Annotated in this window: 57 protein-coding genes, 1 tRNA gene and 6 pseudogenes (1 of these 64 cut by a window edge); 38 read left to right on the top strand and 26 right to left on the bottom strand. The window is 70.5% G+C overall.

From position 1 onward, the window contains the following. Window positions 1-13: 13 nt before the first annotated feature. Window positions 14-487, top strand: a complete 474-nt coding sequence (locus tag ABT186_RS00620; protein ID WP_351922759.1) for a MarR family winged helix-turn-helix transcriptional regulator — start codon at window positions 14-16, stop codon at window positions 485-487. A 196-nt stretch (window positions 488-683) separates the two neighbouring features. Here ABT186_RS00620 and ABT186_RS00615 read toward each other — a convergent pair whose 3' ends face one another. From ABT186_RS00615 to ABT186_RS00605, 3 genes are all read right to left on the bottom strand, one after another. Then, a complete protein-coding gene (locus ABT186_RS00615) occupies window positions 684-824 on the bottom strand; it encodes a hypothetical protein (protein WP_351234789.1) in 141 nt (46 codons plus the stop codon). Then, the gene (locus ABT186_RS00610; protein WP_351234787.1) at window positions 821-2,062 is read right to left on the bottom strand and encodes a DUF418 domain-containing protein; all 1,242 of its coding nucleotides are present in this window, start codon (window positions 2,060-2,062) and stop codon (window positions 821-823) included. The genes ABT186_RS00615 and ABT186_RS00610 overlap by 4 nt, the downstream gene beginning before the upstream one ends. A 273-nt stretch (window positions 2,063-2,335) precedes the next feature. Beyond that, entirely contained in the window at window positions 2,336-2,515 is a 180-nt protein-coding gene (locus tag ABT186_RS00605; RefSeq protein WP_351234785.1) for a hypothetical protein, read from the bottom strand. Window positions 2,516-2,803: 288 nt separating this feature from the next. Here ABT186_RS00605 and ABT186_RS00600 point away from each other — a divergent pair, with 288 nt between their 5' ends. Together ABT186_RS00600 and ABT186_RS00595 are read left to right on the top strand one after the other, a co-directional pair. Continuing rightward, the gene (locus tag ABT186_RS00600) at window positions 2,804-3,466 is read left to right on the top strand and encodes a response regulator (RefSeq protein ID WP_351234811.1); all 663 of its coding nucleotides are present in this window, start codon (window positions 2,804-2,806) and stop codon (window positions 3,464-3,466) included. Further along, the gene (locus tag ABT186_RS00595) at window positions 3,463-4,587 is read left to right on the top strand and encodes a sensor histidine kinase (protein WP_351234783.1); all 1,125 of its coding nucleotides are present in this window, start codon (window positions 3,463-3,465) and stop codon (window positions 4,585-4,587) included. Before ABT186_RS00600 ends, ABT186_RS00595 begins: the two co-directional genes overlap by 4 nt. Window positions 4,588-4,762: 175 nt before the next feature. On the opposite strand, the gene ABT186_RS00590 is transcribed toward ABT186_RS00595, so the two are convergent. Beyond that, window positions 4,763-5,452: a winged helix-turn-helix transcriptional regulator gene (locus ABT186_RS00590; RefSeq protein WP_351234781.1), complete on the bottom strand. Its 690-nt coding sequence runs from the start codon at window positions 5,450-5,452 to the stop codon at window positions 4,763-4,765. A gap of 77 nt (window positions 5,453-5,529) precedes the next feature. Here ABT186_RS00590 and ABT186_RS00585 point away from each other — a divergent pair, with 77 nt between their 5' ends. Both ABT186_RS00585 and ABT186_RS00580 read left to right on the top strand, forming a co-directional pair. After that, the gene (locus ABT186_RS00585) at window positions 5,530-6,363 is read left to right on the top strand and encodes a class I SAM-dependent methyltransferase (RefSeq protein ID WP_351234779.1); all 834 of its coding nucleotides are present in this window, start codon (window positions 5,530-5,532) and stop codon (window positions 6,361-6,363) included. Window positions 6,364-6,576: 213 nt separating this feature from the next. Beyond that, window positions 6,577-6,999: a DDE-type integrase/transposase/recombinase gene (locus ABT186_RS00580; RefSeq protein ID WP_351922876.1), complete on the top strand. Its 423-nt coding sequence runs from the start codon at window positions 6,577-6,579 to the stop codon at window positions 6,997-6,999. Window positions 7,000-7,020: 21 nt separating this feature from the next. On the opposite strand, the pseudogene ABT186_RS00575 reads toward ABT186_RS00580, so the two are convergent. Next, window positions 7,021-7,209 (bottom strand): annotated as a pseudogene (locus ABT186_RS00575) (helix-turn-helix domain-containing protein); the annotation flags it as partial. Between the two features lie 136 nt (window positions 7,210-7,345). Here ABT186_RS00575 and ABT186_RS00570 point away from each other — a divergent pair. After that, window positions 7,346-7,525, top strand: a pseudogene (locus tag ABT186_RS00570) (GNAT family N-acetyltransferase); the annotation flags it as partial. 43 nt (window positions 7,526-7,568) lie between these two features. On the opposite strand, the pseudogene ABT186_RS00565 reads toward ABT186_RS00570, so the two are convergent. From ABT186_RS00565 to sigJ, 3 genes and pseudogenes are all read right to left on the bottom strand, one after another. After that, window positions 7,569-7,667: pseudogene (locus ABT186_RS00565) on the bottom strand (NAD(P)H-binding protein); the annotation flags it as partial. Window positions 7,668-7,718: 51 nt separating this feature from the next. After that, window positions 7,719-8,561 carry an alpha/beta fold hydrolase gene (locus tag ABT186_RS00560; RefSeq protein ID WP_351922757.1) on the bottom strand — a complete coding sequence of 281 codons (843 nt, stop codon included), beginning with the start codon at window positions 8,559-8,561 and terminating at the stop codon, window positions 7,719-7,721. A gap of 103 nt (window positions 8,562-8,664) precedes the next feature. Continuing rightward, window positions 8,665-9,615, bottom strand: a complete 951-nt coding sequence (gene sigJ, locus ABT186_RS00555; protein ID WP_351237453.1) for an RNA polymerase sigma factor SigJ — start codon at window positions 9,613-9,615, stop codon at window positions 8,665-8,667. Window positions 9,616-10,065: 450 nt separating this feature from the next. Here sigJ and ABT186_RS00550 point away from each other — a divergent pair, with 450 nt between their 5' ends. The 6 genes and pseudogenes from ABT186_RS00550 to ABT186_RS00525 all read left to right on the top strand — a co-directional run bounded on the left by ABT186_RS00550 (window position 10,066) and on the right by ABT186_RS00525 (window position 13,213). Continuing rightward, window positions 10,066-10,908 (top strand): NAD(P)H-binding protein, encoded by an 843-nt coding sequence (locus ABT186_RS00550; protein WP_351922755.1) that lies wholly within the window; start codon window positions 10,066-10,068, stop codon window positions 10,906-10,908. A 7-nt stretch (window positions 10,909-10,915) separates the two neighbouring features. Continuing rightward, the gene (locus ABT186_RS00545; protein WP_351922753.1) at window positions 10,916-11,464 is read left to right on the top strand and encodes an anthrone oxygenase family protein; all 549 of its coding nucleotides are present in this window, start codon (window positions 10,916-10,918) and stop codon (window positions 11,462-11,464) included. Next, window positions 11,461-11,583 (top strand): annotated as a pseudogene (locus tag ABT186_RS00540) (alpha/beta fold hydrolase); the annotation flags it as partial. The gene ABT186_RS00545 and the pseudogene ABT186_RS00540, both read left to right, overlap by 4 nt. Before the next feature lie 233 nt (window positions 11,584-11,816). After that, window positions 11,817-12,134 (top strand): putative quinol monooxygenase, encoded by a 318-nt coding sequence (locus tag ABT186_RS00535; protein ID WP_502973118.1) that lies wholly within the window; start codon window positions 11,817-11,819, stop codon window positions 12,132-12,134. Window positions 12,135-12,268: 134 nt separating this feature from the next. After that, entirely contained in the window at window positions 12,269-12,841 is a 573-nt protein-coding gene (locus tag ABT186_RS00530; RefSeq protein ID WP_351237451.1) for a hypothetical protein, read from the top strand. A 156-nt stretch (window positions 12,842-12,997) separates the two neighbouring features. Then, a complete protein-coding gene (locus ABT186_RS00525) occupies window positions 12,998-13,213 on the top strand; it encodes a DUF4177 domain-containing protein (protein WP_234515221.1) in 216 nt (71 codons plus the stop codon). 329 nt (window positions 13,214-13,542) lie between these two features. Here ABT186_RS00525 and ABT186_RS00520 read toward each other — a convergent pair whose 3' ends face one another. Further along, on the bottom strand, window positions 13,543-13,782 hold the full coding sequence (locus tag ABT186_RS00520) for a hypothetical protein (protein WP_351922751.1): 240 nt from the start codon (window positions 13,780-13,782) through the stop codon (window positions 13,543-13,545). 600 nt (window positions 13,783-14,382) lie between these two features. Between ABT186_RS00520 and ABT186_RS00515 the strand changes: the two genes are divergently transcribed. Then, a complete protein-coding gene (locus ABT186_RS00515) occupies window positions 14,383-15,309 on the top strand; it encodes a S8 family peptidase (RefSeq protein ID WP_351922872.1) in 927 nt (308 codons plus the stop codon). 19 nt (window positions 15,310-15,328) lie between these two features. Here the strand turns inward: ABT186_RS00515 and ABT186_RS47890 are convergent, their stop codons facing one another. After that, window positions 15,329-15,550 carry a hypothetical protein gene (locus tag ABT186_RS47890; RefSeq protein WP_502973125.1) on the bottom strand — a complete coding sequence of 74 codons (222 nt, stop codon included), beginning with the start codon at window positions 15,548-15,550 and terminating at the stop codon, window positions 15,329-15,331. Between ABT186_RS47890 and ABT186_RS47885 the strand changes: the two genes are divergently transcribed. The 4 genes from ABT186_RS47885 (at window position 15,443) to ABT186_RS00495 (ending at window position 17,627) form a co-directional block, all read left to right on the top strand. Then, the gene (locus tag ABT186_RS47885; protein WP_502973117.1) at window positions 15,443-15,802 is read left to right on the top strand and encodes a mycothiol transferase; all 360 of its coding nucleotides are present in this window, start codon (window positions 15,443-15,445) and stop codon (window positions 15,800-15,802) included. The genes ABT186_RS47890 and ABT186_RS47885 overlap by 108 nt on opposite strands. A gap of 178 nt (window positions 15,803-15,980) precedes the next feature. Further along, on the top strand, window positions 15,981-16,259 hold the full coding sequence (locus ABT186_RS00505) for a hypothetical protein (RefSeq protein WP_351922749.1): 279 nt from the start codon (window positions 15,981-15,983) through the stop codon (window positions 16,257-16,259). A gap of 352 nt (window positions 16,260-16,611) precedes the next feature. Next, complete coding sequence (locus tag ABT186_RS00500; RefSeq protein ID WP_351237781.1) at window positions 16,612-16,908, top strand: cation:proton antiporter domain-containing protein; 297 nt, start codon at window positions 16,612-16,614, stop codon at window positions 16,906-16,908. Continuing rightward, complete coding sequence (locus ABT186_RS00495; RefSeq protein ID WP_351922870.1) at window positions 16,791-17,627, top strand: cation:proton antiporter domain-containing protein; 837 nt, start codon at window positions 16,791-16,793, stop codon at window positions 17,625-17,627. The genes ABT186_RS00500 and ABT186_RS00495 overlap by 118 nt, the downstream gene beginning before the upstream one ends. Before the next feature lie 71 nt (window positions 17,628-17,698). Here ABT186_RS00495 and ABT186_RS00490 read toward each other — a convergent pair. Together ABT186_RS00490 and ABT186_RS00485 are read right to left on the bottom strand one after the other, a co-directional pair. Next, window positions 17,699-17,772, bottom strand: a tRNA-Pro gene (locus ABT186_RS00490). Window positions 17,773-17,873: 101 nt separating this feature from the next. Continuing rightward, entirely contained in the window at window positions 17,874-18,797 is a 924-nt protein-coding gene (locus tag ABT186_RS00485; RefSeq protein WP_351922747.1) for a LysR family transcriptional regulator, read from the bottom strand. A gap of 70 nt (window positions 18,798-18,867) precedes the next feature. Between ABT186_RS00485 and ABT186_RS00480 the strand changes: the two genes are divergently transcribed. Continuing rightward, window positions 18,868-19,755 (top strand): SDR family NAD(P)-dependent oxidoreductase, encoded by an 888-nt coding sequence (locus ABT186_RS00480; protein ID WP_351922745.1) that lies wholly within the window; start codon window positions 18,868-18,870, stop codon window positions 19,753-19,755. Between the two features lie 29 nt (window positions 19,756-19,784). On the opposite strand, the gene ABT186_RS00475 is transcribed toward ABT186_RS00480, so the two are convergent. Continuing rightward, the gene (locus ABT186_RS00475; RefSeq protein ID WP_351922743.1) at window positions 19,785-20,561 is read right to left on the bottom strand and encodes a serine hydrolase domain-containing protein; all 777 of its coding nucleotides are present in this window, start codon (window positions 20,559-20,561) and stop codon (window positions 19,785-19,787) included. A gap of 82 nt (window positions 20,562-20,643) precedes the next feature. On the opposite strand from ABT186_RS00475, the pseudogene ABT186_RS00470 reads away from it, so the two are divergent. From ABT186_RS00470 to ABT186_RS00450, 5 genes and pseudogenes are all read left to right on the top strand, one after another. Then, window positions 20,644-20,829: pseudogene (locus ABT186_RS00470) on the top strand (DUF2252 family protein); the annotation flags it as partial. Window positions 20,830-21,022: 193 nt separating this feature from the next. Next, window positions 21,023-21,445 (top strand): DUF7144 family membrane protein, encoded by a 423-nt coding sequence (locus ABT186_RS00465; RefSeq protein WP_351227110.1) that lies wholly within the window; start codon window positions 21,023-21,025, stop codon window positions 21,443-21,445. Window positions 21,446-21,604: 159 nt separating this feature from the next. After that, window positions 21,605-22,963 carry a hypothetical protein gene (locus ABT186_RS00460; protein ID WP_351922741.1) on the top strand — a complete coding sequence of 453 codons (1,359 nt, stop codon included), beginning with the start codon at window positions 21,605-21,607 and terminating at the stop codon, window positions 22,961-22,963. A gap of 130 nt (window positions 22,964-23,093) precedes the next feature. After that, window positions 23,094-23,471: an SHOCT domain-containing protein gene (locus tag ABT186_RS00455; protein ID WP_351227124.1), complete on the top strand. Its 378-nt coding sequence runs from the start codon at window positions 23,094-23,096 to the stop codon at window positions 23,469-23,471. A gap of 23 nt (window positions 23,472-23,494) precedes the next feature. Further along, complete coding sequence (locus tag ABT186_RS00450) at window positions 23,495-23,692, top strand: DUF8691 family protein (protein WP_351227106.1); 198 nt, start codon at window positions 23,495-23,497, stop codon at window positions 23,690-23,692. On the opposite strand, the gene ABT186_RS00445 is transcribed toward ABT186_RS00450, so the two are convergent. The 5 genes from ABT186_RS00445 to ABT186_RS00425 form a co-directional block, all read right to left on the bottom strand. Continuing rightward, window positions 23,693-26,440 (bottom strand): winged helix-turn-helix domain-containing protein, encoded by a 2,748-nt coding sequence (locus ABT186_RS00445; RefSeq protein WP_351922739.1) that lies wholly within the window; start codon window positions 26,438-26,440, stop codon window positions 23,693-23,695. 57 nt (window positions 26,441-26,497) lie between these two features. Next, window positions 26,498-27,412, bottom strand: coding sequence for a YceI family protein (locus ABT186_RS00440; protein WP_351922737.1), 915 nt, complete (start codon window positions 27,410-27,412; stop codon window positions 26,498-26,500). 150 nt (window positions 27,413-27,562) lie between these two features. Continuing rightward, complete coding sequence (locus ABT186_RS00435; protein ID WP_351227100.1) at window positions 27,563-28,651, bottom strand: maleylacetate reductase; 1,089 nt, start codon at window positions 28,649-28,651, stop codon at window positions 27,563-27,565. After that, window positions 28,648-29,517 carry an intradiol ring-cleavage dioxygenase gene (locus ABT186_RS00430; RefSeq protein ID WP_351227098.1) on the bottom strand — a complete coding sequence of 290 codons (870 nt, stop codon included), beginning with the start codon at window positions 29,515-29,517 and terminating at the stop codon, window positions 28,648-28,650. Before ABT186_RS00430 ends, ABT186_RS00435 begins: the two co-directional genes overlap by 4 nt. A gap of 49 nt (window positions 29,518-29,566) precedes the next feature. Beyond that, window positions 29,567-31,306, bottom strand: coding sequence for an FAD-dependent oxidoreductase (locus ABT186_RS00425; protein WP_351922735.1), 1,740 nt, complete (start codon window positions 31,304-31,306; stop codon window positions 29,567-29,569). A 216-nt stretch (window positions 31,307-31,522) separates the two neighbouring features. Here ABT186_RS00425 and ABT186_RS00420 point away from each other — a divergent pair, with 216 nt between their 5' ends. From ABT186_RS00420 to ABT186_RS00410, 3 genes are all read left to right on the top strand, one after another. Further along, the gene (locus ABT186_RS00420) at window positions 31,523-33,232 is read left to right on the top strand and encodes a sigma-54-dependent Fis family transcriptional regulator (RefSeq protein WP_351922733.1); all 1,710 of its coding nucleotides are present in this window, start codon (window positions 31,523-31,525) and stop codon (window positions 33,230-33,232) included. A gap of 179 nt (window positions 33,233-33,411) precedes the next feature. Next, window positions 33,412-33,762 (top strand): DUF779 domain-containing protein, encoded by a 351-nt coding sequence (locus ABT186_RS00415; protein ID WP_351227122.1) that lies wholly within the window; start codon window positions 33,412-33,414, stop codon window positions 33,760-33,762. A gap of 72 nt (window positions 33,763-33,834) precedes the next feature. Next, complete coding sequence (locus ABT186_RS00410; protein WP_351922731.1) at window positions 33,835-35,067, top strand: phosphodiester glycosidase family protein; 1,233 nt, start codon at window positions 33,835-33,837, stop codon at window positions 35,065-35,067. A 3-nt stretch (window positions 35,068-35,070) separates the two neighbouring features. Here the strand turns inward: ABT186_RS00410 and ABT186_RS00405 are convergent, their stop codons facing one another. The 5 genes from ABT186_RS00405 to ABT186_RS00385 all read right to left on the bottom strand — a co-directional run bounded on the left by ABT186_RS00405 (window position 35,071) and on the right by ABT186_RS00385 (window position 39,677). Continuing rightward, window positions 35,071-35,265, bottom strand: coding sequence for a hypothetical protein (locus ABT186_RS00405; protein WP_351227120.1), 195 nt, complete (start codon window positions 35,263-35,265; stop codon window positions 35,071-35,073). Window positions 35,266-35,381: 116 nt separating this feature from the next. Continuing rightward, a complete protein-coding gene (locus ABT186_RS00400; RefSeq protein ID WP_351227090.1) occupies window positions 35,382-36,245 on the bottom strand; it encodes a phosphatidylinositol-specific phospholipase C/glycerophosphodiester phosphodiesterase family protein in 864 nt (287 codons plus the stop codon). 176 nt (window positions 36,246-36,421) lie between these two features. Continuing rightward, window positions 36,422-37,531, bottom strand: coding sequence for an acyl-CoA dehydrogenase family protein (locus ABT186_RS00395; RefSeq protein WP_351227088.1), 1,110 nt, complete (start codon window positions 37,529-37,531; stop codon window positions 36,422-36,424). Further along, window positions 37,528-38,709 (bottom strand): acyl-CoA dehydrogenase family protein, encoded by a 1,182-nt coding sequence (locus tag ABT186_RS00390; RefSeq protein WP_351922729.1) that lies wholly within the window; start codon window positions 38,707-38,709, stop codon window positions 37,528-37,530. Before ABT186_RS00390 ends, ABT186_RS00395 begins: the two co-directional genes overlap by 4 nt. Next, a complete protein-coding gene (locus ABT186_RS00385; RefSeq protein ID WP_351922727.1) occupies window positions 38,706-39,677 on the bottom strand; it encodes an NADPH:quinone oxidoreductase family protein in 972 nt (323 codons plus the stop codon). Before ABT186_RS00385 ends, ABT186_RS00390 begins: the two co-directional genes overlap by 4 nt. A 159-nt stretch (window positions 39,678-39,836) precedes the next feature. Between ABT186_RS00385 and ABT186_RS00380 the strand changes: the two genes are divergently transcribed. The 4 genes from ABT186_RS00380 (at window position 39,837) to ABT186_RS00365 (ending at window position 43,560) form a co-directional block, all read left to right on the top strand. After that, a complete protein-coding gene (locus tag ABT186_RS00380) occupies window positions 39,837-41,375 on the top strand; it encodes an ATP-dependent DNA ligase (protein WP_351922725.1) in 1,539 nt (512 codons plus the stop codon). After that, window positions 41,372-41,842 (top strand): NUDIX hydrolase, encoded by a 471-nt coding sequence (locus ABT186_RS00375; protein WP_351227080.1) that lies wholly within the window; start codon window positions 41,372-41,374, stop codon window positions 41,840-41,842. Before ABT186_RS00380 ends, ABT186_RS00375 begins: the two co-directional genes overlap by 4 nt. Before the next feature lie 67 nt (window positions 41,843-41,909). Next, window positions 41,910-43,295 (top strand): NADP-dependent succinic semialdehyde dehydrogenase, encoded by a 1,386-nt coding sequence (locus tag ABT186_RS00370; RefSeq protein ID WP_351922723.1) that lies wholly within the window; start codon window positions 41,910-41,912, stop codon window positions 43,293-43,295. A gap of 25 nt (window positions 43,296-43,320) precedes the next feature. Further along, the gene (locus tag ABT186_RS00365) at window positions 43,321-43,560 is read left to right on the top strand and encodes a DUF6213 family protein (RefSeq protein ID WP_351227076.1); all 240 of its coding nucleotides are present in this window, start codon (window positions 43,321-43,323) and stop codon (window positions 43,558-43,560) included. Between the two features lie 7 nt (window positions 43,561-43,567). On the opposite strand, the gene ABT186_RS00360 is transcribed toward ABT186_RS00365, so the two are convergent. After that, a complete protein-coding gene (locus tag ABT186_RS00360) occupies window positions 43,568-44,242 on the bottom strand; it encodes a transcriptional regulator (RefSeq protein WP_351922721.1) in 675 nt (224 codons plus the stop codon). 187 nt (window positions 44,243-44,429) lie between these two features. Here ABT186_RS00360 and ABT186_RS00355 point away from each other — a divergent pair. From ABT186_RS00355 to ABT186_RS00345, 3 genes and pseudogenes are all read left to right on the top strand, one after another. Next, window positions 44,430-45,506 (top strand): annotated as a pseudogene (locus ABT186_RS00355) (type III polyketide synthase); the annotation flags it as partial. 3 nt (window positions 45,507-45,509) lie between these two features. Next, window positions 45,510-46,724, top strand: a complete 1,215-nt coding sequence (locus tag ABT186_RS00350) for a cytochrome P450 (protein WP_351922719.1) — start codon at window positions 45,510-45,512, stop codon at window positions 46,722-46,724. Window positions 46,725-46,731: 7 nt separating this feature from the next. Then, on the top strand, window positions 46,732-47,307 hold the full coding sequence (locus ABT186_RS00345) for a cupin domain-containing protein (RefSeq protein WP_351922717.1): 576 nt from the start codon (window positions 46,732-46,734) through the stop codon (window positions 47,305-47,307). An 87-nt stretch (window positions 47,308-47,394) separates the two neighbouring features. Here the strand turns inward: ABT186_RS00345 and ABT186_RS00340 are convergent, their stop codons facing one another. After that, window positions 47,395-48,621 (bottom strand): acyl-CoA dehydrogenase family protein, encoded by a 1,227-nt coding sequence (locus ABT186_RS00340; protein WP_351227068.1) that lies wholly within the window; start codon window positions 48,619-48,621, stop codon window positions 47,395-47,397. Window positions 48,622-48,810: 189 nt separating this feature from the next. Between ABT186_RS00340 and ABT186_RS00335 the strand changes: the two genes are divergently transcribed. Continuing rightward, complete coding sequence (locus ABT186_RS00335; RefSeq protein WP_351227066.1) at window positions 48,811-49,455, top strand: TetR/AcrR family transcriptional regulator; 645 nt, start codon at window positions 48,811-48,813, stop codon at window positions 49,453-49,455. A 105-nt stretch (window positions 49,456-49,560) separates the two neighbouring features. Here ABT186_RS00335 and def read toward each other — a convergent pair whose 3' ends face one another. Beyond that, window positions 49,561-50,100: a peptide deformylase gene (gene def / locus ABT186_RS00330; RefSeq protein ID WP_351227064.1), complete on the bottom strand. Its 540-nt coding sequence runs from the start codon at window positions 50,098-50,100 to the stop codon at window positions 49,561-49,563. A 142-nt stretch (window positions 50,101-50,242) separates the two neighbouring features. Here def and ABT186_RS00325 point away from each other — a divergent pair, with 142 nt between their 5' ends. The 4 genes from ABT186_RS00325 to ABT186_RS00310 all read left to right on the top strand — a co-directional run. Further along, window positions 50,243-51,481 (top strand): MurT ligase domain-containing protein, encoded by a 1,239-nt coding sequence (locus tag ABT186_RS00325; protein ID WP_351227062.1) that lies wholly within the window; start codon window positions 50,243-50,245, stop codon window positions 51,479-51,481. A 19-nt stretch (window positions 51,482-51,500) separates the two neighbouring features. Then, window positions 51,501-52,229: a type 1 glutamine amidotransferase gene (locus tag ABT186_RS00320; RefSeq protein WP_351227060.1), complete on the top strand. Its 729-nt coding sequence runs from the start codon at window positions 51,501-51,503 to the stop codon at window positions 52,227-52,229. A gap of 215 nt (window positions 52,230-52,444) precedes the next feature. Further along, window positions 52,445-53,470, top strand: a complete 1,026-nt coding sequence (locus tag ABT186_RS00315) for a 6-phosphofructokinase (protein ID WP_351227058.1) — start codon at window positions 52,445-52,447, stop codon at window positions 53,468-53,470. 134 nt (window positions 53,471-53,604) lie between these two features. Then, window positions 53,605-53,647, top strand: partial view of a cytochrome c oxidase assembly protein gene (locus ABT186_RS00310; RefSeq protein ID WP_351227056.1) — the beginning only. Its footprint extends 908 nt past the window's final position; the window shows 43 of its 951 coding nt (coding positions 1-43); it begins with the start codon at window positions 53,605-53,607; its stop codon lies beyond the right edge, outside the window.

Genomic DNA, 53,647 nt, shown 5'->3' with positions numbered 1-53,647 from the left:
CGTGGAGGCGGCAGTGAAGGTGAAGGATCCCGGCGAGCGCGTCGGCTATCTGATCTGGCAGCTCTCGCAGGCATACGCGCAGCGCATGGAGCAGGCGCTACGCCCACTCAAGCTGACCCAGGCGCAGTTCAGCGCCCTCGTTCGGTTGAGCCTGGACGGGACGTTGTCCAGTGCCGAACTGGCCCGCCGCTGCGGCGTCACCGCCCAGTCCATGGGCACAGCGCTGCGGGATCTGGTGGAGCGTGGGCTGGTCGAACGGCGGGCCCATCCCACGCACGGAAAGATCGTCGAGATGTCCGTCACGGCCGCGGGCGTGGAATTGGCACAGCGGGGCGAAGCCGCTGTCGAACCGTGCGAGCAGGAGGCCCTGGAGCCGTTTCTGCCCCAGGAACGGGAACAGGTGCGCGCCCACCTCCAGCGCATGCTCGGCACCCTCAACCCCCGAGCGCTCGGACCGGCCGGTGACCTGCTGCACGACGGAACGTAAGGAACGCCACTGGCGGCTGCCGCCGGCACCGCGGCCCGCCCGGTGCCCGGCACGACGGCGGACGCCAAAGCACGGCGGGACTCCGGCCCGGCCGACCGCGGCCACGCTCGTCGAGACGGTGGCGGCCACCAGGGCTCTGGGCCGGTGGATCGAGGAAAGATCTCCTGTGGATGCCTCGAGGGGGACCGGGGTCAGGTCAGTGGTGTCCGACGGCAACGGTGACGAACTCCCGCACCGCGGCCGCGTACAGGTCCGGGCGCAGCACTGCGAGGACACAGGCCGCCGCGGCCGCGGTCAGCCACCACAACTCCCTGCGGCCGTTCGGCGGACGGCTCACCGGACCAGCTCCGCAGCCTTTGTGGCCTTGCCGAGCAGCCACTCCAGCGGCCCGCGCCGGAAGAAGCGGGACCAGAGCGTCGCGAACACGGTGGCGGCGACGATGAAGCCGAGAAGGACGTGCAGCGGGGAGCCGGGCAGCTCCTCGATGGCGAGGAGCTGGATGCCGACGACGTGGAAGACGTACGCGGTCAGGGACATCGACCCGATCACGATGACCGGGCGGGCGAAGCGGTGGAAGCGCGGGAAGGCGTCGACCGCGGCGAGGCAGGCCGTCAGGACCGCGATCGCCACGCCGGTGTTGGCCAGGATCGAGAGGGTCGTCTCACTGTGCGGCGAGGCCACCAGAAGCTCGGCCGGGGTGCTGCCGTCGGGGTAGCCCCAGTTGTCGGACCACCAGGCCGACGCGGCTGATCCTCCCTCGCCCCGGCCGCCGGTGCTCAGCTTCGACAGGGCGCCGGGGACCAGGTGCAGGGCCAGCCAGGAGCCGCCGTATCCGAGCACCGCGAGGGAGAGGCCGGTGATCGCGAGGCGTGTGCGGACGACGGTGGCGGCCAGGTCGAGGCGGGCCACCGCCATACCGGCGATGACGAAGGGGATCCAGCTCAGGGCCGGGTAGCTGCCCGTGAAGAGGAGCGAGACGATGCCGTCGGCGTCCTCGGGCCAGGCCCAGATACCGTCGACGTCGGCTGCGGGGAGCGCGTGCTGGACGACGTACAGGACCTGGGGCAGTACCAGGGCACTGGCTGCGGCGATGATGGCCAGCGGGCGGGCGCTGAGCCGGTACAGCGGCAGGACGAGCAGGAAGTACAGGCCGTAGAAGGCGAGGATCACCTCGACCGGGGTGTCGCTCAAGGTCAGCGCGGTGCCCAGCACCAGCAGGACGAGCGCGCGGATCACCACCTTGGCCACCGCCTGACGGCCCGCCCGGCCCGTCTTCGGGATACGGCGGCCGGTGATCAGCATGATCGAGAAACCCGCCAGGAAGGCGAAGAGCGCGGAGGAGCGGCCGTGCGCCAGTTCCATGAGGTGCCCGGTGACGCCGCCCTGCGACGGGTCGGGGCCGACGTGGGCCGCGTACATCCCGAAGACAGCGAGGCCCCGGGCCAGGTCCACGCCTATGAGGCGGCCGACCGGGACCGGTCCGGTCTCGGGAGCCTTGGACAGGTTGTCCTCCGCGGCCCCGGACGGGGCGCTGACCGGGGTCGTGACCGCCGTGTCGCGTGCGTTGTGGGTCATATTTCCAGGCTGGAGATCAACCCGAGCCCGGAGTATCCGGCGACTGTCCGGTCCTACCCCGCCACCCGGCGGGTAGGGCCCTACGGGATGTGTCGCCTGGTACTTGATGAGCGCGCCGGCGACCATGAGGATCACGGTCAGTAGCGCGTCCACACGACCGACCGCCAGAGCGGAGCGCCAGGTCCGGCCCGATGCGCGGGCGGCGGACAGACCTCCGGCGAAGAGCAGGGCAATGGTGAAGCCGAAGGGCACGTACTCGACGGCCGCGGAGCGTCACCAGCACCGGCCCGCACCGAGCAGCAACACCATCGTGGGCAGGATGGCCACGACGAGGGGGCGCCGTACTGCGTGAGCGCGGCGGCCATCGAGGCCGGCCAGTACGGCCCCGTACGCACCTTCGAACAACGCGTTCGGCTGTGTCGCGACACGTCCGAGGGCACGGGAGACGGGCATGAGGAGCTTCCTGGGGACTGGGGTCCGGCCCGGAGCGACCCATATCTCCCAGGACAGCCCGTGCGATCCCGACGGCACCGTCCCTCGCCCTGCCGGAACCACCTCGTCCATGGGTCCCGGGCTCCCCCCGTCCGGCTGGAACCCTCCCCCCGACTGGCGGGAACGTCCCGCCACCCCGCCTCGGACGGCGTAACCCGATCTACGGTCGGAACGGTGACAATCAACATCGACGTGCGGCCGGAGCCGTACGCACAGGGACGGCGAGGCGGGACGCACGTGATCCGGGTCATGGTGGTGGACGACGAGGCGCTGGTGCGCTCCGGCTTCAAACTCATCCTGAGCGCGGCCGACGACATCGAGGTCGTCGCGACCACAGCCGGCGCGGAGGCGGTCGACACCGTACGGAAGGCAGGCCCCGATGTCGTGCTCCTCGACATCCGGATGCCGGACGTGGACGGGCTGACCGTGCTGCGGCAGCTGCGCGCCCTGCCGGAACCGCCGGTGGTGGCGATGCTGACGACCTTCGACGCCGACGAGTACATCCTCACCGCGCTGAGCTCCGGCGCGGCCGGGTTCCTGCTCAAGGACACCGAGCCCGACCAGCTCGCCCAGCTCGTTCGCACCCTGGCTGCGGGCGGGGTCGTGATGTCACCGAAGGCGTCCCGCGCCGTCTGGCAGAGTCATCCCGGCGCGGCGGCCGTCGACGACGAGGAGGCCACCCGGGTCGGCCGGCTCACCGAGCGCGAGCGCGAGGTCCTCGTGCTGATCGCGGAGGGGCTGTCCAACGCCGAGATCGGTACGCGGATCCACCTCAGCGCGGGCACCGTCAAGGATCACGTCAGCGCGATCCTGACCAAGCTGCGGGTCGGCAGCAGAGTGCAGGCGGCGCTGCTGGCGCAGCGAGCGGGACTGCTCGACGAAGGACAGCGGCGCTCGGAGTCCGAGCGATGACAGCGCCCAGGGCATGGTGGGCGCGGATCCCCGATCCGGCCGTCGACGCCGTGGTCGTCGCGGTCGCCGTCGTGGACGTCCTGCTCAGCCTGGAGGACGCCGGCCCCGTCGCGCAGGCCACGGCCGCGCTCGCCTGCGCCGCGCTCGCCGTGCGACGGCGCTTCCCGCTCCCGGTGTTCCTGCTCACCCTTCCCGCCAGCCTCATGCTGGACATTGTGTTCGCCCCGTTCGCCGCCCTGTTCACGCTGGCCGAACGCTCCCGCAACCGCCGCCTGCTCGTCGTGTGCGCCGTCATGTTCGCTCTGGTCTCCGCCGTCCCCTGGCCGCCGAACAACCTCACTCCGCACGACCGCACCTGGACCCTGGTCTACTTCTTCTACACCCTCGCCACCGCCGCCGCCCCGGTTCTGCTGGGCCAACTCGTCCAGGCTCGCCGGGACCTGGCCCGCCGACTCGTCGAGATCGAAGAAGCGCGCGAGCACGAACGCCTCCTGCACTCCCAGGCCGTCCTCGCTCGCGAACGCGCCCAGCTCGCCCGCGAGATGCACGATGTCGTCTCCCACCAGGTCAGCCTGATCGCCGTACAAGCCGGCGCCCTCCAAGTCGCCGCCACCGAACCCGACTTCAAAGAAGGCGCCCGCACCATCCGTTCCCTCAGCGTCGACACCCTCGACGAACTGCGCCACATGGTCACATTGCTGCGGGCCTCCGGGGGCCGGGCCACCGAGCTCACCCCTCAACCCACCCTGGCCCACCTGCACAAGCTCGTGACGACCAGCGGCATCGACGCCGAACTGACCGGCGAACTCCCGCCGGAGGTCAGCACCACCGCACAACGCACCGTCTATCGCACCGTCCAGGAAGCCCTCACCAACGTCCGCAAACACGCGCCCGGCGCCTCCGCGACCGTTCGGCTCTGGCGCGCCGACGACTGCGCCGCCTTCGGCGTGACCGTCACGAACACACCGCCCACCCGCCCCTCGCTGCCTCTTCCCGGTTCCCATCAGGGCCTGATCGGCCTCAAGGAACGGGCCGAACTCCTGGGCGGCACCTTCGAGTCCGGGCCCACCGCCGACGGCGGCTACACAGTGAACCTCCGCATCCCGAACCGCACTGACTGACGGCCGAAGCTGTTCCGATCGGCACCTGCGCGCCGTGCCGCTGGGCAACTGAAAGTCAGCAGCATGTCAGCACGGGAATGCGGGGGCAGTTCGGAATCGGAGATTGCCGGCGCTTCGCAGCGTTGGATCCGGGCATCGACCTGCGCGATCATGGCCGACAGGTCGGCATCGCTGCTCATTGGTGGTGCACGTCCTGCGTGCGCGTTCGGTCCTGCGCAACTGGGCGGAGGCGGGTGAGCAGGTCGCGTCGGCCGCGGACGGACAAGCCGAGCTGGCTGGCGAGTTTGAGATCGATCACGCCGGTGAGCAGCCCCAGGACGGCACGAGGTGGTCCGTCCAGGACGAGGTCCGGGTCGGTGGCTCGGCCGAGGCGGGTGTGGATCTGGCCGCCCCGTAGCTCGATGACGGCCGACTCGTCGGACGCGACGACTTGAATGACTGCCGGTGAGGCGTCGGGATCGGCGTCGGTGATGAACCACGCCGGGGCGTAGGCCAGCCACCGCGCTTGGAATGCGTCGTCCGGCCGTTCGACGGTCATGAACCGCAGGCCCCACAGCCCGAGCGACTTCAACACCGGCTCCAGCGCCAGACCGTCCTCAGTCAGGGTGTAGAGGACCGTGGCGACCGGCGGCGGTGCGTCCTCGCGAGTGATCAGTCCGGGCTGACGAACCTCGTCCATCAGTCCATCGGGGCAGCGTTCGGCGTCTCCAGCCAGCTCGACGCCCATGGTCGGCCCGCCGCGGCCGACGTCGTACGTCAGGCCGCGACAGGCGCCTTCGACCACGGTCTCGGTGTCGGGTGCGTCGTGGCCGGAGTCGTCGCGGTCGCCGGTGCGCTGCTCGCCGGCATCTTCTTGCCCGCTCAACCCCCACAGCAACCCGGACCCGAACACCATCCGGCCGAGTTGGCCGACACCACCAGCAATCGAGAGGACCTGGTGCGATGACCTACGGAGAAACTGGCGTCAGCCAGACCATCGACCGACTCCTGAGCGACCATCACGATCTCGATGCCTCGGCCGACGGAGCCCTGGACAACCTCGACCAGTTCCACATCGGTGGCGCCGAGGCAGTCGAACGGCTCATCCCCACCCTCACCCTTGCACACGGTGACGTCGTCCTGGATGTCGGCTCCGGATTCGGCGGACCCGCACGCCAGATCGCCCGCCGCACCGGCAACCACGTCGTCGGCATCGACATCACCCCGGCCTACGTCGACGCCGCACGCGACCTCACCGCAAGGGCCGGACTGAGCGACGTCGTCCAGTTCCATGCGGGGGACATCGCCGGCCTCCAGCCCGATCCGGCATTCGATGCCGCGCTCACCATGCACGTCCAGATGAACGTGCGGGACAAGACCACCTGGTTCCGTCACATCGCCGAACGTCTCACCCCCGGCGCGCGCCTGGCCGTCTGGGAAGTCTGCCAACCGCACCAGGCCGACCTGCCCTGGCCCATGCCCTGGTCACTCGACGGCACCGACAGTTGCGTCGTGTCCGCGGAAACACTGCTCGCCTGCGTCGAGGGCGCGGGCTTCGCCGCCATCGAATGGACGAACGAGTCGACATGGGTCCAGGAATGGATCGCCAAGACCTTCGCGAACGGCCTGCCCGCAGGACCCGCACTACCGATGCTCCTCGACGACGGCTACACCCGCGTCATCAACTACACCACCGCGCTCGCCAACGGCTCCCTTGAAGTCTGGCGCGGCTGTTTCACCAAGGACGCCGACCATGGGCCGCGGCCGTGGTCGCGAGCCGTTTCGCACTCCACATGATGCGTCATCGCAAAGACGTCGCAGGGACCGGCTCGCAGAGAATGCGCAGGTCAGGCACCCCTCTCGCGTCATATCGGTGGCCGGCCAAACGGCCGGAGCATCAGATGAGCGTCACGGGGCGGCACATGCATACGGAGGCCCCGATATGCCTCGCACCAGTGACTGGCTCACGGCCCGTTCCCAGGATGGAACCTGACCTCGTAGGCCTGCGTCATCGACCTGTTCTCGCGCCGCCTGCTCGGTTACGCGATGGGCGAGCGGCACGACGCGGAGCTGATCGTCGCCTCCCTGCATGTGGCCGCCGCCACTCGCGGCGGCGACGTGAAGGGCGTGATCTTCCACAGCGGCAGCGGCAGCGGCAGGGGCAGGGGCAGGGGCAGGGGCAGCGAATACCACTCCCGCCGCTGCCGCCGCGCCTTAGGGCGCCTGGGCGTGACCCAGTCCATGGGCCGCGTCAGGTCGTGCTTCGACGCCGCCAGCGAGGCGTTCCACAGCGTGCTCAAGGTCGGGTACATCCAGCGGCACCCCTTCACCCGCACCGAGGCGCGGCTGAAGATCGCCACCTGGACCACCGGCTACTGCAACACCCGCCGACTACACAGCGTGTGCGGATGCCGGAGCCCGATCGACTACTGACGAGACTGCAGCGGGCATGGCTCACCATGTCAGCCGCTCTTGCTGGAACCGGTCGAGATCCAGCCGGGCCGGTTCTGTCCGGGACGAGACACCCAGTTTCGGAAATGCTTTGTACAGGTGCTGCCCGATAGTGCGTGGGCTGAGCAGGAGATGCGCGACGATGTCGCGGTTGGTGGCTCCCGTCGCGGCTAGTCGTACGACCTGCAACTCGATACATGGGAGGGGGTGACGCCACCCTGCCGGTCCGCTGACCGCTCGACCACAACAGTGCGGTGGCATCGGTCGTTCAGAGGAAGATCCGCAGCCCCGCCTGGGCGTGAGACATAAGGCACCCACCGCAATTCACACGGCCGCGGGGCCGTTCTGGCCGCGCACCCTCGAACTCGGCACCTGTCTCGGCATCCGCGACAACGGCATGCTGGTGGCGATGGCGGGTGAACGACTGCGGCCGCCGGGCTGGGCCGAGATCAGCGCTGTCTGCACGGCTCCCGAGGCTCGAGGGCGCGGCTACGCCGCCCGTCTGGTCACTGGCCAGCCGTGACAACACACGCCCGTCCTTGCCACCCGAGCAGGCTTTGTGGATTGCGTACGACTGCGGTGACGTCGTGACCCGCGGCAACGGCCTGTTCGAGAAGGTGGCGGCCGATGCCACCGGTCGCTGCGAAGATCGTGAGCTTCGTCCGTTGTCTCCTCTCTCTCGTCGGTCGGCGCTGGTCCGGTCAGAGGCGGCCTGGCGTGAACTCCCGGATCACCTGGGAAAGCCCGGCCGGCTGGTCAAGCGGGATGAGGGTGTAGCTGTCGCCCATCTCGACCAGCCGTCCGTGCGGGAGGAGTTCGGCCAGGCGTCGGCCATGTTCAGGCGGCATGACGCGGTCGCGGCTCGCCCACACCACAAGGGCGGGACGTTCGAAACTGGACAAGCGTTCTGCCGCGGCCACCAGGAGGCCGGTGTCCGCTCCTGCGGCTCGCAGTGTTCGCACGGCGTCGTGACGGATCTCCGGCCGCTTCATGACCGGTTGCATCCACCGGAGGGTGGCAGCGTCCCCTCGTAGGGTCAGCCAGCCGAATGCGATCGGGAGCCGACGGATCACCCGAAGCCGCATCTGTTGCATGAACAGCCCGAACAGCCGAGGCGGGAGCTTGCCGGTGAGCATCAGCGTCTTGCCCGTCAGCCCTGGCGGGAAGTTGTCGAACGCATCGCACGAGGCGAGCACGACACGTCCCACACGCGCAGCGCCGTCGCACATGAGCAGTTGGACGATAGCCCCGCCAGTGTCATTGCCGACGAGGGTGACGTCCTGCAGATCCAGGCGGTCGAGCAGCTCCGCGACCAGCCGGGCCATCCCGGGCAGCGACAGGTCGGCATCCGCACGCATCGCGTGACGATGCGCGCCAAGGGGCAGCGTCGGTGCCACGCACCTGTGATCGGCGGACAGATCACTGATCGACCCGGCCCACAGCGAGGCATCCATCATGAACCCGTGCAGCAGCACAACCGTAGGACCGTCGCCGCCGCTGTCCTCGTATTCGACGGTTCCGGCGGACAGTTCGATCTTTTTCATTCCCGTCCTCTTCGCCTCATGGCCGACGGAAGCCTGTGCCTGGCCGGACGTGTGTGTATCCGGCGGTTCGGCCGCCTCCGGCGAGGTCTCCTGGTCGTCGGCCTCAGGTGAGACCTTCGAGTTTTTCGGGATTGGTGACGAAGTAGATGCCGCAGACCTGTCGGCCGTCCGGCACCAGGTCGAGGACCAGCACGGCGAAGGGCGAGTCGCCGCTGAACAGCAATGCCGAAGGATCGCCGTTGACCCGCCGGTAGCGGATGTCCAGGCTGCTGCGGGCGCGGGTGGCCCCGTTGGCCAGTAGCCGGGCTACCTTGTCGCGGCCGTGGACCGGGCGCGGGCCCGCGGCGGTGGCCTTGCCTCCGCCATCGGCCCACAAGGTCACATCCGGCGCCAGGAGTGTCAGCAGCGTCCGCAGGTCGCCGCCTGACACCGCGGCGGTGAACCGCTCGGTCACTTGTTGACGCACGTGCGGATCGGTCCGATAGCGGGGGCGTCGGGCGTGGACATGCTCGCGGGCACGGTGGGCGAGCTGGCGTACCGCCGCGGGACTGCGGCCGAGGATGTCAGCGGTCTCGGTATGGGCATAGCCGAACACCTCGTGCAGGACGAACACCGCGCGTTCCAGCGGGGTGAGGGTTTCCAGGACGACCAGCAGCGCCATGGACACCGACTGGGTGCGCTCGGCCGAATCGGCGGCGTCCACGGCACCGCCGTGAGCACGACCGTCGGCGAGAGAGGTGACGAGCGGTTCGGGCAGCCACGGACCTACATAGGACTCGCGACGGCGGCTGATGGCGGCCTGGCGGGCGAGGGCTTTGTTCACCGCGATCCGCACCAGATAGGCGCGTGGGCTGTCGATCCGCTCCGCACCCGGTGCCCCGCCTCTGGACGCCCACGACAGCCATGTCTCCTGAAGCACGTCCTCGGTGTCGGCGACACTGCTGAGCATGTTGTAGACGACGGAGAACAACAACTCTCGGTGCTCGACGAACACTCGGGTAGCCGTGTCCACCGCGCTCTCCGCGGCACTGCCGACCGACGAGGTGTCGGACATCATTGAACCTCCTGCCGTGTCTGACTACTGAGAGCCGCGGGAGCGCCCTGGGTGTGACATCCACACCACGCATGTGACCCACGCCTCAGCTCCCGGAATGCCATGGCCACGAAGCCGGACTTCCGTACGTGACGAATCCCGGGCAACGGGCGGGACCGCGCGGCACGAAGAACTGGTCACGCTTCGACCAGCCATGGACACGAGCGGCAAGATCTTTCTTCAGCACCATGCCTCTCGGCAAAGGGCTCGCCGCTCACGACCTGCCGGCTTGCCGGCTTGAGGAGGCCAATGGACGTGAGCGCAGACATCTCGGGCTCGTCCTGAGATGTGGGTCACACTCACCAGGCCGGATGTCACACTCCGGAACCAGCCGCGGATCTCAGGTACGACCGCCCACGAGCGCCAGGGGCGGCATGAGATGTCGACGGGACCCCGCACAGGAGTGTGCACATGATCATGGTTACTGGCACGACCGGAACCGTCGGTCGCGCCGTAGTGAAGCTGCTGGTGGCGGAAGGAGTCGGGGTGGCGGCGGTCACCCGTGATCCGGCAGCCGTCACGTTCGCCGACGGTGTTCGGTTGACCGTCGGCGATCCATCCAGGCCGCAGTCGCCGGCCTCGGCGCTGGACGGCGTGGAGGCTCTCCTGCTCAGTCCGCGCGCCGGCGGCGGCGCGAGTGCCGAGTTGCCGGCGCTGGCGGCCGAACACGGCGTGCGGCGTGTGGTGGTGTTGTCGGCGGTCACCGTCGAGTACGGGGGCGGGTACCGGCGCTTCGCCGAGGAGTTTGAGCTGGTCGAGGCCGCAGCCAGGGCCTCCGGGATGCAGTGGACATTCCTGCGGTGCGCCGACTTCGCCGCCAACGCCCTTGCCTGGGCACCGCAGATCCGTGCGACGGGCGTTGTACGGGGCGTGTACGGCGATGCGGCCACCTCCCCCATCCATCAGCGGGACATCGCCGAGCTATCCATACGGGCGCTGCTGGACCCCGCCCACGCCGACCGGGCGTATGCGATCACCGGTCCGGAGTCGCTCACCCAGCATGACAAGGTCCGACTCATCGGCAAGGCCATCGGCGCGGAGCTGTCGTTCGAGGAGATTCCTCCCGAGGGGCTGCGCCGGGCGCTGCTCGCTCAGGGATTGCCCGAGGACGTGCCCGACCGTGTGATCGGCTACGCGGCCGCATGTCTGAAGGAGCCGGGGCCGACGACGGACACGCTCACACGACTCCTTGGTCGCCCCGCCCTCACCTTCGCCACCTGGGCCGCCGAGCACGTGGCCGCCTTTCGGAGCTGAGGCCGTCATGAGAAAAGAACGGGCGGTCACGACCCTGCGCTTCGTAGGTCTCGTATGTACAGGCTTGTTCGCCGGATTCCTGGTCACGGTCCTCGTCTTCGAGCTCTCGCTGCGGGACTTCGACGCCTCGGTCTACACCCAGGTGCGACAGGTCGAACTCCTCCGACTGGACGACCTTGCCTCCGCCACCCTCCTGCCGGCGTTGCCGGCCACGGCGATCCTCGCCGCCACGGCCGTCAGGGCGAGAGGCCGCACCTTCTGGCTCACGGTGGCAGCGTTCACCCTGCTGCTGAGCGTCCTCGTCACGACGGTCGTCTTCAACCTCCCCATCAACTCCGATCAACTGCACTGGAATGTGCAGGCACCGCCCGCGGACTGGGCAAGCGCGCGCAACCGCTGGCAGATCGCCCACACCGTACGCACGTGCGCTGCCGTAGTCGCGTTCGGACTCCTGAGCGCGGCTGCGATGAGCACAACCCACACCAGTCACCGGCCTTCCCAGGCCCCGCCCCCGGGCAGAACGGCCGCATCGGGTCCGGCTGGAGTACGGTCATGAAGCAGATCGAGCTGTCTGCGGGAACCATCCAGCATGAGGACACCGATGGCGACGGCCCTGTCCTGGTGCTGCTGCACGGCCTGATGACCGACGCCACACTGTGGGACGAATCGATCGCCGATCCGGCGTCACAACTCATCGGTCGTCGCTACGTACAGCACAACCCGTTCATCGCCGACGGTATTGACGGATTCAAGGGCTTCCTCCGTTACGTGCGGGAGACGTTCCAATGGAAGACGGATAGATCGTCGAGCATTGGGACGTCATGCAGCCGATTCCGGAGGAAGCGGTAAGCCCGAACGGAATGTTTTGACCCACCGCATCGACGGGCGGAACAACGACACCGACTGGAGTGAAAGCCATGGTCAATGTGGGATTGTTCGTGCGCATAGAAGCCAAACCGGGCCACGAGGCTGCGGTGGAAGCCCAGTTGAAGGCGGCCCTTCCGGACGTCGAGGCCGAGTCCGGCACCATCGTCTGGCTGGCACTCCGCCTGGGGCCGACGACCTACGCGGTCGTCGACGCCTTCCCTGGCGAGGCCGACCGCCAGGCCCACCTTGAGGCAGGACGGAGCCGGCTGGCTGAAGCACTCGAGCACTTCGCCCAGCCGCCGACGCTCGAGCGCACGGACGTCATCGCCGCCAAAGTCCCCTCGTCAATGGGAGCCTGAGCGCCAGGATCCGCTCCTGGGTACAACCGGGTGGCTTGCCGGAGAGGACCTCCTTGGTCGCGACGGCACACGTGAACATCGACGGGCGCCACCATGCCGAACAGCGGCAGCCCGTGTATGTCTGAGGAGCAAAGATGAAGATCTCCCGGTTATCCGCGCCGGCCGCTGTGGCGGCGACCGTCGTCGTCACCGCCGTCCCGGCAATCGCCGCGACCCCCTACAACCAGTACAACGACATCATTACCGCCGCACCGGACACCATCCAGACGGATGGGAGCGCCGCCGCACCGGACCTCCTGCATCACAACGGCTTCACTTCTGTTCCGGGCAAACAGCACCAGGCAAGGGACGCGGGTAACCTCACGAGCACCGTTGGGTCCTTGGCGCCCTGCGCCGACTCGTCCGGCCTCTTCCAGTGGGGCGGACCGAACAGTCTCACCGCCATCACCTTGAAGGTGAAGCCACACGATTCGCGGTGCGACGGCGTCAAGATCGGCATTCGGCTGGTGACCATCCCTTACCACGGCGCCAAGCACTACTGGCCCTGGCACGGCTGCACGACCGGCTGCGGCAGGACCTACACCTACAACACGTACGCCCAGGATTCGAACGGAATCCATTACGCCACCGTGGAGCTTGGTCTCTTCAGAGGCAGCAGGCTCGAGGGCACCGGGGACGCACCCCTGTCCAAGCGCCCGAGCTCCTGAACCGGCAGATCAGCCGGCCGCCGGGCAGCCCGTGCGGCAACGAGCGGCTCCCGGCTGCTGTTGCGAACCGAGGAACCCCGCGGTCCATTGAGCGTCGAACGATGATTGACTGGCTCCCGCAACCGCAGCACCAACCCCACAGGAGACCCCGCAGCCATGAGCCAGCCCTACACGTACGAGTACAAGGTCGTCACCTTCCGGGAGTCGCTGATCGGCGATGCCCTGGACTCCGACAAGCTGGAGAAAGTTCTCAACAAGCATGCTGAGGACGGCTGGGGGCTCAAGGCGATAACGTCCGCCGACGTCAAGGGCCGCATCGGGCCTGGTGCAGTCGAGGGCCTGCTGCTCACCTTCGAGCGGCCGCGCCAGTAGCGGCCGTGATCTCGGCCGCCCTACGGGGCGGCCGCAACCCCCTGGTCGCCGTGACGACCACGGATACGGTGTTGCGATCCACGGCCGTGGATCCCCGGTCGTCTCAGGGGCGACCGCCACCCGGACGTCGTTGTGGGGGTGGGCCGGGTGCTGCTTGCTGACTTCCTGACTTCCTGGCTTCCTGGCTTCCTGGCTTCCTGGCTTCCTGGCTTCCTGGCTTCCTGGCTTCCTGGCTTCCTGGCTTCCTGGCCAAGAACGTCCTCCGGCACAGCGAGCGTGGCGGCCATCCTCAGGGAGGGCCGAGGACGACCGAGAAACGCTGCCGCAGATCAGTCGCCGGGTCGGAACCGGAGCGCCGACCAGGTGTCGTCGATGGCAATCTGCCGCACGGGCCGCACGCCCCGCTCGGAGAGCGCGGCGGCCAGGGTGTCGCGGTTCAGATTCGACTCCTCTGGCACCTTCCTGAAGCAGATCTGGGCCAGCCAGTGAGGCGACGCCGCGCGCTCCGGCCGGCGCATCCGGCCCGAGCGCGCCCGGCGCACCGACACCGGACCGTCCTCTGTCCCCACCTGACCTCGTCCAGCTTCGGCATGCCGGCTCCGGCAAACAGCTCACGAGCAGCTTGGCCCAGTCCGAAGCGGCCGAGCCGCTCCTCGTAACAGGCAACGCACCCGCGAACCGTGCCCCTGGAGTACCGGCGACTGCGCGTACTCGGCTACCGCGTCGAGGACGGAGGCAAGCCCTAACGTCCGGCAGTACGTGTGGTGAGGTCCTCGTCCGTGATGAGCGGACCACCCACGCCGGCAGGGCGCCGCCGGGATCGTGTCCGGCGGCGCCCTTACTGGTGTGCGGCCGGACAGGATTCCGTCGAGCGTGTGAACCGACCCACCCGCACGCCCCGCCGGAACCGCCCGCCCCCTGTGGTCGTCTTGTGCGCTGACTGTGTACGAAGCAGGGATACGGGGGACGTTGTGACGCGGAACGTGACGAGGGTCGGTCTCATGGTGGCGGCCATGGCGACGGTGCTCGGGGCCTCGGCCTGCGGCGGGCAAGCCGGCGCGGCGGCCGGAGGGAGCGGTGGGAAGCTCCCCGCGCACGGGAAGGCGGAGTCCGTGGCGCCCTCCGGGGACGGAGCGTCGTCCGGCTCGGCGCCGACGTCTCCCGGTACCGTGGGGAAGTTGTCCGGGATCGCACAGACCGCGGCGTCGCCCATCACCCGGCACGTGCCGTGGAACCTGGACATTCTGGACCAGCGGTCGCGGCCGCTGAACGGGAAGTTCACCACCACCGCCACGGGCAAGGGCGTTCACGTCTATGTGATCGACACCGGGATGGACATCGCCCACAAGGAGTTCGGCGGACGCGCCCACCTCGGCGCCGACTTCGTGGGCCCGAAGGACTCCGGTGACTGCTTCAGCGAGGAAGGGCTCGGCCACGGCACGTTCGTCGCGGGCATCATCGGCGGGGCGAGGTACGGGGTGGCACCCCAGGCAGAGCTCGTACGGGTCCAGGGCATCCTGTGCGAGAGCGAGGGCGGCGGCTCCCCGGCGGCGGCCGAGGCGGCCTTGGTGAAGTCGGTCAAGTGGGTCACCGCGCACGCGCAGAAGCCTGCGGTGGTGAACATGTCGCTGAACCTCGACCACCGGTCGGCGGCCCTGGAGTCCGCCGTGAAGAAGATGGTCGACGCGGGGATCCCGACGGTGGTGTCGGCCGGCAACTTCCATGACGACGCCTGCAGGCACTCCCCGGCCGGCGTCCCCGGCACGATCGTCGTGGCGGCCTCCACCTCGAACGACCGCGCGTGGAGCGACGACGGTTCCTACGGATCGGGCTACGGACGGTGCGTGGACCTGTACGCCCCCGGCCAGAAGGTGACCGCCGCCCTCGCCGGCGGCGGTACGACCACGGAGAACGACGGCGCGACGTCCTGGGCCGCGCCGCATGCGACCGGCGTGATCGCGCTGTACCTGTCGGCACACCCCCACGCCACGGCCAACGAGGTCCACCTCTGGCTCGACCACACGGCCACCCGCGGGGTCGTGCGCGACGTCCGCTCCGACACTCCCAACCGGCTGCTCAACACCGGCGGCCTCTGACCTGCCCCGGCCGCCCCGGTCACACGGTCACCCGAGCGCCGCGCCTCACCGGAATGGCAGGCGCAAGTCGCGCGGCCACCGCGCCCACACCATCGTCTTCCTCGTGCCACACGCGGCGTGCGCCTGCCCGCGCGTGACCGACGACACTGCGCGCATCGTGTCGAGCCCAAAGCTCGGTGACACCGATGTGCGGTTCGTTCTTGAGCATGTGATCGAGGAGTACGCCCGCCACACCGGCCACCCGGATCTCCTCCGCGAAGCCATCGACGGCGCCACCCGCGAGTGGCCCGCGCTCTCTGCCAGGGCCTTGCAGCCAGTGGTTCGCGACGAAGAGGTCGCGTGCCGCACTCGTGCCGGATACAGGGGTCAGCCGCGGGCAACAACGGTGGCTCGCGGGCGTATCCACACCTCCTGCCTGGGCCGCAGAAGCCGCAGGTCACCAGGTCGCAGCAACCTTCCGGGCCAGAAAGCGCAGGCAGGGAAGCTCTGGTAGCCCGTCTCCCAGCGAGTCAGGCTCCGCTGCTCGTCAGCGCATGAACCACGCACCCCGGCAACCGGCGGTGGTGAGCAAGCGGGTTGTACTCACGGGCACTCGACACGATGATCCTGGCGCGGACGTATATGGGCAGCGAGAATCCACACACCGCAACGACAGAGACGAGGAAGAGCCAGTGAACAAACCGGTCCCGCGCCGCGCCACGGTCCTGAATACGATATCCGCGACCTGCGCCGCCATAGGCGCTCTGCTGTGGGTCCGCAGCCAGACCAGTACGGCCCCCAGTCTCTCCTCCTCCTCCTACGGGTCCTTCCTGGCGGCCGACAGCTACAGCCCGTCGGCCTGGCGGGTGTGGTCACCGGCAGTGCCCGAAGAACGTCTTGGCCTGTATCTCCTCGCGGCCGGGCTGGTGCTGGCAGTTGCAGCGCGTCTGTTCTCCGTCTGGCGCGACTGAGCAGCGCCAGAGCGGCGAGGGCTCTCTCGGTCGGCCGGCAGCGGGAACCGCTCGAGATGCTTTGGGCTTTGTGGGCGGGGCTGTGTTCCTACGCTGGGTCTTTCGTAGCCGCGACAGTCGCGGGACAAGTGAGTGCGCAGTCCGCCCCGGCTACCGCCCCTACTTCCACCGCCACGCCTGAGCCGAGAGCAGGCAAAGTCAGCGCAGGGGAACGGCCCTTGCGCCCCGAGCCGTCCGTGGCCGACCTGCCTCCTTGGGGCCTGGTACAGCTCCCCCACACGCGCCCGCATGGAACTGATGAATTATCAGGCAACCCGAAACATGCAGGTGACGGCGGGGAGCCGCTGTCGGGGTGGCAGTCGCCCGGGTCAACATGAACCTACGGCGCCGCCTGACCGATCCCCTGCTCGGCAACCTCGTCATGATCCTGGCGCCCTTCACCGCGTACCTGCTCGCCGAACTCATCGAGGCCTCCGGCGTCCTCGCAGTGGTCGTCAGCGGCCTGATCATGTCCCAGTCGCCCCACGCATCATCCGGGCCGAACACCGCACCCAGGCACTGGCGTTCTGGCCACTGGCCACCTTCCTCATCAACGGCGCGCTGTTCGTCCTGGTCGGGGTGGAACTCCAGTACGCCGTCCGCGACCTGAACCCCGCCGACCTCCGGGACGCGCTGATCGCGGTCGGAGTCATCTGCGCGGTGCTCGTCGCCGTACGCTTCGCCTTCCTGTACGCCTCCACCTACCTGGTCCGCGCACTCGACCACAGTCCCCGGCAACGCATGCTCCGCGTCGGTCACCGCACCCGTGTGGTCAACGGCCTGGCCGGCTTCCGGGGCGCCGTCTCGCTCGCCATGGTGCTCTCGGTGCCGCAGACCCTCGACTCCGGCGAGCCGTTCCCCGACCGCAGCTTCATCGTCTTCGTCACCTCCGGCGTCATCCTCGTGACCCTGGTGGCCCAGGGACTCCTTCTGCCGGTGGCGGTGCGCTGGGCGAAACTGCCGCCCGACACCTCGGTCGACGAGGAACACGACCTCGCCGAGACCACCGCCATCGAAGAGGCGATCAAGGCGATGCCCCAGCTCGCCGCCGCCCTGCGGAGCGATCCGAAGATCGTCGAGTGGCTGCGCCAGGAGTACGAGGCACACCTGGCGTCGGTGCGGGCCCGGAGCGCGGGCGCCACCGACGACCCCGCGGTGCTCCAGCACCAGGACTACCTCGCCCTGCGACTGGCCCTCATCGCCAACAAACGCACCACCGTCGTCCGGCTCCGCGACGAGCGCCGGATCGACGACACCGTACTGCGCCGCCTGCAGGCCGCCCTCGACAGCGAAGAGGTCCGCCTGGCGGGAGGTGCGGCGGTCGAATGACTCATCTCCGAGGAAGGCCACACAGAAGAAGGGCCCTCACAGGCTCTCGCCTGCGAAGACCCTTCGCACCGTCGGGACGACAGGATTTGAACCTGCGACCCCTTGACCCCCAGTCAAGTGCGCTACCAAGCTGCGCCACGTCCCGGTGCGCCCCCGCGGTGTTCCGCGTGATCGCGCAGGTAAACCCTACCGCACACTTCTGAGAGGGCCTCACACCGGCAGCCGCTGAGCCGCCGGGTGCCGGGGTCATGGCGCCCGGCTCGCGTCGGCCGCCGCCGTGCGCAGTGCCTCCGCCACGCGGGCCGCGGGTTCGGCCAGGGGGCGCGGGAGATGGGCCAGGACCAGGCGGCGGCGTTCCTGGGAGCCGCCGCGTACGGACACGATCCGCGCGCCCGGGGGCGCCGCGGCGGCGAGTGCGGCCGGGATCGTGGTCAGGCCGCAGCCCGCCGCGACCAGGTGCAGCTTCGCCAGCCAGTCACGGGCCGTGTGCGTAATCTCGGGCCGCTCGTCCAGGCCCGGCCACACGCCCAGCAGTTTCTCCTTGGCGGACGAGGGTGCCGCGATCCAGTGCCGGCCGCGCAGATCGGCTATGTCGACCGAGTCGGCGCGGGCCAAGGGGTGGCTGGCGGGCGCCGCGAGGAGCAGGCTGCGTTCGCTCAGCGTCTGTACGGCAAGCGACGGCGACTCCGTGTCCAGGGGGCGGTAGGGCGGTTCCATGGCCAGGAGCGCCAGGTCCAGGGTGCCCGCGCGCAGGGCCCGTACGAGCGCGGGGGTGCTGCCCTCGCGGGTCGTGATGGTGATGGCCGGGTGCGTACGGCGCAACGCGGCGACCGCGCGCGGCAGCAGGACGGCGCCCGCGCTGGCGAACCAGCCCAGGCGCACCGTGCCGCCCTCCGCGGGCAGTCCGGCGAGTTCGCGCGCGGTGGCGTCGATCTCGTCGAGCACGGTCACCGCCCGGCGCAGGACGACGTGCCCGGCGGCCGTCAGCCGTACGCCGTCCCGGCGACGCTCCAACAACGGTGCTCCCGCGGCCCGTTCGAGCGAGGCGATCTGCCGGGACACCGCGGACTGGGTGTAACCGAGGGCCGTGGCCGCCGCGGTGAGCGTGCCGCGCTCGGCGACCTCGCGGAACACACGCAGTTCGACGAGCGATACGTCGGAGAAGTCCATGACTTTTACGCATACCAGATCTGAGTGACTTTCGTTGGACTCATGCTGTGCCTGTTCCTAGCGTGGAGACATGACTTCTCCCCGCATCGCTCTCGTCACCGGCGCCAACCAGGGTCTCGGCCGCGCCCTCGTCGAGGGGCTGGCCGCCCGCCTCGGACCGGACGACCTGGTCCTGCTCACCGGCCGCAACGCCGGCCGGGTCGCGGACGCCGCCGCGCACATCGTCGCGGACCCGGGCACCAGGAGCCGGGTGGAGGGCCGGGTGCTCGACGTCACCGATGCAGGCGCCGTGGCCCGGCTGGCGGCCGAACTCGACGAGCAGTACGGCGGGGTGGACTTCGTTGTGTCCAACGCCAGTGCCATGCTCACCCCCGACCGTTCGCAGTCGGAGCAGGCGGACGACTTCATCGACGTCGCCAACGGCGGCGCGTTCGCCGTACTGCGCTCGTTCCCGCCTGTACTGCGCCCGGGCGGGCGGCTGCTCGTGGTGGCCAGTTCCCTGGGCACGCTCGGGAAACTCGACCCGCGGCTGCAGCCGCTGTTCGACGGCACCTCGCTCGACGAGGTCGAGAAGGCCGTGGAGTCCTGGCGGTCGGCCCTGCACACGGGTACCGCGGAGGACCTGGGGTGGCCACGCTGGATCAACGTGCCCTCCAAGGTCGCCCAGGTGGCCGCCGTGCGCGCGATGGCGGCCGAGCGCCGGGCCACCGACCTGCCGGCGAACCGGCTGATCGCCTCCGTCTGCCCCGGTCTGATCGACACGGCCCTGTCACGGCCGTGGTTCACCGACTTCAGCGGGGCCCAGACACCGGCGCAGGCGGCGGTCGCCGTACTCGACCTGCTGCTCACCGAACAGACCGACCCGGCGATGTACGGCGAACTCGTCCGGTTCGGGCGGGTTTTGGGTCGGGATACCCGGACCCCGCCGCAGCTTCCCGACCATCTGCTCATCAAGTAGCCGGAGACCGGGTGCTTGTTGACGTGCCGTCAGCCGCTCAACCGATGGTCCGGTGCCAGAGCCGTCGCGAGGCGTTCCGTGACCGTCTGGGCCGTGTTGCCGGCGGGGGCGTTCCGGCCGACCGTCGTGGAGACCGCGATGGCCAGGTGCCGGTCCGGCTGGTACGCCTGTACGGCTGCGTAGCCGAAGAACGAGGGGTTCTGCAGGACCCAGCCGTTCTTGACGATGACGCCGACCCCGAAGTGGAACGCCTCGGTCTGCGGGAGGCACACGGTGCCCAGGCACTTCTCGGTCGGGTGTCCCAGGCCGACGGTGCCCGGGTCGAGCTGCAGCTCGCGGGCGCGGTGGGAGAGCAGCTCACCCGATCCGATCGCCTGTGCTGAGCGGGCCAGATCACAGATGTCCGTGCTCAGTACCGCGCCGGGCGCGATGGTCCAGGACGGGTTCCAGAAGGTGGAGTCCTGGTAGGTGCCCCGTTCGTCGTCGTACGCGTGCAGGACGGGCAGCGGAATGGCGGGGGTGAAGCTGTTCCGGGTGTTGCCCAGGCCGAGGGGGTCGAGGACGCGCTCGCGCAGCAACTGGTCCAGCGGCGTGCCGGTGATCTTCTCCAGGGCGGTGCCCAGGAGCACGAAGTTGGCGTGCGAGTAGCTCCAGTTGGTGCCGGGGTCGTACCACAGGGGGTGGCTCGTCGAGATGCCGACGATTTCTGAGGGGGTCCACTGGCGGAAGGGGTCGGCGTAGAGCTTCTTGATGAAGACGGGGTCGGTGAAGTAGTCGTGCAGGCCCGACGTCGAGTCCCCGAGCATGCGCAGCGTGATCCGACCGGCGTGCGGCAGATCGGGCAGCCAGCGGGAGACGGGCCGGGCAGCGGCTCATGCAGGCGGCGAGCGACATCACGCCCGTTCCGGTGACCCGATCGAGCTCGCCGCCTATCTGGGGGGCGGCGACACCTTCGACCGGGCCGTGGCCGGATTCGCGGAGGCCTACGCCGACCAGAACGAACGCGACCACCGGGCATTGGTCGAGGCCGCGGCATCGGGCCGGGTCAACGCCCGGACCGGTCTGCCCGCCTGATACGCCCGTCCCGGTCTGCCCGCCTGATGCGCCCGTCGGCGCTGAGGCCGCCGAGGCTGCTGTTCCCAACCGATCAGTACGAGACCCTGACCGTCGTCACCCTCCCCGGGTGAGGAACGTGCGGCCCATCGGGCGCAGGCTCACTGGTGAGCGGCTGTGAGCGGCAGCCGAGCAACGATATGGAGGTCCTGCCATGGCCAGCACCGCCCCGAGCCACCACCGCGCCGCCGGAACCTTGGCGGCAGCAACCGGTCTGACGCTCTTCGCCGCCGTGATGCTCTTCATCTCCGGCGTGCTCGCCATCTTCCGGGGCATCATGGCGATCGCCCGGGACAACGTGTTCGTCAGCACCCCCAACTACGTCTTCAAGTTCAATCTGACCGGCTGGGGCTGGATCCATCTGGTCCTCGGGGCGCTCGCCGTGGTCGTGAGCATCGGCCTGTTCACGGTGGCCACCTGGGCGAGGGTTCTCGGGGTGACCATCGCGAGCCTGCTGATCATCGCCAACTTCCTGTCCATCCCCTACTACCCCGTGTGGTCGCTCACCCTGATCGCGCTGTACGCGTTCATCATCTGGGCCCTGTGCGTCGTGCCGAGGGACACCGCGCCGCGGTAGGCCGGTCCGGCCCGCCCGGCGGGGCCGGTGACGTCCGTGCACGTCAGCAGGGAACCTCCCATGGGCCCGGGTTCCCCCGTACGGACCGTGCCGACGTGCCGACCACCCGTCGTGCGGCGGGAATGGGGACAACGGAACCCCTGAGGAGCCGGAGGCCCCATGACCGCCGCGCACGAGCCCGGCTCGCCCGAGCCGACCGGGGAGGGCGACGACGCAACCTCAGGCCGCGGGCCGGGGCACGGCCACGCGCACGGCCCGGCGCGGATCGGACGGAGCGTGGCCTCGGCGGTCCTCATCGTGCTGACCTGTGTGCTGGTGCCGGTCGCACTGCTGACCACATGGGTGCACGACATCGCGCTCGACACGGACCGTTATGTGTCGACGGTCGCGCCGCTGGCCACCGAACCGGCGATCCAGGACGCGGCCGTCCACCGGATCACGGAGGCCGTGGACGTGCACGTCGACGGCAGCAAGGCAGCGGCGGACATGGCCTCGTGGCTGCAGTCCCAGGGGCTGCCGCCACGGGCCGCCGCCGCCGTGCGGAGCCTGGGTCCAGCGCTCGACTCCGCCGTCGACAGCGCGGTGACCAAGGTGGCGACCCGTGTGGTGCACAGCCACGCCTTCGCGAAGGTGTGGACGGGCTCCAACCGGATCGCCCACAACGCCGTCGTGCACGCCCTCATCGGGAAGGGGCGCGGTGCGGTCGGTGTCAGCGACGGCACCGTCACCCTCGACATCGGCACCGTCGTCGAGCGGGTCAAGAAGCAACTGGTGGACGCGGGGCTGTCCCCAGCCGCTGTGATCCCCGATGTCAACAAACAGATGGTGCTCTTCCACTCCGACGACCTCGCCAAGCTGCGCAAGGGCACACGCCTGCTCGACGCGGTCGGCAACTGGTTGCCCGTGTTTGTCGTGCTGATCGGGGCCTGCGGAGTGCTGCTGGCCCACAGTCGGCGGCGTGCCCTCGCGCGCACCGCGCTCGGGGCGGCGTTCGCCTGCCTGGTCGTGGCGATCGGCCTGGTCGTGGCGCGCCACTACTACCTGGACCATCTCCCGCCGCAGGTACAGTCGAGGGCCGCCGCCTCGGCAGTGTTCGACACACTGCTGCGCTTCCTGCGGGTCAGTCTGCGCACGGCGATCGTGCTGGGTGTCGTGATCGCCCTCGGCGTCTACCTGATCGGCCCGGGCCGGCTGCCTGTCGTCGTCCGGGGAACCTCCGAGCGCACCGCGGACTCCGCGGCCGTCTGGGCGTACGCGCACCAGATCCGCACGGGCCGGGCCGGGACCTGGACGCAGGCGAACCGCCGGTGGATCACCCTGGCCGCCCTGCTGATCGTGGCCCTGGTCTTCGCGCTGTGGAACCACCCCACGGTGCTGACGGTCCTGCTGCTGGTGCTCATCCTGCTCGCCGTCCTCGCCCTGGTCGCGCTGCTGGCCGCGAGCGGCAGGGCCACGCTCGGGGCGGAGGGGCCGCCACAGGGGCCGTCGAAGGACACGGGCACCACCCGTACCGGGTGATCCCCGAAGCTCTGCACCGGCTGCACCGTGGTGGCGTCAGGACCACTCCCCCCGTCCCGGTTGCCGGGCGGCGGGCCGGCAACCGGAGGCCATCGTGACCAGTTACCCCCTCCTCAACGTCTTCCTGACCATGCTGTGGTTCTTTCTGTGGGTCATGTGGTTCATGCTCCTGTTCAAGGTCGTCGTCGACGTCTTCCGCGATGACAGCCTCAATGGCTGGGCGAAGGCGGGCTGGATGGTGGGCGTCTGCGTGCTGCCCTTCCTGGGTGTCTTCGTCTATCTGATCGCCCGCGGCAAGGGCATGGGCGAGCGCGATCTGCGGCAGGCGCAGGCCCAGGAGCGGGCGTTCCGCGCATACGTGCAGGAGGCGGCGGCCGGGACCGGCGGCGGCCCCCCGCCCCGTATGAGCAAGGCCGACGAGCTGGCCAAGCTGGCCAGCCTGCACGACCACGGCGACATCACCGACGCGGAGTACGAGACGGCCAAGGCCAAGGTGCTCGTCACCTGAGCGGCCGCCCCGGAACACCAGCCATGCAATACGAGATCAGGGTCGACGGGCAGATGTCGGAGACGCTGACCAAGGCGTTTCCTGAGCTGGACAGTTTCGTTGTGCCGAACCAGACCGTGCTGTTCGGCCAGGTCGTCGACGAGGCCCATCTCTACGGCCTGCTGGTGCGCTGCCAGTCGCTGGGGCTGCACGTGGTGGAGATGCGGCGCCTGCCCGAGTGATCACAGGAGGTGCAGCTCCCGGGCCCGGCGCACGGCCTCGCTCCGCCGGGTCGCCCCGAGCTTGCGGTAGAGGCTCTTCAGATGGGTCTTGACGGTGTTCACCGACAGATACAGGTCGGTCGCGATCTCCTCCGTCGACATCATCTGTGCCAGCCGCTCCAGCACCTCGTGCTCACGCTCGCTGAGCGGCTCGGTGGGCGGCGCGGGGCCGTCGTCGGGCACGGCGGCGGACGGGGGACGCCCTGCCAGTGAGGCGGACAGCCACTCGTGCCCCTGGGTCAGGGGCGGCCGACGGCGCGCCAGCCGCCGCAGCCAGGGGCCTGACTCCAGGAAGGGCCGACGCAGACGCTCGGGCCGCGCCACGGACAGGGCCCGCGCAACCAGGCGCTGGGCCTCTGAGTCGTCGCCCAGCGCGTCGGCGGCCTGTGCCCGCGCCAGCAGCGCCCGTACCGTGATGGCCGGCCCCTCACCGTGCCCGGTGGGGAGCGCCGCGAGCAGGTCGCGCGCCGCTTCGCCCTCGCCGGTGGCGATCCGCGCGCGGGCCGCGGCCACCAGACTCTCCGGTCCGGTGCTCCCTTCGGCCCTGAGCACCTCCCGCGCGGCCTGCGGGCGGCCGTCGGCGAGATAGGCGTGGGACATCGTCACGGCCGTACGGTCGTTCACCCAGGGCGAGGGCTCGACGACGGCCGGCAGATGTGCCCCCTCCTCCAGGATCCGCAGCGCCGCACGGGGCTTTCCCCGCGCGAGCAGCAGGCGTGACCGCAGCAACGGCAGCCCCGCGGCAGCGACGGGATCGTGCGGGACCCGGGAGGAGGCGGCGTGCTCGAGGTGGGTACGTGCGGCGGCGAGGTCGTCGCGGTCGATGGCGACAGCGGCCAGCACGAGCTGGGCGACACCGGTACGGGCCTCGGGTGACAGACCGGATCGCTCGGCCTCGGCGACCGCCTCCCGGGCGTGTGTCTCGGCGCGGCCCGGCCAGCCGTGCAAGAAGTCGATCAGGGCGAGCCGGGCGAGGCACTCGTGGCGCGGGAACGCGGTCTCGGCACCGGAGTCCACCCGCACGGCGGCCGACAACGTGGACCGCGCCGCGTCGAAGCGTCCCGCCCACAGCTGTGCCGATCCCAGGTCCGCGAGCATCAGGGCGGGCAGCTCCGGATGCCGGGCGAGCCGCTCGGCGGGAAGGGCACGCTCCGCGGCCGCCATGTCCCTGGCGGCGGCCTCGGCGAGATCGGCGGAGCCGGTGGTCCTGGCGGCGAGGACGCGCAGCAGAGCGCAGCTGAGCCGCAGGGCCGCGGAGCCGGATCTCTCGTCGGTGGGCAGATGTTCCTCGGCGCGTCGCAGATGGCCGAGGCCGCGGTCGATGTCGTGGCGGGCCAGTTCGCGGGCGGCGCGCACCAGGTCCACGGCGGGTCCGGAGGCGTCCGGGGGCATTCGGGCGAAGAGCTCGTCGAGGCGCTCGGCGTCGAGTCCGGTCAGCAGCCGCCCGATTGCCAGTTCGTCGATGAACCGGTTGACGGCCGGCTCCCAGTCGCCCGCGTCCGCGGCGTGCGGCAGGGCCTCGGCGAGCAGCCCCGCCTCGCTCAGCCAGCGGGCCGCCCTGCGGTGCAGCTCGGGTTCGAGTCCGGGGTGCCGGACCCGCAGATGGACCCGGAGGATCTCGGCGAACAGGGGGTGGAGCCGGTACCAGGAGTGGCCGATGGCCTGGACGAAGGCGTTCGCGCGCTGCAGTGCCACCAGGATCGGTTCCGCGTCCTCCCGGCCCGTCAGGGCGTTGGCGAGGCCGGGATGGATCTGTTCGAGGATGCTCGTGCGCAGCAGGAGGTCCTGTGTCCCGGCCGGCTGTGTGTCGAGGACCTCGGCGAGCAGGAAGTCGGCGAGCGTGCTCCGGCCGGCCTCGAAGTCCTTCAGGAAGACCTCCGGGTCGTCGGCCCCCTGCGCCGCCAGGATGCTGAGGCGCAGCCCGGCGGCCCAGCCCCCGGTCCGCTCCGTCAGCGCCCGCGTGCCGTCGTCCGACAGGGCCATGCCATGGCGGCCGAGCAGCTCGGCCGTCTCCTCGGGGCAGAACGCCAGGTCGGCGCCGCGGATCTCGGTGACCTCGCCGGCGGCCCGGTAGCGGTGCAAGGGCAGCAGGGGCTCCGTACGGCTGATGATCAGCAGGCGCAGTCCGCCGCCCGCGTGACGGAGCACGAACTGGAGCTCCTCTGCCACCTCCGCCGAGGTGGCCACGCGGTCGAACTCGTCGAGGACGAGGACCAGGGGCTGGGGGCACCGGCTGAGACGGGCGGCGAGCCTGGTCAGCAGCGAGTGGTCCACCTCACCGGGACGGGCCGGGCTGCCGATGCCGTCCGGGGAGGCGAGCCCGTGCCGCCGCAGGGACTCCAGTACGTAGGTCCAGAAGACTCCGGGCCCGTTGTCCTCGGGTTCCACGGTCAGCCACGCCACGGGGCCCTGCGGCCCCCCTGCGGCGACCCAGTCGGCGACGAGCAGCGTCTTGCCGGCTCCCGCGGGGCCGTTGACCAGCGTCAGGGGCCCTTCCACACCCTGGCTGAGCCGCTCGGTCAGGCGCGGGCGGCGCACGAACGTCCCCGGCGGCACGGGCACGCTGAACCGTGCGGCGAGGAGAGGGTCACCGTTCGGCGCCACGGACCCTGAGGGCGGGTCCCGGTGCCCGCCGGGTGTCGAACGCGGCACGGCAGCCACCACAGCACCCCAGCTCGTGTAGCCGGACAGTCCCCCTTTGATCTTCACGCCGGGCCCGGGAAGCCGCAACGGAAGGCATCCGCGCCACAGGGCGTCCCTGAACCCCTACTCGGGCGGCGTAGGAGTGTCGCGTGTCCGGTACATCGCCTGGACATCCAGCTCCAGCTGCACCGTCGGTCCCACCACCGCGATGCCCCGGGCCAGCATGGACCGCCAGTTCAGCGTGAAGTCCTCGCGGTGGAGTTCCGCCTTCGCCAGGGCCGCGCAGCGCAGTTCCTCGCCGTAGCCGCCGTTCACCGTGCCCAGGTACGTCGTGTCCAGGGACACCGAGCGGCTGACGCCGTGCATGGTCAGCGAGCCCTGCAGGGTCCATTTGCTGCCGCCCCGGTAGGCGAAGCGGGTACCGGCGAAGTCGATGTACGGGAAGCGCTCGACGTCGAGGAAGTCCGCGGACCGCAGATGGTTGTCGCGGGTGTTGTTGCCGGTGTTGATGCTGGACGCGTCGATGCGGACGTGGACGCGGGACCGGGTCATGTCCTGGTCGATCTGGATGCCGCCGTTGAAGCGTTCGAAGCGGCCGTGGACGTTGGCCATGCCGACGTGCTTGGCGATGAACCGGATCGCCGTGTGCGGCGGGTCGAAGAGCCAGGCTCCCGGCACCGGCAGCTGCAGGTTCTGGGCGGGCTGCAGCCAGATGCGCTCGACGGGCGCGGCAGCACCCGCCATGGCCTCGACCGTCTCACGGTGCGGCTGCAGTCCCTCGGCCGCGATCAGGACGCTGTACCGGCCGGGCGGCAGGGCCGCGCAGAAGTAGCCGTAGGGGTCGGTCGTGCCGCGGGCCGCGACACGGTGCGTGTCCAGGGCGGTGACCGTGACATCCGCGGCCGCCATCGGAGAACCCATCGGGTCGACGACCTCGCGGGCGACGGCACCCGCGCCGGGCGGGAGGGGGAGCGAGAGGCCCGCCGCCGCGGCAGAGGCGCTCTTGGTGCGCCGACGCCGGAGCAGTGCGAGGGCCATGATGTTCACCTTTCTTCAAGGGCGGCGCAGCCGTGAACGGCGATTCGGGGCACGCCGGAAGAGCCGCGCCTGCATGCGGTAAACCCCCTTCTTGATCTTGTGGCACGCCGCCTCGGCACGGGTGTCTCATTACGAGACAGTCCGCAGGCTCTACTCCGAGTCCGTTGCCGCCTCCGGCTGCCGCCCCTCGTACGCCGCCCTGAGAACCCCCAGCACCCCGTCCGCTGTCACCCGGCGTGGATTCGTGTACGGCTGGCCCGTCACTTGAGCGGCCGCCACCCGCAAGTCCTCCTCCTTGAGGCCCAGTTCGGCGAGCGAGCGCGGTGCGCCGAGACGGCCCGTCAGGTCCCACAGGGCACGCGGGGCGTCCTCCGCGCCCAGGGCACGGTTCAGTGCGGCGATCGCCTGCGGTGCCGCGGGAGCGTTGTACGCGAGGACGTACGGGAGCACCACGGTGTGCGTCTCCGCGTGCGGCAGCCCGAACGTGCCGCCGAGCACATGGCACAGCTTGTGGTGCAGCCCCATGGTGGTCGAGCCGAGACACGCTCCGCACAGCCACGCCGCGTACAGGGCCCGGCCGCGTGCCTCGAGGTCCTCGGGGTCGACGGTCAGCAGGGGGAGCGCCTCGGCCATCGCCCGGGCGCCCTCCTCGGCCATGAGCGAGACCAGAGGCGAGCTGTCGGGGGCGTACAGCGCCTCGACGGCGTGTGCGAGCGCGTTGATGCCGCTGGTCACGGTGGTTGGCACGGGCAGGGAGAGGGTGAGTTCGGGGTCGTAGACGACGCTGCGGGGCTGGACCACCGCGTCACGGCCGGTGCGCTTGATCCCGTGTTCGGTCAGGCCCCAGACCGGGGTCATCTCCGATCCCGAGTAGGTGGACGGTACCGCGATCAGCGGCAGCCCGGTGCGGAGTGCAACCGCCTTGCCGAGGCCGATCGCGGAGCCGCCGCCGACCGCGACGCACCCGTCGGCCCCCGCCGCCCGCACCGCTTCGACGGCCCGGTCGGCGACCTCGGCCGGTACGTGCATCCGCGCCTCCGCATGCAGTCCCGCGCAGGCGTCGCCGAGCGCGTCGGCGACCGTCCGCGCCGTGGGCTCGCCCCGGCTGCCGCTGATCACCAGCAGCCGCCGCAGACCGAGCCGTTCGGCCTCCTCCGGGGTCGCGGTCACCGCCGCGCCGGGCCGGAAGACCACCCTCACGGGCCGGGTCTCGTAGGAGAAGTCGGTGGACAGGGTCATGTTGCACGCTCCAGGACCAGGTCGAAGCGGGCGTGCCGGAACGGGTTGGGCACGCCGAACTCGCGGGCCAGGGACGGCTCGTCGGTCACGGCGAAGTCCTGCACCAGGCTCTTCTTCACCGCGAACACGGCGTCGGAGTCCAGATAGTCGCTGCCGGCCACGAAGATGTGCGTGGTGACGGGCGTGTGGTCCTCCGCCGTGGCGATGAAGTGGATGTGCGCGGGGCGGTAGGGGTGTCTGCCCGTGGCGCGCAGCAGTTCGCCGACCGGACCGTCGGTGGGGATCGGATACGGGGCCGGTACGCAGGTGCGGAACCAGAAGCGGCCTTCGGCGTCGGCGGTGAACAGTCCGCGTCCGTTGCCGGCGGGCTGGAGGTCCGGCTGCTGCACGTCGTAGTAGCCCTTGTCGTCCGCCTGCCAGACGTCCACGATCGCGCCGGGCAGCGGCGTGCCGTCCTGGGACAGCACCCGGCCGCTGACCACGCACGGCTCGCCGCCGCCCACCAGGTCGATGTCGTCGCCGAGTTCACGGACCGGTGACTGGGTCAGATGGAAGGGACCGAGCACGGTCGACTCGGTGGCGCCCGGTTCACGGTGGCCGTTGACGGTCTCCACGAGCATGGAGACGCCGAGCACGTCCGACAGCAGGATGAACTCCTGCCGGGTGTCGGTACATGTCTGCCCGGTCGCCGTCAGGAAGCCGATCGCCCTTTCCCACTCGTCCTGGGTGAGCCGGGTCTCGCGCACGAAGTCGTGCAGATGGCGGACGAGGCCGCCGATCAGCTCACGCAGCCGGGGATCGGCGGTCGCACGCAGACCGGCGACCACCTCCTCGGTGACGGTGGTCTCGGTGGCTTCGGTGGTCATACCGGCTCCTCGTCGTCGACGACGTCCCGCTTCCTCCATGATCCCGCGTTCAGGCGTGTCCGAGGATCCGCCGCAGCGTTTCCGACAGCAGTTTCCCGGCGTCCGGGGCCGCCGAGGCGTGCCGGAAGGCAATGAACCCGTCGAGCCGCACCAGCAGGGCGCCCGCGTCGGACACCTCGCTCAGTCGCGCCCAGTCCCCGTACGGGTCCTCGTACTGCTGTCCGGGCCCGATGACCACGGTGGCGACCTCGATCTCCTGTGCCCGGGCGGCCCGCACCCAGCCGTCCCCGCCGATACCGGTCAGCAGGGTGAAGCGGCCCTTGCCGACCGTGTCGAGGGTGGAGAGCGTGCGGGTGCCGGAGGTGATCCAGGCGTGCGGAAGCCTGGCACCGGGGCGGGAGGAGGGCTGGTGGTAAAGCTCCGGGTCGCGTGCGAATCCCGGGTCGGGGGTGCCGTCCGGGACGATGGCGTCCGAGGCGTAGCGCTGGTTGAGGTCGACGCCGTGTGCGTTGAATTCGTACACCTTGAAGGCGATCGCCTCGCGCAGCTTCGCACGCTGCTTCTCGGCGGCCTCGTTGGCATCCTTGCGGGCGTCGATGTTGGCCCACAGCTGCTCGGGGGTCCCCGGGGAGAGCCCGTCGAGGGCCTCGAATATGGGGGCGGTCTCGCCGATGGACTTGTTGGCGCGGGTGACGATCTGCTTGCCGATCGGGGCCCGCTCGGCGGTGTACGAGGCGAGCAGCCCGGGGTCGGCGGTCCCGTCCAGGACCAGCTTCAGCTTCCAGGCCAGGTTGTAGGAGTCCTGGATCGAGGTGTTGGAGCCGAGGCCGTTGGACGGCGGATGACGGTGCACGGCGTCGCCTGCGCAGAAGACGCGGCCCTTGGAGTAGCTCTCCGCGTACATCTCGTTGACCGTCCATGCCGAGGACGACTTGATTCTCACCGGGATCTCGTCGTCCCCGACGAGCTTGCGGACGATCGACTCGGCGTAATCGGTGGTCAGGTCCGGGGCGCCCGCGCCGACGTCGTAGCCCCACACGATCAGCCATTCGGTCCACGGTCGGACACAGCGCACCAGCCCGGCACCGATGCCGCCGACCGTCGCGCCGGGGGCGAGGACCCAGTACAGGGTGGACGGGCGGTGGGCCGTGTACTTCGCCAGGTCCATGTCGAAGACGATATTGATGCTGCCGGCGACGCCCATCTGGCCGCCCATCGGCAGACCCGCGTCCTCGGCGACCCTGGAGCGACCGCCGTCCGCGCCGATCAGGTACTTGGCGCGGATCTCGTACGTGTCGCCGCGCAGCCGGTCGCGGACGGTGGCCGTGACGCCGTCGGCGTCCTGGGTGTGGGAGAGGTACTCGGTCTGGAAGCGCAGCAGGGTGCCCCGGGCGACGGCCGCGTCGACGAGGACCGGCTCCATGAGGTGCTGCGGCATGTCGCACATACGGGTCGGACTGGCGAGTTCGTGCGCGGCCTGCACGAGCGGATCGTTGCCCCAGGAGCGCACCCGGCCCAGCTCCTCGCCGGCCAGACCAGTGCAGAAGGTCGTGTTGCCCATCAGGTGCTGCGGGGTGGCCTGCGCGATGACGTCCCGTTCGACACCGAGGTCGCGCAGCACCTCCATGGTCCGCTGGTTGGTGATGTGCGCGCGGGGCGTGTCGGCGAGGCTCGCATAGCGGGTCACGACGATGTTGGGCACGCCGTAGGTGCTCAGGGCGAGCGCGGCAGAGGCGCCGGCCGGGCCGCTGCCTACGATCAGAACGTCGGTCTCGACGACGGTGGACACGGGGGCGCTCCTGAGGGTGGGAACAGACACCAAGCATTCATGATCATGGAGTGGTGGGCGGGACCGCGGGTGTCTCATTACGAGACAGGTGGAGCAAGGGCGACGGGGCAGACGGAACGCGGCGCGAGACAGGCGGACACCGCGCGATACGAGCGGAGCAGGGTGCGGCACCACGGTTGTTGACTCTTCAACGGCACCGCTACGGTGGGAGACGCCGTGACCACCACAGAGCACTCCCCCGCCGTCCCCGCGCCGGTACCGCTGCGTCTGGCACGCCAGCGGTTCCTGGCGGGACGGCCGCTGCCCGAGGGAGTGCCGGAGGAGATCGTCGCGGCGTGGCGGCGCGCACGGTTCTACGGGGTGCCGCACGACTTGGCGGCGGGTGCCCCCGGTCCCGTACAACGGGTGGACTCCGCGCTGCTCGGTGCCGCTCGCCCGGTACTCGAACGGATCACCCCGGCTCTCGGCGCCGGCCGGTCGCTCCTGGTCCTCACCGACGAGCGGTTGCGGGTGCTGTGGACGGCCGGCAGCGGCCTCGGGATCCAGCCGTGTCCCGATCTGTCCGAGCAGCAGGTCGGCAACAACAGCGCGGCCCTCGCCCTGCGCACCCGGCGCCGTGCCGAGGTGCACGGGCCCGAACACTTCCTCGACCGGTGGCAGGACGTATCGGCTGTCAGCGTCCCTGTGTTCGCACCGGAGAGCGGGCAGGCGCTCGGCACGGTGACGGTCGCGTGGCAGCTGTGCACCGGGTGCGCCCCGCATCCGGGCGCGGCGCTCGCGGAAGCCGTCGTCACGGCGGTGGAGGCCGCACTGCTGGCGCGGGCGCGGCAGGCCGAGCGGGTCCTGCTCGACGCCTATCTGCGGGCGGCCCAGGGGCCGGACCGTGCCGTGGCGGCGCTCGACGGCCGCAACCGGCTGGTCAGCTCCGCGGCGCAGCGCATGCTGACGCCCCAGGCGCTGGAGGCGCTGGAACGGGCGGCGGTGGCCGTACAGCAGAGGGACGTCCCCGTCGCCGCCGCGCTGCCCCAGGGGGCGGGGTGCACCGTGCGGGTCACAGCGGTACGTCATGAGGGTGTGGTCATCGGGATCGTGGCCGTGGTGGAACCGCTGGGCGAGGCCGTGCGGCCCGTGCCGCAACCGCCCGTCACACTGACCGGTTCATCGGTCCCCTGGCGGTACGCCACCGGGCGCGCCGCCGAGCTGGCCCGCTCCCGGGAGCCGCTGCTGCTGACCGGTGAGCGCGGGACGGGAAAGGCGGCGCTGGCCCGGGAGCTGCTCGGCGAGCGCACCCCACGGATCGTCGACGCGGCCGAGGGCAGTGAACTCGACCTCGCACACGTCGAGTTGACCGACGACCACGCTCTTCTGCTCCGGCACGCCGAACGCCTCGTACAGCCCGGTGTGGCCGCGCTCAACTCGCTGCTCGACGCGCACCCGGACGCCCGTCTGCTGGTCACGTACACACCTGGAGCCCCGCCCGGACCCTGTCTCCAGCGGCTTCTGGACACCCTGGCCGCCCGTTCGGTCACCCTGCCCGCGCTGCGCGAACGCCCGGAGGACATACGGGAGTTGCTCACCGTTCTGGCGCCGCGGCCCGCACCGGGCCGGCCTCCGCTGACCTGGACGCTCGACGCCCTGCGCGCGCTGGAGCAGTATCCGTGGCCCGGCAACGTCACCGAACTCGCCCATGTCGTACGGGCGGTGGCGGAGGACCGGCGTGCGTCCGGGCCGGTTCGGCGGGCCGAGCTGCCGGACCCGGTGCGCGAAGGGCCCGCCACCCGGCACCTCAGCCCGATGGAGCACGCGGAACGCACCACGATCCTGGAGGCACTGCGCCGCAACGGCGGCAACAAGGCGCGCACGGCGGCCTCCCTGGGGATCGGGCGGGCGACGCTGTACCGCAAGCTGCGGGGTTACCGGGGCTGAGCAGGCACCCTGGACAAGGTGCCGGCCCTGCGCGTTCCCACACGCCGCAAGGACGAGCGGTTTCGGCACCTGGGCCGTCCAGCCCTCCGAGTTACTCCCATGGCGTGACTCCCGGGAGTCATTCATCGCAACGTCGTTGCAACGTGCTCCGCGCTGGGATGGGCGGCGTGACCACGGACATGATCCCGCGCGTGGAGCTCACCCCCGCAGCCGCCGAGCTGGTGCGGCGGCTGCGGGAGGTCCACGGGCCACTGATGTTCCACCAGTCCGGCGGCTGCTGCGACGGCAGCGCCCCCATGTGCTATCTGCAGGGCGAGTTCCGCACGGGCGGCTCGGACGTCCTGCTCGCGGAACTGGATGTCGACGGGGTCGACGAGCCGGTGGGGTTCTGGATGTCGAGGAGCCAGTACGAGGTGTGGAGCCACACCCGGCTGATCGTCGACGTGGTGGCCGGCCGGGGCAGCGGCTTCTCACTGGAAGCACCCGAAGGAGTGCGTTTTCTCACCCGTTCCCGCGTTGTCGACGTCTGAACACCGTACGGGACACCGCAATCTGCTGCACTTCCCCTGATTCCTGGGAGAGTTGACGAGACATCAGGGGGAATGGTGACACGTCGCGACAGGCGGCTCAGAACGGCACTGACGGTTCTCGTGGCATGGAGCGCACTGGCCGGTGCGGCCCTCGTCGGGGCGGCACCGGCCAGTGGCGTGCAGCGCGTCCGGACGATCGCTCCGGGCGTCCAGTACAGCGAGTTCGACATCTCCGCGAACGCAGGAGTGACGCGCGCGCACCTCCTCAGCATCGACCTGCGCAACCGGCACGTACGGGTCGACCTGCTGCATCCAGGCGTAGTGGCGGCCCGGGCCACCGTTTCACGCCTCGTCGAGGCGCGGGGCGCGGTGGCGGGGATCAACGGCGACTTCTTCAACATCAGCGAGGCCCAGCACCCGGGGGTCGATGCGACCGGCTCGCCCGTCGGACCGGAGATCGCGGGCGGGCGCTCGCTCAAGGCGGCCGTGCCGCGCGGGCAGCGTTTCGGCCCCGCCCTGCCGCCCGGCGCCGGCACCGAGGACGTGCTCGGGGTGGGCACCGATCGCACGGCCCGCCTCGACCGGCTGTTCCTGTCCGCTTCCGTGAGCACACCGGAAGGGCGGCTCCAGCTGCGCGGGCTCAACCAGTACGCATTGCCCGTGGGGTCGATCGGGGCGTACACCGCGGACTGGGGCAGTGTCTCGCGGGCGCGGGCCACCTGCGGGACCGACACCAACCGGGCGGCACCCTGCAGCAGGGACACACGCGAGGTGGTGATCAGGAACGGCCGCGTCGTCGCCACGGCGAACGGGCCGGGCAGTGGCCCCATCGCGGCCGGCACCACGGTGCTCCTCGGCCGCGAGGCGGGGGCGCAGCAGCTGCGCAAGCTGTTCAAGGGCGAGTCGGTGCAGGTGCACCACCGTCTGGTGGCGGCCTCGTCCAGGGTCCCGTACGTCTTCGCGATCGGCGGCTGTCCGGTGCTGCGGCACGGCACCCCGCTGTCCGGCCTCGACAACGGGACGTCGACCGTGCGTACCGCAGTGGGCATCGCGGACGGGGGCCACCGTCTGCTGCTCCTCGCTCTGGACGGTGCGCGCGACTACCGCAGCGGGCTCACCGTCGCGGAGGTCGCCTCGGCGCTGCGGAATCTGGGTGCCACCGAAGGGTTCAATCTCGACGGCGGCGGCTCCACGACGATGGTCACCAGGACGGGGCACCAGAGCGCCGCGTCCGTGCGCAACCACCCGAGCGCGGGCGCCGAGCGCCCGGTCCCGGACGGGATCGGGGTCTTCTCCGGCGCATGAGCGTCAGGGTCGCAGGCTGCTGACGATCTGCGCCGTCGCCGCGAGCCCCTGGTGAATGGTCGGGGCCATGCTCGAGCTGGCCAGGAAGAAGCCGAGCAGCATGCAGATGAGGGCGTGCGAGATCTTCAGCGCGCCGTTGCGCAGGAAGATCACCGCAATGATCAGGAGCAACAGCACCACAGAGATGGAAACGGCCATCATCAACCTCCTCCGCCACGCCCACTTCGCGGCTTTCGGCCGCAAGTGTGGCGTAGCGGAGGGTTCATCCGGGCGGCTGACGTGTCCCCCGAACGTGTGGTTCTCAACGTGTTGTTCTACGGCCGCCCGTGGGCGTCGAGGAATGCCTCCAGACCGGCGAGGTCGTCGGTGTTGAAGTAGTCGACGCCCGCATCGAACAGTTCGCTCCACAGGGCGTCGCGGGCCGGGCCCGCCGCGTCGGGCGTGGCCCAGAAGCGCACCTTCTGCCGGTGCGCGTGCGCCCGGTCTAGGATGTCGCGCAGCTTCCGCCGCTCGGCGTCGGGGAACGGGCCGTCCCCGAGCCAGCTGAAGTTGAGCGTCCAGTTGTCGCTGATCAGCGGGATGAAGGTGGCGGGCGCGGAGGTGCCGAGGTCGGCGAGACGGCCGTCGTAGAAGGCGCGCCGCACGGTCTGCGCCTCCATGGGGGTACGGGCCGCGCGGTCGCCGGAGATGACCGCGGTGACCGGCCCCGGGTACACGTGCCCGTGGGCGTACGTCGTGAACAGGTGCCGGTAGCGCCGGAGGTGGCGGTCGAGTTCGAGGTAGGTCGACGAGCCCTCGGTCTTGATGTCGATGAGGAGCTGCAGGGGCCTGCGCCAACCCCGGTACACCGAGCCGTGGTTGGCCCTGACGAGGGCGGCGAGCGGATCGAGATAGAGGGATTCCAGGGTGCGTTTCGGGTCGAGTTCCACGGGGTCGTGGGCGACGAGGAGCTGGTCGCCGACCAGGTAGATGTCGGCTTCGACACTGCCGAAGCGGTGGTCGAGGGCGTCGAAGAGGGGCCGCGGGTGCTCGTAGTCGTTGTGCGCGTGGGCACGCCACAGCGGGCGCGGGCCGCGCTTGTCCTCGCCCGCCCACGCGCGCGATGAGGGCAGGACGACCGAGCTTGCGAGTGCGGCGCCGAGGGTGGTGAGGGCTCTGCGACGGGTGGTGCGGGCCATGCTCTTCCTCCCTTGAAGGGCCGTACGGGACCTCAGGGAGTATGCGCCGCATCGGGGCCCAAGTAGAGCTGGGGCGCGGGGAGTTGGCCGGACTGCCGCCACTCGTTCAACTTGCCGGACGACCGGACATGGAAAAGGTCCGCCCCTTGCGGGGGCGGACCTTCTCGGATGTGGTGTTACAGCGGCGGTTGCAGGTCGACCAGTTCGGCCAGTGTCTCGCGATGGCCGCCGGCGGTGCCGTAGGCGATCGAATCCGCCTTCGCCCGCTTCAGATACAGATGGACCGGGTGCTCCCAGGTCATACCGATCCCGCCGTGCAGCTGGAGGGCCTCCTCGGCGGCGTGGACGGCGACGGGTGCCGCGTAGGCCTCGGCGACGGCGACCGCGATGTCGGCGTCCTCGCTGCCCGTGGCGAGCGCGTCGGCGGCGTTCCGCGCGGCAGCCCGCAGGTTCACGACCTCCAGCCACAGCTGTGCGAGCCGGTGCTTGAGGGCCTGGAACCCGCCGACGGGCCGGTTGAACTGCTTGCGTTCCTTCAGATAGCGCACGGTCTCCGTCAGGCACCAGTCGGCCACGCCGAGCTGTTCGGAGGCGAGCAGTCCGGCTCCGGCGCGCAGGGCCCGTCGCAGGGCGGCCGGCGCGTCGTCCGTGAGGCGGCGGCCGGCCGCACCGTCGAGGGTGACCGTGGCGACCGGCCGGGTGAGGTCCAGGGAGACCTGCGGGGTGACGGTCACGGCGTTCGCGTCCACCGCGTACAGGCAGCCGTCCTCCGCCGGAACCAGCAGCACATCGGCGACGGCCGCGTCCGCCACGGCGGTCAGCTCTCCGTGCAGGGTGCCGTCTTCGTGGCGTACGACGGCATGGGCGGCGCCGGGCCGCACGGACAGGCCGACCGCGAGCGCGCCCACGGTCCGCCCGGACGCCAGCTCCGTCAGCAGCTTCGCGGCCTCGTCGCTCTCGCAGGCGAGCAGCGCCTCGGTCGCCACCACGGCGCTCGTGAGGTACGGCACCGGAGCGACCGCGCGCCCCAGTTCCTCCAGGACGACCGCGGCCTCGCGGTGCGAGGCGCCCTGGCCGCCCAGGGACTCCGGCACGAGGAGCCCGGCGAGGCCCATGTTCTCCGCGAGCGCCTTCCACAGCGAGCGGTCGTGCACGGCGTCCGTCTCGATACGCCCAAGGACGCCGGCCGGGTCGCAGTGGTCGGCGAGGAGGTCGCGCACGGCGGAGCGCAGCGCCTCTTCCTCCTCGGAGTAGAGCAGATCCGGCTGCTTCGGCTGTGGCTTCATCGGGACAGGTCCTTCCACGCGACGTCCTTGTCGGTGCGCGGCTCGGCGGGCAGGCCGAGGACGCGCTCGGCGACGATGTTCAGCAGGACCTCGCTGGTCCCGCCCTCGATGCTGTTGCCCTTGGAGCGGAGGTAGCGGTAGCCGGCCTCACGCCCGGTGAAGTCCACCAGTTCCGGGCGGCGCATGGTCCAGTCGTCGTACAACAGGCCCTCTTCGCCGAGGAGTTCGACCTCCAGTCCGCTGATCTCCTGGTTGAGGCGGGCGAAGGCGAGCTTCATGCCGGAGCCCTCGGGGCCTGGCTGGCCCGCGACGAGCTGCTGGCGCAGCCGCTCGCCGGTGAGCCGGACGACCTCTGCCTCGACCCACAGCTTCAGCACCCGCTGGTGCAGGTCGTGCGTGCGCAGTTCGGGGCGCTCACGCCAGGTCTTCACGACCGGGCCGATCATGCCGCCCTCGCGGGGCAGCCGCATGCCGCCGATGGCGACGCGTTCGTTGTTGAGCGTGGTCTGCGCGACCCGCCAGCCGTCGCCGACCTCGCCGAGGCGGCGGGAGTCGGGGATACGCACGTCGGTGAGGAAGACCTCGTTGAACTCGGCCTCACCGGTGACCTGCCGCAGCGGCCGGACCTCGACGCCGGGGTCGGTCATGTCGCAGATGAAGTACGTGATGCCCTGGTGCTTGGGGACGTCCGGATCGGTACGGGCGATGAGGATGGCCCAGCGCGCCAGATGGGCGCTGGAGGTCCACACCTTCTGCCCGTTGACCACCCACCCGTCGCCCTCGCGCACGGCCCGGGTGCCGAGCGCCGCGAGGTCCGATCCGGCACCCGGCTCGCTGAACAGCTGGCACCACACCTCCTCGCCCACCCACAGGGGCTTGAGGAAGCGCTGCTTCTGCTCCTCGGTGCCATAGCGGAGGATCGTCGGCGCGGCCATGCCGAGGCCGATGCCGATGCGCCGCGGGTCGTTGTCGGGAGCGCCCGCGGCCTCCAGTTCGGCGTCCACGACCGCCTGGAGCGAGCGCGGGGCGCCGAGGCCGCCGAGACCCTCCGGGTAGTGCACCCAGGCGAGGCCTGCGTCGAAACGGGCCCTGAGGAAGTCGAGGCGGTCGGTGGTGGCGGGCGGGTGCGCGGCGAGCAACTCCCGGGTGCGGTCGCGCAGTTCGGCGGCGTCGGTCATGCGGCGGCTCCGTTCTCCAGTACGACGGCGACCCGGCCGGTGGTCACACCGTCGGCGACGCGCTGCACGGCGGCCGCGGCCCCGCCGAGCGGCACGCGCTCGCTCACGAGGGGCTTGATGGCGCCCCGGGCGGCCAGTTCGGTGAGCTGCTCGTGGCAGTGCTGGATCAGCTTCGGGTTCTTGGTGTTGTACAGGCCCCAGTGCAGGCCCAGGATCGAGTAGTTCTTGACGAGGGCGTGGTTGAGCGCCGGGCTGGGAATGGACCCGCTGGCGAAGCCCACGACGACGATCCGGCCCTCGAAGGCGACGACCTTCGCGGACTGCGCGTAGGCCTCGCCGCCCACCGGGTCGTAGATGACATCGGCGCCCCGGCCGCCGGTGGCCTCCTTCACGGCGGCGATGACGTCCTCGGTGCGCCGGTCGATCACGACGTCGCACCCCAGCTCCCGCGCCACGGCGGCCTTGTCGGCCCCGCCGACGACGCCGATGACGGTGGCTCCCGCGGCCTTGCCGAGCTGCACGGCCGCGCTGCCGACCCCTCCGGCGGCAGCGTGGACGAGCAGGGTCTCCCCGGCCTGAAGACCGGCCCGGCGGTGCAGACCGAACCAGCCGGTCTGGTAGCCGATGTGCAGGGCGGCGGCCTCGGCATCGTCCAGCGAGTCCGGCGCGGGCAGGACGGCCGCGGCGTCGGCGACGGCGTACTCGGCGAAACCGCCGTACGGCAGTGCCGGATTGGCGATCACCCGTCGTCCGTCCTCGGTCTCGCCGCAGATCTCCACGCCCGGCGTGAACGGCAGCGGGGGCCTGACCTGGTACTGGCCGCGGCACAGCAGTGCGTCCGGGAAGTTGATGTTCGCGGCCCGCACCCTGAGCAGGACCTGGCCGTCGTCGGGCGTGGGGCGCTCCACCTGCTCGAGCCGCATCACCTCGCTCGGCTCACCGTTCTCGTGCACTTGCCATGCCTGCATGGGGGGCCTCCACCTGACTGCGTCGTCCGACCGGCGTCTGCCGCATACTAAGCGGTCGCTTGCCGATCAGGGAACAGTCGCGTCCGTCACGACCGGCCGGAGGGCGCCCCTGGCGGCCGAAAGGGTGTGGCCCAGCGGGCTCCGGTGCACCATGGCTGCATGCTGCTGACCCGGCTCGCCCGTGTGTCCCAGGAGGTCGCCGCCACCTCGGCGCGGTCCCGGAAGATCGCGCTGCTCGGCGAGCTGTTCCGGGACGCCGACGCGGACGACGTGCCGATCGTCATTCCGTATCTGGCGGGGCGCCTGCCGCAGGGGCGGCTCGGCATCGGGTGGAAACTCCTGAACCAGCAGGTCCCGCCCGCCGTGGAACCCACGCTCACCGTCCGGGACGTGGACACCCGGCTGACGCGGATCGGCGCGGTCACCGGCCCCGGCTCACAGGCCGAACGCAAGCGGCTGGTCGGCGAGTTGCTGGCGGCAGCCACCGCGGACGAGCAGCGGTTCCTGCTCGGTCTGCTCACCGGCGAGGTACGGCAGGGAGCGCTCGACGCCCTCGCCGCCGAGGGGCTGGCAGAAGCGACGGGGACTCCCCCGGCGGACGTACGGCGGGCCGTCATGCTCGCAGGCTCGCTCCAGACCGTGGCCCGGGCCCTGCTCGCCGACGGTCCGGCGGCCCTCGACAGGTTCCGGCTCACGGTCGGCCGCCCGGTCCTGCCGATGCTCGCGCAGACCGCGTCCTCGGTCGCCGAGGCCGTCGGGAAACTGGGCGCGTGTGCCGTCGAGGAGAAGCTCGACGGTATCCGCGTCCAGGTCCACCGCGACGGGAACGACGTACGGATCCACACCCGCACCCTGGACGACATCACCGACCGTCTGCCGGAACTGACCTCGGCCGCCCTGGAGTTGCAGGGCGAGCGGTTCATCCTGGACGGCGAGGTCATCTCCTTCGACGAGGACGGCCGACCGCGCTCCTTCCAGGAGACCGCCGGGCGCGTCGGCTCCCGGGTGGACGTGGCGACGGCTGCCGCGGCCGTCCCCGTCTCCCCCGTCTTCTTCGACGCGCTGTCCGTGGACGGCCGGGACCTGCTGGACCTGCCGTTCACGGACCGTCACGCCGAGCTGGCCCGGCTCGTACCCGCACCGATGCGGGTGCGGCGCACGCTGGTACGGGGGCCCGAGGACGTGGCCGCCGCGGAGGTGTTCCTCGCAGAAACCTTGCAGCGCGGCCACGAAGGCGTGGTGGTCAAGGCCCTCGACGCCCCCTACGGCGCGGGCCGGCGCGGCGCCTCCTGGCTCAAGGTCAAGCCCGTGCACACCCTCGACCTGGTGGTGCTGGCCGCCGAGTGGGGCCATGGCCGACGTACCGGCAAGCTCTCCAATCTGCACCTCGGCGCCCGCACCCCGGACGGCTCCTTCGCGATGCTCGGCAAGACGTTCAAGGGCATGACGGACGCGATGCTCAGCTGGCAGACCGAGCGGCTGAAGGAGCTGGCCGTCGACGACAACGGCTGGGTGGTGACCGTCCGCCCCGAGCTCGTGGTCGAGATCGCGTACGACGGGCTGCAGAGGTCCACCCGCTACCCGGCCGGCGTCACCCTGCGCTTCGCCCGGGTCGTGCGCTACCGCGAGGACAAACGACCGGAGGAGGCCGACACCGTGGACACGCTGCTGGCGGCGCACCCCCAGGTGGCGCCATGAGCGGGCGGGAGAGGCGCAGCGCCGGTCTGCTGCTGTTCCGGCACACTGAGCACGGCGTGGAAGTCCTGCTCGGCCATATGGGCGGCCCGTTCTTCGCCCGGCGCGACGCCGGCGCGTGGACCGTACCCAAGGGCGAGTACGAGCCCGACGAGCCGGCCTGGGACGCCGCGCGCCGCGAGTTCCAGGAGGAGCTGGGGCTGCCGCCGCCCGACGGGGAAGCCGTCCCGCTCGGCGAGGTGCGGCAGGCGGGCGGCAAGATCGTCACGGCCTGGGCGGTCGAGGCCGACCTCGACCCGGCGACGATCGAGCCGGGCACCTTCACGATGGAGTGGCCGCCGAAGTCGGGGCGCGTCCAGGAGTTCCCCGAGCTGGACCGCGTGGAGTGGTTCGGCCTCGACCGGGCACGGAACGTGATCGTGAAGGGGCAGGCGGAGTTTCTCGGCCGGCTCGTGGAGCACTCGGACTGAGACCCGCGTTGCGGTCACCACCGGTGCGCGGGAAGGTCGAAGCAGAGCCTGCTCCAGGAGGTCAGCCATGCCCATCGCGACCGTGAACCCGGCGACCGGCGAGACGCTCGAGACATACGACGCACTGGGCGCCGAGGAGCTCGAGCGCAGGCTCGCCGCCGCCGACACCGCGTTCCGTACCCATCGCACGACCACGTTCGCCGAACGGGCGCTGCGCATGCGCAGGGCGGCCGAGCTGCTCGACGAGGACCAGCAGGACATCGCCCGGGTGATGACCACCGAGATGGGCAAGCCGATCAAGCAGGCCCGCGCGGAGGCCGCGAAGTGCGCCAAGGCGATGCGCTGGTACGCGGAGCACGCGGAGGAACTGCTCGCCGACGAGGAGCCGGCCGAGTACGACGTGAAGGACTCGGGGGCCGACCGTGTGATCGTGCGCTACCGGCCGCTGGGTCCGGTGCTCGCCGTGATGCCGTGGAACTTCCCGCTGTGGCAGGTGATCCGGTTCGCCGCGCCCGCGCTGATGGCGGGCAATGTGGGGCTGCTCAAGCACGCCTCGAACGTCCCGCAGACCGCGCTCTACCTGGAGGACCTCTTCCGCCGGGCGGGCTTCGCCGAGGGCTGCTTCCAGACCCTGCTCATCGGCACCGGCACGGTCGAGCAGGTCCTGCGCGATCCGCGGATCAAGGCCGCCACGCTCACCGGGAGCGAGCCGGCCGGCCGGGCCGTCGCCTCGGTCGCCGGGGACGAGGTCAAGAAGACGGTCCTGGAGCTGGGCGGCAGCGACCCGTATGTCGTCATGCCGTCGGCGGACCTCGACCGGGCCGCCGCGGTCGCAGTGACGGCACGAGTGCAGAACAACGGGCAGTCGTGTATCGCCGCGAAACGGTTCATCGTGCACACGGACGTCTACGACGCGTTCGCCGAGCGGTTCACGGCCGGCATGAAGGCGCTGAAGATCGGCGACCCGATGGAGGAGGAGACCGAGATCGGGCCACTCTCCAGCGAGAAGGGCCGCGCCGACCTGGAGGAACTTGTCGACGACGCGGTCGAGGGCGGCGCGACGGTGCTGTGCGGCGGCGAGCGGCCCGACCGGCCCGGCTGGTACTACCCGCCGACCGTCCTCGCCGACATCACCGCTCGGATGCGCATCCACCGCGAGGAGGCGTTCGGCCCGGTGGCCACGCTCTATCGGGCGGCGGACCTCGACGAGGCGGTGGAGATCGCGAACGACTCCCCGTTCGGACTGAGTTCGAACGTATGGACGCACAACGGTCTCGAGGTCGACCGCCTCGTACGGGATCTGGAGGCGGGCAGCGTGTACGTCAACGGGATGACGGCATCGCATCCCGCGTTCCCGTTCGGTGGGGTGAAGCGCTCCGGTTACGGCCGCGAGCTGTCCGGGCACGGAATCCGCGAGTTCTGCAACATCACCACCGTATGGCACGGGGCGTGAGAGTTCCGCGGTTACGATCCTCGGTGTGAACCGCGAAGTGACCCTGCCTCTGATCGTCGACGACCGCGGCACGTTGCAGGTGGCGGCCGCGGAGGTCAGCAAGCTGCTGCGCACGCTGGGCGGCCGGTGGCTGCGGCTTGTGGAGGCCGGCGAGGAGGGGCTCGACGAGGACACGGTGGCGGCGCTGACCATCGAACTCGCGAAGCTCGCCGATCGCATCGACGTGGCGTGCATTGCACACAGCAGCGGGGCGCGCAGCGGCTGACTCCGGCTCACACCACCCGCTGGTCCAGCTCCCAGAGGGCGTGCCAGAACCTGGCCTCGTAGGCCCCCAGCAGGCGCGCGTACCGCTGGACCGCGTCCTCGGAGACCCGGCCCGCGTCGAGTCCCGCCTGTACGGCAGTCAAGGCCCGCTGCTCCAGCTCCGGCGTCGGCTCCGCGAAGAAGTCGAAGAAGCCGCAGGCCTCGTCGTCGAAGTCGTAGTGGCGGCGCAGCGCCTGCGCGATCGTCGCGCAGTAGCCGCCCCAGGTCGCGAAGTTGGCGCTCAGGGCCAGGACGACATCGGCCGGTTCCGCGTTCAGGGCCAGCCAGGCCACATACGCGGGGTAGGCCTGGCAGTCCGCCAGGGGCTCGTATGCGGCCTCCCGGGCCGCGTCCGCGCCGCACAGGGCGGCGTACGCGGCCAGACGATCATGGGCCACGGCTTCGCCCTCCGTAAGCAGAGTGAAGAACGCCTCGGCTGCCGGCTCGCCGCGGGACCGCTCCGCCAGATGCCGGAACGCCCGGCGGTCCGAGGCGATCACATGACGCTGTTCGAGGGCGAGGGCCGCGAGGGTGTCCGGCCGGGCCGCGCCCCGGGCGATCAGCGGAAGCAGCCGGTTGGCACGGGGGTCGGGGGCCGCCCTCCCGACGGTCGCCTCCAGCAGCTCCCTGGCCGTCCGCGTCATCGGCGCTCCTCCAGCTCCAGCCCAGGGAACATTACCTTTCGCGTCCATGATCTCACTCTCCGTCGCTCGCTGGAGTGGAGTAATCCGGCGCGATATCCCCGCGCCGCCGGGTGATCGTGGGTGAACGCCCTCATATGGGTGAACCCCCTTCCGCCGGGGGACGAAGAGCCCCCGCCAAAGGCGAAAGAAGGCGCACTCCATGGCCACTCTGTGCAGACCCGCGGTCGACGTTCCGGAACACGTGATCACGATGGAGGAGACGCTCGAACTGGCGCGCTCCCGCCACCCGGACCACCCCCAACTTCCGCTGGCGCTGCGACTGATCGAGAACACCGGCGTCCGTACCCGGCACATCGTGCAGCCCATCGAGGAGACGTTGAAGCACCCGGGCTTCGAGGACCGCAACAACCTCTACGAGGCCGAGGCGAAGGCCCGTGTCCCCGCGGTGGTCCAGCGGGCCCTGGACGACGCCGAGCTGCTCACCACCGACATCGACGTGATCATCTACGTGTCGTGCACCGGGTTCATGATGCCCTCACTGACCGCGTGGCTGATCAATACGATGGACTTCAGCACCGACACCCGGCAACTGCCCATAGCCCAGCTGGGGTGCGCAGCGGGCGGCGCGGCCATCAACCGGGCGCACGACTTCTGTACGGCGTACCCGGACGCCAACGCGCTCATCGTGGCCTGCGAGTTCTGCTCACTGTGCTACCAGCCCACCGACCTGGGCGTCGGCTCGCTGCTGTCCAACGGCCTGTTCGGCGACGGCGTCGCGGCCGCGGTCGTCCGCGGCAGCGGCGGCACCGGCGTCAAGCTGGAACGCAACGGCTCGTATCTGATCCCCAAGACCGAGGAATGGATCGCGTACGACGTCCGGGCGACCGGATTCCACTTCCTCCTGGACAAGCGGGTGCCGACCACGATGGAACCGCTCGCCCCGGCGCTCCAGGAACTGGCCGGGCAGCACGGCTGGGACGCCTCCGACCTGGACTTCTACATAGTCCACGCAGGCGGCCCGCGGATCCTGGACGACCTGAGCAAGTTCCTCGATGTGCCGCCGGAGGCCTTCCGGTTCAGCCGGGCCACGCTCACGGAGTACGGCAACATCGCGAGCGCCGTCGTCCTGGACGCGCTGCGCCGGCTCTTCGAGGCCGGTGGCGCCGAACACACGGCGCGCGGGCTGCTGGCCGGTTTCGGGCCCGGCATCACCGCGGAGATGTCCCTGGGCCGCTGGCACATCTCCGAGAACGGAAAGCAGTGAGAGATGACCGAAGAGACGATCACCGAGGCCATGCCGCCGGTCCGTGAGTGGCCGGCCCTCGACCTGACCGGCGTGGACTTCGACCCGGTGCTGACCGAGCTGATGCACGAGGGTCCGGTCACCCGGATCAAGCTGCCCAACGGCGAGGGCTGGGCCTGGCTCGTGACCCGCCACGACGACGTGCGCATGGTCACGAACGACCCCCGCTTCAGCCGAGAGGCGGTGATGGACCAGCAGGTCACCCGGCTCGCTCCGCACTTCATCCCGCAGCGGGGCGCGGTCGGCTTCCTCGACCCGCCCGACCACACCCGGCTGCGCCGCTCGGTCGCCGCGGCCTTCACTGCGGGCGGCGTCGAGCGGGTACGCGAGAGATCACGGCGGATGCTCGACGAACTGGTCGACGAGCTGCTGCAGGACGGGCCGCCCGCCGACCTGACCGCGGCGGTCCTCACGCCCTTCCCGATCGCCGTGATCTGCGAGCTGATGGGGGTCCCTGCCGCCGACCGGCAGGACATGCACACCTGGACCCAGCTCATCCTGTCCTCCTCGCACGGTGCGAAGGTCAGCGAGAAGGCCAAGGACGAGATGAGCGCGTACTTCGCCGACCTCATCGGCGTCCGCGTGGGCGGCAGTGGCGAGGACGTCGCCTCGCTGCTCGGCACCGCCGTCGGCCGGAAGGAGATCACCCTGGACGAGGCCGTGGGCCTCGCCGTGCTCCTCCAGATCGGCGGAGAGGCGGTCACCAACAACAGCGGGCAGATGTTCTACATCCTGCTGACCCGCCCGGACCTGGCCGAACGGCTGCGGGCCGAGCCGGAGATCCGGCCCCAGGCCATCGACGAGCTGCTGCGCTACATCCCGCACCGCAGCGCGGTGGGACTGTCCCGGATCGCGATGGAGGACGTGGAGATCAGAGGCGTACGGATCCGGGCGGGTGACCCGGTGTACGTGTCGTATCTGGCCGCAAACCGCGACCCGGACGTCTTCCCGGACCCAGGGACGATCGACCTCACGCGCAACCCCAACCCCCATGTGGCGTTCGGCTTCGGCCCGCACTACTGCCCGGGCGGAATGCTGGCGAGGCTGGAGTCCGAACTGCTGGTGGATGCCCTGCTGGACCGGCTGCCGGGACTGCGGCTGGCAGTGCCCCCGGACCAGGTGCCGTTCAAGAAGGGCGCGTTGATCCGCGGGCCCGAGGCCCTGCCCGTGGCGTGGTGAGTGGCTGATGACGACGACCGAGAGGGTGGTGGCGGCCGAAGAGGAGCCTGCGGCCGATGGGCCGGCGGTCATCGAGGGGCTGCTCGTCCCGCCGGGACACGGACGTGTCGTCCGGACGCCGGCCCAGCACGTGACGTTCAAGGTGACCGGCTCGCACTCCCGCATGGCATCCACGTTCGAGGTGATCGTGCCGCCGGGCTTCGACGTCGGCGCACATGTGCACACGCGCAGCGAGGAGTTGTTCTATGTGCTCGATGGCGAGCTGGACGTGCTCGCCTTCGAGCCGCGGGTACGGACCCCCGACCACTGGCAGAGGTGGGAGTCCAGGTCGGGCAGCCGAGTGGTACGAGCGACGCCGGGCACGGTCATCGTCGTACCGCCCGGCTGCCCGCACGCCTTCGCGAACCCCACGCAGGCCCCGGCGAAGATGTTCTTCCAGGCGTCACCGCCGCCCGATCACGAACGGTACTTCGAGGAACTGCTGGAGATCCTCGGCAACGGGGGCCCGCCGGACCACGCGGCGATCGAGGAGCTGCGGAGGCGCTATGACATCGAACAACTCACGCCTCTGAAACACCGGTGAGCGGGAGCGCGCCCGAAGGGGCGCGGGGAACTGCGCGACCAGCCACAGACGACCAGCAGCCCGCATCGCGGAGACACCCCCACGGCGCTACCGGATCGGCATTCCCGACAGCGTCCGCGCGATCACCAACCGCTGAACCTCACTCGTACCCTCGAAGATCGTGTAGATCGCGGCATCGCGATGCATCCGCTCCACCGGGTACTCCCGGGTGTATCCGTTGCCCCCCAGGATCTGTATCGCCTGGGCGGTGACCTTCTTGGCCGTCTCGCTCGCGAACAGCTTCGACATGGAACCCTCGGCCGCGGTGAACGGCTTGCCGCTGATCGCCATCCACGAGGCCCGCCACACGAGCAGCCGGGCCGCGTCGATCTGCGTCCGCATGTCCGCGAGCTGGAAGGCGACACCCTGGTTGTCGATGATCGGCCGCCCGAACTGCTCCCGCGTCTTCGCGTAGTCGAGGGCCACCTCGTACGCGGCCCTGGCGGTGCCCACGGCCATCGCGCCCACGGCCGGACGGGACGCCTCGAACGTTGCCATGGCCGCGTTCTTCAGGCGCTCGCCCACCGCCTTCGCCTTCTCCCGGGCGCGGGCGAGTCGCTCGTCCAGCTTCTCCTTGCCGCCGAGCAGGCAGGAGCCGGGGACGCGGACGTTGTCAAGGATCACCTCGGCGGTGTGCGAGGCGCGGATGCCGTGCTTCTTGAACTTCTGGCCCTGGGCGAGGCCCGGCGTGTTCGGCGGGACGATGAAGGAGGCATGGCCCTTCGAGCCGAGCTCCGGGTCGACGACCGCGACCACGACGTGGACGTTGGCGATGCCGCCGTTGGTCGCCCAGGTCTTGGTGCCGTTGATCACCCACTCGTCCTTGGCCTCGTCGTACACGGCCCGCGTACGCATCGAGGCGACGTCCGAACCCGCGTCCGGCTCGGAGGAGCAGAAGGCCGCCACCTTGACATCGTTGGTGTCGCCGTACATCTGGGGGATCCAGGTGCCGATCTGTTCCTCGGTGCCGTTGGCGAGGACGCCCACAGCGGCGAGGCCGGTGCCGACTATGGACAGTGCGATGCCCGCGTCCCCCCAGAACAGCTCCTCCATGGCCATGGGGATGCCGAGTCCGGTGGGGTCGAAGTACTGCTGGGCGTAGAAGTCGAGGGAGTAGATGCCGACCTTGGCGGCCTCCTGGATGACCGGCCAGGGAGTCTCCTCACGCTCGTCCCATTCGGCGGCCGCGGGACGGATCACATCGGCGGCGAAGCCGTGCAGCCAGTCCCGGACCTCCTTCTGTTCGTCGTTGAGCTCCATGGTGAACCCGGCCATGTCCCCTCCAGCACTGCGCTAGCGTGTTACTTGCGGTAACAGCAGTCTGTTACTCACCAGTAGGAAAGTCAACTCCCGGGCCGGAGCGGAAGGGCTTCAGCCGGTGGTCGGCAGCTCGTTCGATACTGACCTGCCTTTCAGTGTTAGTTTGCGCAGGCGTCACCGATACAGCACGGGTGGGGAGAGATCATGGACACCACGCAGCGGACCGATCAGCAGCGGTCCGCCGACCGCCGACGGCGAGAGCTGCTGGAGGCCGCCGACCGGGTGGTGCTGCGCGACGGCCCCGGGGCCTCGATGAACGCCATCGCCGCCGAGGCCGGCATCACCAAGCCGATCCTCTATCGCCACTTCGGCGACAAGGGCGGGCTGTACGCGGCGCTCGCCAAACGCCACACGGACGCGTTGCTGGACTCTCTGCGGGCGGCGCTGGACGCCCCGGCCGACCGGCGGGAGCGGGTGGAGTCCACGCTGGACACCTACCTGGCGGCGATCGAGGCACGACCGCAGGTGTATCGCTTCCTGATGCATCCGGCCGAGGGCGGCTCGCAGAACGACCAGGGCTTCGACACGGGCCGGCACTCCATCCCGGTGTTGCGGCGCATGGGCGAGGAGCTGGCCCAGGTCATCGAGGAGCGCCTGGACCTCGGCCCGGGCAGCCACCAACTCGCCCGGGTGTGGGGCCACGGCATCGTCGGCATGATGCATGCGGCCGGGGACTGGTGGCTGGGGGAACGGCCCTGCTCGCGGGCGGAGTTGGTCCGGAGTCTGGCGGATCTGTTGTGGGGGCGGCTGGCTGCCGCCGGGGATCGCATCGGAGGCCCCGGGTTCTGAGCTCCCCGCCAGGGGCGCCCCGACAGGGGCGCGGGGCTGTGACACCAGGCGGCTCCGCCGCGTGGGCGCGGCAAGCCACGACGAACCCGCAGCCGCCCGCCAGGCTCAACGCCCCCAAGCAGCCCGCGCCACCTGTCGCATCACCCGACGGTGGCGCCGGCCACTCAGCCGGTCCACGTACACCCGGCCGTCCAAATGATCACACTCGTGCTGCAGACACCGCGCGAACCACCCGGTGCCGTGCACCGTGACCGGCTCACCGTCCACGGTGAACCCCTCGACGACCGCATGGTCGTACCGCTCCGTCCCCGCCTCCAGTCCCGGCAGGGACAAACACCCCTCCGGTCCGCGGAGCACCACACCGTCCGCCTCGACGAGCCGCGGGTTCACCACATGTCCCAGATGACGGACGTCCTCGTCGTCCTCGCAGTCGTACACGAACACACGCCACGGCTCACCGACCTGATTCGCGGCCAGGCCGACTCCCTGGGCGGCGTACATCGTGGCGAACATGTCCTCGACGAGCCGGGCCAGTTCAGGGCCGAAGTCGGTGACCTCGTTGCAGGGCGTTCGCAGTACGCGGTCACCGAGCAGAGTGATGGGTCGGACGCGCCCTCGGGCGCCCGGGATGGAACCGTGTCGCATGGCGGCCAGGGTACGGTCCTCAATGTCGCGCGGGCGCCGGGGAGGTGCCGCGATTCGGGTGTGTGAATGGATCTCGATAGGCTGAGGGCCACACGTTGCCGGGACAGGGCGCGGCGCCGTACGCAAGGAGGATCGAGAACTGATGGCAGGCAACTCGGACCCGCTGACGCCGCGGGCCAAGCTGGCCGTGACCGCGGGCAAGGCGGTCGCTGCGGCATCGCGCGCCGCAGGGCGCGGCAGCGGATCGGTGATCGGCGGCCGAGTGGCACTCAAACTCGACCCCGACCTCCTGGCCCGGCTGGCCCAGAATCTGGACGTCGTCCTGGTCTCGGCGACCAACGGCAAGACCACGACCACCCGGCTGATCGCGGAGGCGCTGCGCGCGGCGGGCCCCGTCGTCTCGAACGCGCTCGGCGCCAACATGCCCGCCGGTATCACCTCGGCACTGGCCGGCGGCTCGGACGCCAAGTTCGGTGTCATCGAGGTCGACGAGAAGTACCTCGCCGGGGTCGCCCGCGACACCGACCCGAAGTGCATCGCGCTGCTCAACCTCTCCCGCGACCAGCTCGACCGCGCCGCGGAGACCCGTATGCTCGCGGAGAACTGGCGCGAGGGTCTGGCCGGTTCCAAGGCCGTCGTCGTCGCCAACGCGGACGACCCGCTGGTGGTGTGGGCCGCCTCGTCCTCGCCCAACGTGGTCTGGGTCGCCGCGGGCCAGATGTGGAAGGACGACGCCTGGTCCTGCCCGTCCTGCGGTGGTGTGATGCAGCGCCCCGGCGACGACTGGTACTGCGGCGAGTGCGGCTTCCGCCGGCCGACCCCCTCCTGGGTGCTGTCGGGTGACCACGTCCTCGACCCGCACGGCTCCGCCTGGCCGATCCACCTCCAGCTGCCGGGCCGCGCCAACAAGGCCAACGCCGCCAGCTCCGCGGCCGTCGCGGCCGTCTTCGGGGTGCCCCCGCAGGTCGCCCTGGAGCGTATGTACCAGGTGCAGGCGGTCGCCGGGCGCTATGACGTCGTCCAGTTCCAGGGCCGCGACCTGCGTCTGCTGCTCGCGAAGAACCCGGCCGGCTGGCTGGAGACCTTCTCGCTGATCGACCCGCCTCCGGCCCCGGTGATCCTGTCTGTGAACGCGCGCGGCGCGGACGGCACCGACACCTCGTGGCTGTGGGACGTCGACTACACGCGGCTGACCGGCCACCCGATCTTCGTCATCGGCGACCGGAAGCTGGACCTCGCCGTGCGCCTGGAGGTCGCGAACCAGTCCTTCCAGGTCTGCGAGAACCTCGACCAGGCCGTGCAGCAGGCGCCGCCGGGACGCATCGAGGTCATCGCGAACTACACCGCGTTCCAGGACCTGCGCCGCCGCGTCGGCAACTGACCACGAAGGACGATCATCGATGAGTGACAACAGCCTGCGTCTGGTGTGGATCTACCCGGACCTGCTGAGCACCTACGGCGACCAGGGCAACGCGCTCGTCGTGGAGCGCCGGGCCCGCCAGCGCGGTCTCGACGTGGCCCGGCTCGACGTGCGCAGCGACCAGCCGATCCCGACCTCCGGCGACATCTACCTGATCGGCGGCGGCGAGGACCGTCCGCAGCGGCTCGCGGCCGAGCGGCTGCGCCGTGACGGCCATCTGTACCGGGCCGTGGAGAACGGCGCGATCGTCTTCTCCGTCTGCGCCGGGTACCAGATCCTGGGCCACGAGTTCATCAACGACCTCGGGCAGCGCGAGCCGGGCCTCGGCCTGATCGACGTGGTCTCGGTGCGCGGCGAGGGCGAGCGGTGCGTCGGCGACGTCCTCGCGGACATCGACCCGCAGCTGGGCCTGCCCCAGCTCACCGGCTTCGAGAACCACCAGGGCGTCACCCACCTGGGCCCGACCGCCCGGCCGTTCGCGCAGGTCCGGCTCGGCAGGGGCAACGGCACGGGCGACGGTACGGAGGGCGCGTACAACGGGACGGTCTTCGGCACGTACATGCACGGGCCCGTCCTCGCGCGCAACCCGCTGATCGCCGACATGCTGCTGAAGCTGGCGCTGGACGTCAACGCGCTGCCGCCGGTCGACGACCGCTGGTACGAGGCGCTGCGCAACGAGCGGATCACGGCGGCTCAGCAGCCTGCGTGACCACCGCGTTCGAGAGGGTCTGAAGGAACCTTCCAGCGGCAGGGAGCACGGTCGTTCACAGGGCCCGCCTGACGGCCCGTCCGCTCACATGTGCGGGCGCGTCCACCAGGCGGACGCCCAGTACGGAGGCTCCCCCTCACGCCGGTAGGGTGGCCGGGATCCAGCCGGACAGCGTGGTCCGGTCCCCGGCCCACGTTGAGAAGGTATTTCGGGCTATGCGCATTGGTGTCCTCACGTCCGGCGGCGACTGCCCCGGCCTGAACGCCGTCATCCGGTCCGTCGTGCACCGCGCCGTCGTCGACCACGGCGACGAGGTCATCGGCTTCCGGGACGGCTGGAAGGGTCTCCTGGAGTGCGACTACCTCAAGCTCGACCTCGATGCGGTGAGCGGCATTCTCGCTCGCGGCGGTACCATCCTCGGCTCCTCCCGGGTCCGGCCCGAGCATCTGCGGGACGGTGTGGAGCGGGCCAGGGGCCATGTCGAGGAGCTCGGTCTCGACGCGATCATCCCGATCGGCGGTGAGGGCACGCTCAAGGCGGCCCGGCTGCTGTCGGACAACGGGCTGCCGATCGTCGGCGTGCCCAAGACCATCGACAACGACATCGCCGTCACGGACGTCACCTTCGGCTTCGACACCGCCGTAGGGGTGGCCACCGAGGCGCTGGACCGGCTGAAGACAACCGCCGAGTCGCACCAGCGGGTGCTGATCGTGGAGGTCATGGGCCGCCACACCGGCTGGATCGCGCTGCACTCCGGCATGGCCGCCGGCGCCCACGCGATCGTCGTGCCGGAACGCCCCTTCGACATCGAGGAGTTGGCCGCCCGGGTGGGCGAGCGGTTCGACGCCGGCAAGCGGTTCGCGATCGTCGTGGCCGCCGAGGGCGCCAAGCCCAGGCCGGGCACCATGGACTTCGACGAGGGCGGCAAGGACATCTACGGCCACGAGCGCTTCGCAGGCATCGCCCGGCAGCTCTCCCTGGAGCTGGAGCAGCGGCTCGGCAAGGAGGCCCGTCCGGTGATCCTCGGGCACGTCCAGCGCGGCGGTACGCCGACGGCGTACGACCGTGTACTGGCCACCCGCTTCGGCTGGCACGCCGTGGAGGCCGTGCACCGGGGTGAGTTCGGCATGATGACCGCGCTGCGCGGCACCGACATCGAGATGGTGTCGCTGGCGGAGGCCGTCCAGACGCTGAAGACGGTGCCGGAGGAGCGCTACGCCGAGGCGGAGTGCGTCCTGTAGTGCGGGACTGATCTCGTACGGAACTGAAGAGTCCGCCCCCGGTCACAACGGTGACCGGGGGCGGTTCTACTCTGGGTGCGGACAGACAGCTGTGGACAGACAGCGCACAACCCCCACGAAACAGGAGCCGGCGGATGGATCACAGCGGGCACGGCATGACCATGGATCTGCCGCCGT

Source organism: Streptomyces sp. NPDC001634, assembly GCF_040298185.1.
Classification (GTDB): domain Bacteria; phylum Actinomycetota; class Actinomycetes; order Streptomycetales; family Streptomycetaceae; genus Streptomyces.
Note: the sequence above shows the minus strand (reverse complement) of the source record. Positions and strands in the feature narration are given on the sequence as shown.

What these genes read in the sequence shown, in the direction of transcription:
- ABT186_RS00370 (WP_351922723.1), top strand. Translation starts at nt 41,910, where the DNA reads ATGCCCATCGCGACCGTGAACCCGGCGACCGGCGAGACGCTCGAGACA.
- ABT186_RS00345 (WP_351922717.1), top strand. Translation starts at nt 46,732, where the DNA reads ATGACGACGACCGAGAGGGTGGTGGCGGCCGAAGAGGAGCCTGCGGCC.
- ABT186_RS00375 (WP_351227080.1), top strand. Translation starts at nt 41,372, where the DNA reads ATGAGCGGGCGGGAGAGGCGCAGCGCCGGTCTGCTGCTGTTCCGGCAC.
- ABT186_RS00340 (WP_351227068.1), bottom strand. Translation starts at nt 48,621, where the DNA reads ATGGCCGGGTTCACCATGGAGCTCAACGACGAACAGAAGGAGGTCCGG.
- ABT186_RS00410 (WP_351922731.1), top strand. Translation starts at nt 33,835, where the DNA reads ATGGTGACACGTCGCGACAGGCGGCTCAGAACGGCACTGACGGTTCTC.
- ABT186_RS00440 (WP_351922737.1), bottom strand. Translation starts at nt 27,412, where the DNA reads ATGGCCCTCGCACTGCTCCGGCGTCGGCGCACCAAGAGCGCCTCTGCC.
- ABT186_RS00400 (WP_351227090.1), bottom strand. Translation starts at nt 36,245, where the DNA reads ATGGCCCGCACCACCCGTCGCAGAGCCCTCACCACCCTCGGCGCCGCA.
- ABT186_RS00405 (WP_351227120.1), bottom strand. Translation starts at nt 35,265, where the DNA reads ATGGCCGTTTCCATCTCTGTGGTGCTGTTGCTCCTGATCATTGCGGTG.
- ABT186_RS00430 (WP_351227098.1), bottom strand. Translation starts at nt 29,517, where the DNA reads ATGACCACCGAAGCCACCGAGACCACCGTCACCGAGGAGGTGGTCGCC.
- ABT186_RS00450 (WP_351227106.1), top strand. Translation starts at nt 23,495, where the DNA reads ATGCAATACGAGATCAGGGTCGACGGGCAGATGTCGGAGACGCTGACC.
- ABT186_RS00485 (WP_351922747.1), bottom strand. Translation starts at nt 18,797, where the DNA reads ATGGACTTCTCCGACGTATCGCTCGTCGAACTGCGTGTGTTCCGCGAG.
- ABT186_RS00530 (WP_351237451.1), top strand. Translation starts at nt 12,269, where the DNA reads ATGAAGATCTCCCGGTTATCCGCGCCGGCCGCTGTGGCGGCGACCGTC.
- ABT186_RS00435 (WP_351227100.1), bottom strand. Translation starts at nt 28,651, where the DNA reads ATGACCCTGTCCACCGACTTCTCCTACGAGACCCGGCCCGTGAGGGTG.
- ABT186_RS00325 (WP_351227062.1), top strand. Translation starts at nt 50,243, where the DNA reads ATGGCAGGCAACTCGGACCCGCTGACGCCGCGGGCCAAGCTGGCCGTG.
- ABT186_RS00605 (WP_351234785.1), bottom strand. Translation starts at nt 2,515, where the DNA reads ATGCCCGTCTCCCGTGCCCTCGGACGTGTCGCGACACAGCCGAACGCG.
- ABT186_RS00415 (WP_351227122.1), top strand. Translation starts at nt 33,412, where the DNA reads ATGATCCCGCGCGTGGAGCTCACCCCCGCAGCCGCCGAGCTGGTGCGG.
- ABT186_RS00550 (WP_351922755.1), top strand. Translation starts at nt 10,066, where the DNA reads ATGATCATGGTTACTGGCACGACCGGAACCGTCGGTCGCGCCGTAGTG.
- ABT186_RS00335 (WP_351227066.1), top strand. Translation starts at nt 48,811, where the DNA reads ATGGACACCACGCAGCGGACCGATCAGCAGCGGTCCGCCGACCGCCGA.
- ABT186_RS00610 (WP_351234787.1), bottom strand. Translation starts at nt 2,062, where the DNA reads ATGACCCACAACGCACGCGACACGGCGGTCACGACCCCGGTCAGCGCC.
- ABT186_RS00595 (WP_351234783.1), top strand. Translation starts at nt 3,463, where the DNA reads ATGACAGCGCCCAGGGCATGGTGGGCGCGGATCCCCGATCCGGCCGTC.
- ABT186_RS00465 (WP_351227110.1), top strand. Translation starts at nt 21,023, where the DNA reads ATGGCCAGCACCGCCCCGAGCCACCACCGCGCCGCCGGAACCTTGGCG.
- ABT186_RS00455 (WP_351227124.1), top strand. Translation starts at nt 23,094, where the DNA reads ATGCTGTGGTTCTTTCTGTGGGTCATGTGGTTCATGCTCCTGTTCAAG.
- def (WP_351227064.1), bottom strand. Translation starts at nt 50,100, where the DNA reads ATGCGACACGGTTCCATCCCGGGCGCCCGAGGGCGCGTCCGACCCATC.
- ABT186_RS00380 (WP_351922725.1), top strand. Translation starts at nt 39,837, where the DNA reads ATGCTGCTGACCCGGCTCGCCCGTGTGTCCCAGGAGGTCGCCGCCACC.
- ABT186_RS00480 (WP_351922745.1), top strand. Translation starts at nt 18,868, where the DNA reads ATGACTTCTCCCCGCATCGCTCTCGTCACCGGCGCCAACCAGGGTCTC.
- ABT186_RS00350 (WP_351922719.1), top strand. Translation starts at nt 45,510, where the DNA reads ATGACCGAAGAGACGATCACCGAGGCCATGCCGCCGGTCCGTGAGTGG.
- ABT186_RS00560 (WP_351922757.1), bottom strand. Translation starts at nt 8,561, where the DNA reads ATGAAAAAGATCGAACTGTCCGCCGGAACCGTCGAATACGAGGACAGC.
- ABT186_RS00395 (WP_351227088.1), bottom strand. Translation starts at nt 37,531, where the DNA reads ATGAAGCCACAGCCGAAGCAGCCGGATCTGCTCTACTCCGAGGAGGAA.
- ABT186_RS00390 (WP_351922729.1), bottom strand. Translation starts at nt 38,709, where the DNA reads ATGACCGACGCCGCCGAACTGCGCGACCGCACCCGGGAGTTGCTCGCC.
- ABT186_RS00360 (WP_351922721.1), bottom strand. Translation starts at nt 44,242, where the DNA reads ATGACGCGGACGGCCAGGGAGCTGCTGGAGGCGACCGTCGGGAGGGCG.
- ABT186_RS00475 (WP_351922743.1), bottom strand. Translation starts at nt 20,561, where the DNA reads ATGCTCGGGGACTCGACGTCGGGCCTGCACGACTACTTCACCGACCCC.
- ABT186_RS00320 (WP_351227060.1), top strand. Translation starts at nt 51,501, where the DNA reads ATGAGTGACAACAGCCTGCGTCTGGTGTGGATCTACCCGGACCTGCTG.
- ABT186_RS00460 (WP_351922741.1), top strand. Translation starts at nt 21,605, where the DNA reads ATGACCGCCGCGCACGAGCCCGGCTCGCCCGAGCCGACCGGGGAGGGC.
- ABT186_RS00585 (WP_351234779.1), top strand. Translation starts at nt 5,530, where the DNA reads ATGACCTACGGAGAAACTGGCGTCAGCCAGACCATCGACCGACTCCTG.
- ABT186_RS00545 (WP_351922753.1), top strand. Translation starts at nt 10,916, where the DNA reads ATGAGAAAAGAACGGGCGGTCACGACCCTGCGCTTCGTAGGTCTCGTA.
- sigJ (WP_351237453.1), bottom strand. Translation starts at nt 9,615, where the DNA reads ATGTCCGACACCTCGTCGGTCGGCAGTGCCGCGGAGAGCGCGGTGGAC.
- ABT186_RS00600 (WP_351234811.1), top strand. Translation starts at nt 2,804, where the DNA reads ATGGTGGTGGACGACGAGGCGCTGGTGCGCTCCGGCTTCAAACTCATC.
- ABT186_RS00385 (WP_351922727.1), bottom strand. Translation starts at nt 39,677, where the DNA reads ATGCAGGCATGGCAAGTGCACGAGAACGGTGAGCCGAGCGAGGTGATG.
- ABT186_RS00315 (WP_351227058.1), top strand. Translation starts at nt 52,445, where the DNA reads ATGCGCATTGGTGTCCTCACGTCCGGCGGCGACTGCCCCGGCCTGAAC.
- ABT186_RS00525 (WP_234515221.1), top strand. Translation starts at nt 12,998, where the DNA reads ATGAGCCAGCCCTACACGTACGAGTACAAGGTCGTCACCTTCCGGGAG.